Consider the following 57,671-nt stretch of genomic DNA (forward strand, 5'->3'; position numbering starts at 1 on the left):
GTTAGACCTTCAGATTGATCTTTTTCAATTGCCTTAACTAAATGACATTGGTTCATGCCAGCCTCAAACACCTGCTGCGACGCGAAGCTAGTCCTGTGGGTTTGAGGCGTGAGAATGTGATTCAGGTGTGAGCAAATCCCATTCGCGAAGCGAATTTTAAATGGATTTGCGAAGGTTGCTGTGAACGGAGTGAACAGCAACGGTAAAATGTGCAGAACATACAGCAACGGTAAAATGTGCAGAACATGATTGACAAGATTTTTCAATAATGTTATGATGTGAATAATCAAATATAGTTTTGATAGAGGTTGCGTGTTTCATGAGTCGGCAGCCGGATGTATCCGGGTACAGGAGAAGGCTGCTAAAAGGGGAATGCGCCGAAAGGTGCAGTACCTGGAGCTGTATACTTGGGCATAGGGCAAACAGCTTTATGACTGTCATCAGAGTTTGATGGGGAGCTATCTGAAAACGTACCGGTATTATTTACGGAGATTTTGGGGCGGACTCCCGTGGTTCGCTCCGTTTTTGTGTTTTCCGGGGAAGATACCGGAGGGCTGAAAAACAAACTGCATGAAAAATTTAAAGGAGGATAAATAATGGCTATTTTTGAAGGAGCCGGCGTTGCGATCGTCACGCCGATGAAGGAAAACGGGGAAGTAAATTACGAAAAACTGGGAGAGCTTCTGGAGTATCAGATTGCGAACAGCACAGACGCGATCATCATCTGCGGAACCACCGGAGAGTCTTCTACGCTCACGCATGAGGAGCATCTGGACGTCATCCGCTATGCGATCGATAAGGTGGCAAAGAGAATCCCGGTGATCGCAGGCACCGGTTCAAACTGCACGGAGACGGCGGTTTATCTGTCGCAGGAGGCGGAGAAGGCAGGCGCGGACGCGCTTCTTCTGGTGACGCCGTACTACAATAAGGCGACACAGAAGGGGCTGATCAGACACTATACGACGATCGCCAATTCTGTGAAGCTGCCGATCATTCTTTACAATGTGCCGGGGCGCACCGGATGCAACATCCTGCCGGAAACCGCGGTGACGCTTGCAAAAAATGTGGAAAATATCGTGGCGATCAAGGAAGCCTCCGGCAACATCGCGCAGGTGGCGAAGCTGATGAGCCTTGCGGACGGCTGCATCGATCTCTACTCCGGTGAGGACGGACAGGTGGTCCCGGCGCTTTCGCTTGGCGGCAAGGGCGTTATTTCCGTACTGTCGAATATTGCGCCGAAGGAAACGCACGACATGGTAATGCTCTATCTGGAGGGTAAAACGAAAGAAAGCTGCGACATCCAGCTCAAAGCGATCCCGCTTGTCGACGCGCTGTTCTGCGAGGTTAATCCGATTCCGGTAAAGACGGCGCTCAATCTGATGGGCTTTGAGGTGGGACCGCTTCGCGGACCGCTGTGCGAGATGGAAGAGGCAAATGTACAGAAGCTGATCAAAGCAATGAAGGATTTCGGGATTGCGCTGGCGTAAAAAAGAACGATTTGGTATAAAGTATAAAGGAGAAAAAAATGGTAAAAATAATTATGCACGGCTGTAACGGACATATGGGGCAGGTGATCTCCGGTCTGGTGGAGAAGGATGCGGACGCTGAAATCGTGGCAGGCGTCGATATGGTGGACAATCGCACCAACAGCTATCCGGTGTTCACAAGCCTTGACGCCTGCAATGTGGAAGCGGACGTGATGATCGACTTTTCCTCATTTAAGGCGACGGACGGGGTGCTCGCCTACTGTGCAGAAAAAAAGCTGCCTCTGGTACTCTGCACGACCGGACTTACGCAGGAGCAGCTTGAAAAGGTAAATGAGGTCTGTCGTGAGACGGCGATTCTTCGTTCGGCCAATATGTCTCTCGGCATCAATACCCTGCTTAAGCTCCTGCAGGACGCGGCGAAGGTGCTCGCGGCTGCCGGTTTCGATATGGAGATCGTGGAGAAGCATCACCGGCTCAAATGCGACGCACCCAGCGGTACGGCGATCGCTCTGGCGGATGCTCTGAATGAGGCGATGGACAATAAGTACCATTATGTGTACGACCGCAGCCAGGTGCATCAGCAGCGGGACGACCTGGAGATCGGGATTTCCGCGGTACGCGGGGGAACGATCGTGGGAGATCACGATGTGATTTTTGCAGGTCCGGACGAGGTGATTACCTTCAGTCATCGCGCTTACTCGAAAACGGTGTTTGGCAAAGGCGCGGTAGAAGCCGCAAAGTTCCTGGCAGGGAGAGAACCGGGACTTTACGACATGCAGGATGTAATAAATTCTTAACACATTCTTAAAATATTTGCATTTAATTGTGAAAATTCTGCAAAATGCATTGACTTTTACTGGCAAATAAAGGTAGAATAAGTTGTAAGTACGCAGGGGATATAAACGAGTGATAGGAGGAAAAAATATGAAAAGAATGACATTATTTCTGGCTTTGTTTGCTTCCGCGGCGATCATGCTGACAGGCTGCAAAAAAGAGCCGCAGGAGACGGAACCGGCTACGACGGAGGCACCGGTCATGACGGAAGCGCTGACAGAAGTGCCGACCACAGAGGCGCCGACTGAGACGGAAAAGGAAGACAGCATGAACCGGACCAGAGAGCTGAAGGGGCTTGTGAAGTCCTCGAATGACACCAGTCTGACGATCCAGACGGAGCGCGGAAAGGAGCTGACCTTCTCCCTTACCGGAGCGGATATTCAGGTTGCAAATGGCATCCAGGCGGGCAGCAATGTAACGGTTATGTATAAAGGAACGATTAACGGCACAGATACGGCAAGCGCAAGAGTGCTGATGGTGAGGGATCTGGCTGCGGGCGAGACGCCTGTCACAGAGGGCGAGCTGATGACGGAGGCTGAGGAAGCCGATCCGAATGCGGGCGCAGGTACGCTCGGCGGTACGATTTCCGACCTGAGTGCAGACCGCATCGTGGTTCTTTCGGACGACGGCGATTCCTACTACTTCTCCATGTATGGCGCGGATATCAACCTGGTAAATGGTATGCAGGCAGGAAACTATGTCACTGTGGAATACAACGGAGACATTTACGGACCGGATATCGTGCCGGCGACCAGCATTTCGGACAACAGCGCGGCAAACGGCGAGACAGCGGTGGCTCCGGGATCACCGGCAGGCGATTATTCCTATGTGAGCGGTACCGTTGAGGAATGCGGCGTAAGTGCGATCACGATCACGGACGACGAGGGCGTTACCCTGTCGATCGATACGGCGGGAGCAACCTGGTACCTGACGGACGGCATTGCATCGGGCGCATATGTGACCATCGCGTATACCGGTACGCTGAGCGGCACCGATACCACAGGGGTAAAGGGTGTTGCTGTATATGATACGGCTGGAAGCACAGGAAATGCAGACACCACAGCAGATGATGGTACGATGGCAGACGACGGCACAGTAGCAGATGACGGAATGGTGACGGATGACGGCGCGGTTTCGGACGATGGAGTGATCACAGACGACGGTGCAGGCGCGGACGACGGCGCAGAGGTGTAACAGAAGTTTTGGGTAGTTACCAAAAAAGTGAGGGCTGGCACAAAATATTGTGTCGGCCCTCTTGTATTCTGGAAGGATTTGCATTAAACTAAAGGAGGACAGCCAGCCTGTCCGAATAGCATACAGAGAGGAATTTAAAATGAAGAAAATAGCGGTAGTTACAGACAGCAACAGCGGTATTACACAGAAGGAAGCAGAGCAGATGGGCATTTTTGTGCTGCCGATGCCGTTTTTTATTAATGATGAGTTATACCTGGAGGGCATCACGCTCACACAGGAAGAGTTTTACGTGCGTTTGAAGGAGGATGCCAATATCAACACCTCGCAGCCGTCTCCGGGCAGCGTCACAGAGCTGTGGGACAAGGTGCTGGAGGAGTACGAGACGCTGGTACACATTCCGATGTCGAGCGGGCTTTCCGCTTCCTGCGAATCTGCGCAGGCGCTGGCGCGCGACTATGAGGGCAGGGTGTATGTGATCGATAATCAGAGAATTTCCATCACGCAGCGCCAGTCAGTCAGGGACGCGCTGGTGTTGATCGAGCAGGGAAAGAGTGCGGCACAGATTAAGGAAATACTGGAAAAAATGAAGCTGGAGGCGAGCATCTACATTACGCTGGAGACACTCAAATATCTCAAAAAAGGCGGCAGGATCACTCCGGCGGCAGCGGCGCTCGGTACGATTCTGAATCTGAAGCCAGTGCTGCAGATACAGGGAGAAAAGTTGGACGCATTCTCCAAAGCGCGCGGCAAGCAGAAAGCGAAAAAGATCATGCTCAATGCGATGCATAAGGACTTTGAAACGCGCTTTGCAAAAGAAGTGGCGAACGGGGAAATCGTATTGGCGGCGGCATACGGCGGAAACGAGGAGGAAGCGCAGGAGTGGCTTGAGGAGATCAGGGCAAGCTTTCCGGGGATGGAGGTCAACATGGATCCACTCTCACTCAGCGTTGCCTGTCACATCGGCTATGGTCCGCTTGCGATCGGATGCTCGCGAAAAGTAGTGTAGAGTCTGCGGCGGTTTAAATTGGGGAGAAGAGTATGAAAAGCTGGAAAAGGATATCTTTCAGCCTGTGCGCGCTGATGCTGATGCTTATGACAATGGTGGTTCCGGCGCAGGCAAAGACGACAAATGTGGTAACGACAAGCCTGGTGGATGTGCGCAAGGCAGTGAAGCCGAAGGGCAAATGGGTAAAGAAAGCGAAGGGCTATGTATTTTGCCTGTCGGGCAGCGGAAAAGCTGTAAAGAACAAATGGATCAGCGTAAATGGGAAGGTGTATTATGTAAATAAAAACGGCTATCGTGTGACCGGATGGATCAAATATCGCGGAAAGTTCTATTATATGGAGAAAAGCGGTGTGATGCACACCGGATGGCTGACGCTGAGCGGGAAAAAGTATTATATGAAGAGCAACGGCGTGGCAGTGAAAAAGCTGCGCAGGATCGGAGACGCCACATACTATTTCAACCCGTCAGATGCCTCGATGAAAAAGGGCTGGGTGACGATCGGAAAGGATAAGTATTATTTCAGTAAGATCGACGGCAGGATGCGCACCTCTACCTGGGTGCCGGGCGGCGGTAAATACAGATGGGTGGCAGAAGACGGAAAGCTGAAGACGTCGTGCTGGATAATTAACGGGAAAAATAAGTATTATGTGAATTCAGACGGCGTGCGTGTCACAGGCACGCAATACATTGGAAACAAGGGCTATTATTTTAAATCAAACGGCGTCTACGATCCTTCCGTGAAGGTGAAGATGGAGGTCAACCCCAACAAAAAGATGGTGGCGCTGACATTCGATGACGGGCCGGGTCCGTATACGACCAGACTGCTCAACTGTCTGCAGAAAAACGGCGCCAAGGCAACCTTCTTTATGGTCGGCTCCAGCGTGCCAAATTACAAGAGCGCTGTAAAGAAGATGGCGAGCATGGGCTGCGAGCTGGGGAACCATTCTTATAGTCATCCGGCGCTTACAACCCTGTCCTACAGCAGACGCAGATCGCAGGTTACAAAGACAAACAACAACATTTACAAGGCGTGCGGCAAGTACCCGACGGTGTTCCGGCTACCGTATGGAGACGGTCACAACAATAGTGCAGTGCTTTCCTCGCTTGGGCTGCCGTCCATCTACTGGTCGATCGATACCAGAGACTGGGCGAATACCGGAAATCCGCAGCACACGATCAACGCTGTGCTGAACAATGTGAAAAACGGCGATATCGTACTGATGCATGATATCCATCGTTCCACTGTGCAGGCGGCGGAGACTATCATCCCGGCGTTGAAAAAGAGGGGCTTCCAGATGGTGACGGTAAGCCAGCTTGCAAAATATAAAGGAAAGACCACGCTGAGAAGCGGAAAAACTTACTATAATTTTAAATGATAATGATGTGGGTCTGCAAAGAACTCGCTAAATCGTAAAAAGGCTGTGAAATCTGGAGTTTTCAACTCCTTTTTTCACAGCTTCTTTATGTATTGTCATTTACAGATCGTTTGCCATAATGGATATGGCTTTGGCGGTATCTTCATCGACAATAAGAATGTTAATGTATCCTTTGCGAAGAGCAGCAAAAACAGCTTTATATTTTGCGCGGCCCTGTGCGAGACAAATTCTGTATTTTTTCTTCAGCAGTTCATCAAGAGATAATGACAAAACTTTTTCATCCAGTTCTGCACTGTATATACTCCCGTCATTTTTAATAAAATGATCAAAAACACTTCCGACGACACCATTTTCTACAAGGGTATCCAGCTCTTCTTCTGAAAGGTAACCGGAATTTACTACATTGGAACTGCTCCCCATCGAAAGACTGTCTACTGTAAAAAGCGCAACAGAAGCCTGGTTCTGGAGCTCTCTTACGTGCCGGATGTAGGGTTCTTCCAGCAGGCAGTTTTTTACCTGAGGGCTGGCGGCGATTGCGGGGACCGGATAAAAATATCCGATGCCGTTTAAGGCCTGGGCCATTAAAAAAGGAATGGATTCTCCATAAGTAGGGTAGGAGAGGTTTGTAAAACACCCGCCGGACTGAACAACTGTAATATTTTCCAGATCTACCTGGCTTTCCATACATTTGGCGCAGCGATAGAGTGTGTTCCCATTATCGACTGCGATAATATCTCCGTTTTGAAGCAGAGAGGGAATGTAATTAGCAGCGTGATTTGCAATTTTATATTGGCTGTTCTCATCAAGTTTGGAATGAATTGCAAAAACGCGAATCAAATTAAATTTTGTTCTGATTTTCTTTTCGAGAGAGGTTTCTGTATCAAGAGTCTCATGAACTTTGATTGTAACAATTCCTTTGTTCTGAGCTTCCATTATTAATTTGGATACATAAGGGCGGGAGAAACCGATGATTTTTCCTATCTCGGCCTGGCTGAGTCCTTCCTCAAAGTATAATTTTGCTGTTTTTAACAGAATATCTGTCCGTATGTTTTCATCCATAATCGTTCCTCTTCATAATTAATTTCATTAATTTCTTACATAAGTATAACATAAGATTATTTTTTGTCAAATTTCTATTTACGTATGGTTCTTTAAATAACAAAAAACAAGAAAAAGGTTATTTTTGCCAATTGTCTTATTACGTATGAAATAAAAATAGCAAAATATCTTTTTAAATATAAATAATATTATTTCTGTTGACAAATGATAATAATGATGGTAGAATATGTTTACAAAACAAAAGAAGGGGAAGAAGAAATGAATAGTAAAAATTGCATCAAAAAAGTTCATGCAATTCAAGTGTATACCAGACGACATGTTCTTGGAATAAAAGCTTTTGTCGAGACGGAAGGGGGAGCAAAAGGGCAGGCGGAATGCAGTGCCGGTGTATCGATTGGTTCCCATGAGGTTCATTTCGAGTATGACGGAGGGACACGATGGGGTGGAAAGGGCTGTACTAAGGCAGTAAATAGTATTAATACGGTCATTAATGACACACTGCGAGGCATGGACGTTACAAATCAGTACGAGCTGGATCGGGCGATGCTGCAGATTGGGGGCGACGGCAAAAACGCGGTAGGTGGGAACGCAATTGCAGCAGTATCTGCCGCATGTCTGAAAGCCGGGGCGGCTGCTTTGGAAATTCCGCTCTATCGGTATATAGGCGGAGAGCGGGCCTGTATGCTTCCCGTTCCGGGAGCACCAGCTTACTCGGGGGGTGAACGTTGGGGCGGTGGAGTTCATCCGACCGGAAATAAACCGACAACGGCATTTCAATGCTATGATTTCGGCTCTTTTGCAGAAGCTTCGTATGCAGGGTGGGAAGTATATCGGATATGGGAAGAAGAAATGTTTAAAAGGGATATTCCTGAGACAGATGCATTTTTCTTTAAAATTCAAAAAGGAAAGTTTAAAGACTCTGATGAGGGAATTTTTGAGCTGATGGCGGATTGCATCCGTAAAGCAGGATATGAAAATAAAGTCGGTATTCAGATTGATTTTGCAGCGGATACCTATTATGACAGGGAAACAAAGCTGTACAGAGGACTTCTCTATGAAAAGCCGCGAGACAGAGATGAATTGATGGATTATTACATAAAAATCATTCGGACCTATCCTTTTGTTTCGGTAGAAGATCCGTTCTATGAAGATGATTATGAGAGCCATGCACTTCTTACCAGTAAGGTCGACATTCAGGTAGTTGGTGACGATTTGTATACGACGATGCGGGAACGTGTACAAAAAGGGGTGCTCCTTGGAGCGACGAACGCGATGCTTTTGAAAGTAAATCAAGTGGGAAGTATTACAGAAGCATTGGAAGCGGCACGGTTTGCACATGAATCAGGACTGGCTGTTATGCCATGTGAGAGCAGAGGAGAAGATCAGGATATCGCAGATTACTGCGTGGGCATCGGAGCAGAATCTGTACGTGAGATGGCAGTGTTGAATAAGGCAGCAAACCGGTTCCTTGAGATTGAAGAAGAGCTTGGCGGAAGAGCACAGTTTTGGGGAAAGAAAGGCTTGAAAGGTAAGAAATTTCAGTAAATAATCCGGTATAAAGCCGGAAAAAATAAGGAGGATCATAAGAATGAAAAAAAGAATGATGGCAGGTTTTGCAGCAGTTTGTATGCTGGGCGTCGGGACTATGGGTTACGGAGCAGGAGCAAGCGAGGATTTCAAAGGAGAGATTAATGTTGGTCTTTGTCTTGGGATTACAGGAGCAAATGCAACGACCGGGATCAATTTCTCCCAGGGAATTCAGGAGGTAGTTGATCAGGCCAATGCAAACGGGGGAGCAAACGGCTACAAGATTAATATCGAGCTGGTAGATTCGGGTGATGATACGGATACGGCGACGAATGCGATGAATCTGATGGTGGAAAGCGATTACTCACTTGTGATCGGACCGCACTACAGCTCTCAGGTGTATGCAGTAAAGGATATTATTGAGAAAAACGGTATTCCGACAATTGTAGGCGGAACGAATTTTAAGCTTCCGTCAGAAGAGAACAATTATTTATTCCTTGGACGTACAAACGATACGATCCAGGCCAAAGCAGTTGCGCAGTATATTGCGGAGAATGAAGCACCGGAAAAAGTTGGGATCATGTACAGCGCAGATGATTTTGGACAGGGCGGTCTGACAATTGCAGGAGAAGTATTTGATGAGCTTGGTATTACATACGTTGCAGAACCCCATAATACCGCAGACACAGATTATTATACAACGCTTATGAAAATGCAGCAGGAATCCTGTGATGCGATTATGGTCTGGACGACAGTCAATCCGATGATGGTTATTGTACGTCAGATCAATGAACTTGGCATGAATGAAGAGACAAACTTTTTTACCTCACCATGTATCGGGGAAGCCGCGCTTCTCGATGCAGTTGACCATAGCTGGCTTGATGGTATTTATACGGTTCAGGAGACATTTTATGACACAGAAAATCCGGATGTAGTTGCATTTGGTGAGGCTTATGAGGAAAAGTATGGTGTAGTACCGGATGCTGCGGCAAGAGCATATGCAAGTATTGCATATATTGCGGTGGATGCGCTTTCAAGGGCGGAAGATCCGACTGATCGTGAATCTGTAAAAACTGCACTTGAAGAGACAAAGGATTTCGAGACAATTTTTAATACTTATTCCTGTGATGAAACACATATGCTGAATCATACCATCCAGCTTTGCCAGTTTCAGGCAGAGGCAGATGATCTTGTGCTGATACAGCAGATCAGTGGTGAATAATTTTAAAGTCATTTTGGGGTGTCAGGGCTGTTCGCAGTTAAGCTGTGAAGCAGCCCTGTAAAAAAGAAAGAACAGGCGGTGGAGCTTATGAGAATCCAAAATCAGAACCAACTGATCGCGCATGGTAATTGCAGCGCGAGAAGGGATGCTCTACAAATTTTAGATGCAGGGCTGACTGCAAGTGATCCGTATTACAATACATTGAAACTGATCCGGTTAAAAGGTGAGGACCTGGTAATTGGGGCTCCGGAGTATGAAGCATCAAAGGATCCAAATTCCGGATATGAAAGCTACAATATAAATGATTTTGAACATATTTATGTAATTGGGGCAGGAAAAGGGGTTCAACGTATAGCGAAAGCTCTGGAGGATGTTCTGGGGGATTATTTGACAGAGGGACATGTTATAGCCAAATATGGAGACCCGGTTATATTAAAGAAGATTGGAGTGACGGAAGGAAGCCATCCTACTCCGGATGAAAATTGTGTCAAAGGATGCAAAAGGATCGTTGCGTTATCAGAGAAAGTCACAGAAAAAGATCTTGTTTTTACAATTATCACAAATGGCGGGAGTTCGCTTCTGACGATGCCGGCAGATGGAATTTCTTTGGAAGAAATCATTAGGATTACGCAAATAATGCAGATTGAGAAAGGCGCCAATACTCGTGACTTGAATTGCATTAGAAATCATATTGATCAACTAAAGGGCGGAAAATTATTACGATTATTCAGTAGGGCTTGTCTGATTAATATTATGGGAGCCGATCTCAATCATATATATGATATAGAACCAAAAGACTATTCTTTTTTGGTTCATAATAATTACTGGCTGCATAATGCGCCGGATGGGACAACGTATGACATGGCAGTGCGGGCACTGGAAAACTATAATGCATGGGAAGAATGTCCGGAGTCAGTGCGTAATTTTCTTTTGAAAAAAGAGAGACGCGAGGAAACGCTCAAATATGAAGAATATAAAACATTCCGGTCACGCATGTTTGGAATTATGCCGGAAAACAAAGGCTTTTATGAAAAAGCACTGGAACAGGCAAGGAGTCTTGGCTATACCGCATATCTAATGTCAGAGAATATTGGAATTGAAGCATCGCACGTAGGTGCGTTTCTTGCTTCAATTGCAGAATGTGTTGCAAGGAAAAACGAGGCAATGCGCTTGCCGACAGCATTGATTTTTACAGGAGAATTGTTGGTCTCAGTGGGAAAAGCAGGTGGAGTTGGAGGACGAAATCAGGAATGCGCGCTTGCCTTCGCAGAAAGAATTGCCGGTAACAGATCCGTAGTCTGCGCCTGTGTTGACACAGACGGTACGGATGGACCGGGAGGATATATTCAGGACGGGGCACCGGGCTGTCTGTCGGGGGCGGTGGTAGATGGTTATACAGTGGCGGAACTGGAATCATGCGGGTATGATATTGCAAAAGCAATCAGAACGCATGCTGCGACAGAGCCTTTGTGGAATACAGGAAACGGAATCCTGGCAGAACAGGGGATTAGCCTGAATGATCTGATCGTTGTTTTGATTCAGCCGGAAAAATAAAGTCAGCAGGGGGGATAAAAAGATGTTTGTACAATTGTTGGTCAGTGGTATTGCAATGGGATTCGTTTATGCGCTTGTTGCAATTGAATACACGTTAATTTGGAATTCATGCAGTTTGTTGAATTTTTCGCATGGTCAGCTGATCATGCTGGGAGCATATATATTTGGCGGTACATTTGTGACGGGACTTGGGTTTTCTTACGCAATGGGCTGGATTGGCACGATTGCACTTGTCGCAATTCTGGGTACGATCCTGGCATTTGTGATCTTTATTCCGTTAAAGGATTTTGGGAGCTTATATGCGATTGTAGCCACGATGCTGTTCGGAATAGTTATTTCGAACCTGGTTCCTCTGATTTATGGTATTTATCCGATTCATTTGAATAATTATCTGAGTGGGATTTATAAAATTGGCAATATGGTAATAACGAGGGCTTATTTTTATATTATTATTGTAGCGGTTCTGGCGGTAACAGCACTTTTGTGCTTTATGAAATATACCAAGATCGGGAAAGCAATGCGTTGTGTTCAGGAAAATAAAGCAATGTCTGCAATGGTTGGAATCAACGTAAGGGCGAATATGGTTATTACGATTTCTTTAAGCTGTGTAATTTGCGCCCTGGTTGGAATGCTGGTGGTACCGCTGTTCAGCATTACAGTCACGATGGCAGATACGATTTCTATGAAGGGCTTTATCTCGGGTGTTCTTGGCGGTTTTGGTTCTGTGCCAGGAGCTATTCTTGGCGGCATTCTGGTGGGCGTTATTGAGAACATCTCTACTATATATATTCCTTCTGTATATAAAGATATTACGAGCTTTCTGATTTTGATCGTTGTGCTTTTGATCAAGCCATCCGGTTTACTGGGAACCGGAAAAACAAAGATGACAGCGAAGAAACCGGCAGCATATACCAGGAAAGGGGGAACGAAAAGATGAAGAATCAGAAATTCAGATCCATACTTGCCCTGCTGGCTGTTTTCCTGGTAGTCGCCGCGGTATTTATATTTTATCATGGAAATTACCTGTTTAATGTCATGTGTCTTGTATGTTGCTATTTTGTGGCGGTGACAGGGTTAAATTTTATTACCGGAATGACGGGGCAGCCCATGCTTGGTATGGCAGGTGTCTTTGCAATTGGAAGTTATACGACAAGCATCCTCACAACAAGGACAGGCCTGAATCCATGGCAGGCCATTCCATTTGTACTTCTGGCAGGGCTTGTGATAGGGATTCTTCTTGGCTATCCAAGTTTGCGTTTGTCCGGTGTATATCTGTCCTTTACTACCATAGGATTTTCTGAAATTGTACGGATTCTGGCTATGAACATGACGGAGGTGACCGGAGGGGGAACCGGAATAAAAAACATTCCCAACTATGTGATTGGTTCTATGGAACTTTCGTCATCAAAAGAGAAATTATTTGTCTATATACCAATTGCATTATTGGTTGGATTATTTGCAAACTGGATCGTACACTCCAGATGGGGCAGAAATTTCTTTGCTATTCGTGATAATATTGAGGCAGTGCCGATCTGCAGCATTAACGTTACCAGTGTGAAGATGGTTGCGTTTTGTCTGGCGACGATGCTTGGTTGTCTTGCAGGGAGCATGTATGCACACATGTATAATTATATTAATCCGTCAACGTATAATCAGACGCTTTCTATCTCGATTATCAGTATGCTGATCATTGGAGGAATGGGTTCTGTATGGGGCGGTTTGGTCGGTTCTTTGCTTGTTACAGTGCTTCCGGAATGTCTGCGCTTCTTTGGGAGATATTATGACTTTGTATATGCAGTGTTGATGCTTCTGATGATCATCTTTTTCCCGGGAGGGCTGGTTAATATCTTTAAAAAGGAAAATGACAGGAAAAAATCTCTTAAGGATCTTGTACAAATTTTCATAGGGGGAGGAAAATAACCATGAATGATATTCTTCGTGTTGAAAACATGACGATGTGTTTTGGCGGTCTTGTGGCCGTAAATGATGTTTCTTTCCAGATGGAAAAGAGAACGATCCATTCCCTGATCGGACCAAATGGAGCAGGGAAAACGACGATTATCAGTATGATGAACGGAACACTTCCGGTGCCAGGGGGAAAGGTTTTTTTTGATGGAGAAGATGTGACAAACAAACCTACCTATGTAATCGCTAAGAAAGGGATGGGGAGAACATTCCAGAACATTAAGCTTTTTGACAGTATGACGGTGGAAGAAAATTTACTAATGGGGGCAACGTATCTTTATGAGTACGACAGTTTTCTGAAATTTCTTATTACACCAAAGCGCCAGAGAAGACTGGATCGCCAGGCAAGGGAAATTGCCGGCGAGATTATGAATGATTTTAATATTTATCATATGAAGAATGAGCGGGTAGGAAAACTGGCGTATGGTCATAAAAAAATCGTTGAGCTGGCCAGAACTGTCATCAGCCGGCCCAAATTGATCCTTCTCGATGAGCCGGCAGCCGGACTGAATCCGACAGAACGCCAGGAATTTATTGGAATTATCCGGAATGTTTTTGAGTCGGGCATTGATTTCTTTATTATAGAGCACAACATGGATGTCATAATGAATTTAAGCGACCGGATTACTGTGATTAATTTCGGCGAAAAGATCGCAGAAGGAACACCGGAAGAAATTCGGAATAATGATCTGGTAATTGAGGCTTATTTGGGCGACCGTTTTAAGAAAGAGAGGGGGCAGGCATCATGTTAAAAGCAGAAAATGTCAATGTTTCCTTCGGTCAGGTAAGAGCATTAACAAATGTCAGTATAGAATTGAAAGAGGGAGAAATTGTAGCTATCATCGGTGCAAATGGGGCAGGAAAATCATCTCTGATGCGCAGTATTATGGGAGATGTCCGTGCTACATCCGGAAAAATTACGTATTTGGATAAAAATCTTGGTAAGATGCGCCCGCATGAGATTGTAAAAGCGGGGGTTGTATACGTTCCGGAAGGCCGTCAGGTTTTTGCAAAACTGAGTGTGCAGGATAATCTGGAAATGGGAGCGTACTGCAGAAATTATTCAAAGGCAGAGTTAAACAGACATTACGAAGAAGCCTATACGATGTTCCCTATTTTAAAGGACAGAAGAAAACAGATGGCAGGGTCTTTGAGCGGAGGCCAGCAGCAGATGCTTGCACTTTGCAGAGGGCTGATGAGTGATCCGAAAGTAATGCTGCTGGATGAACCGTCTCTGGGACTTGCACCGATTATTGTAGATGAAGTGTTTGAAACAATAAAATCAATTAATACGCGTGGAATTTCTGTGATTTTAGTAGAGCAGAATGCGTATATGGCGCTTGAAACATCGGCACGCGGCTATGTACTTGAGAATGGAGAAGTGATTTTGTCGGGACCAAGCAACGAACTGCTGAATAATCCGGGAGTAAAAGCGGCTTATCTTGGCGGGTGAGAAGAGGGAGGAAAGATGAAGACCATATATGATGATTTACTTGCATCAATAGAAATCCCGCGTTTTGTGAAGGTAAGAAATAACCGGAGAGCAAAAAAAGTAGAGAATGTTTATTGGGAAGTCTGGAAAGCACTTGAAAATATTTCGGCTGAAGAAAAAATAAAACCGGGGATGCAGGTCTGCATTGCCGTCGGCAGCCGTGAAATATCAAATTTTCCTGATATTGTCAGGGCTGCAGTGAATTTTGTGAAAAAATGTGGTGCAATGCCCTTTCTCATACCGGCAATGGGAAGTCACGGAGGCGCGACGGCACAGGGGCAAAGAGCAATTTTAAAAGGATATGGAATTACGGAAGAAAGTATAAAAGCCGAGATCAGAGCGTCTATGGAGACAGAGATAATAGGTGTTACAGAGGATGGAATACCGGTTCATATAGATGCATATGCGAATGCGGCGGATCTGATTATTCCGATCGGGCGAATAAAACCTCATACAGATTTTCGCGGAAAAGTGGAGAGCGGACTTTGCAAGATGCTGGTAATTGGTCTGGGAAAACAGCAGGGCGCTTTTATTTGCCACAGATACGGTTTTGGCAGAATGGCAGAAAATATCTGGAATATTTCAAAGGAGATTGTTAAGCAAAAGAAAAATATCATAGGGATTGGTGTGATAGAAAACTGTTTCCATGAAACATATATGGTGAAAGCATTATATGGAGAGCAGTTTCATGAGGAAGAACCGGAGCTTCTGACTATCGCGCGCGCACAATTGGCGAGGCTGCCGTTTGCAAAGGCTGATGTTTTGGTGCTTGATGAGATTGGAAAAGAGATTAGCGGGGCCGGTATGGACACAAATGTAACCGGAAGGTGTTTTAATCTTGAAACATCTGAACCATTTTTTCAGTCAATTGCAGTTTTTGATGTGACAGAGAAATCACACGGAAATTGTTCCGGGCTTGGAGCGGCAGATGTGATTACAGAAAAATTATTTCGGAAATTCAGTTTTGAGGATACGTATCCCAATATGATCACTGTCGGAGATGGGTTGGGGGCAAAAATACCGGTTGTCATGCCAAATGAGAAGCTTGCACTTAAATTTGCACTTCGCTGTGTCCATGATTTTGCGGATGAGACAGAACAAATCCGTATAATTTGGCTGAAAAACACACTTGCACTTGATGAATTTTACATTTCAGAGGCGCTGGTGGAAGATGCAAAAAAAATCGAGCAGATTGATATCATTAGTGAACCACATTATATTGAGTTTGATGAGGAAGGCGGGGCCTATAGCCGGATCACGAATGCCGGGATGGGTGGGTTATTCGGGCGGTTGTAGTACTGCGTCAGCAGCACAAGATATTTTTTCGAGTCAAGCGCTTTTAGCCAGTCGAGCACGGCGTCTCTTTCCGCGAAGCCGGTGTCGCCGCCGCTGTAAATGCAGATGCAGAGAAGTCCGTCCTTTTTCAGGAGCGCCAGGCTTTTTTCCAGCGCGATGAGGGTGGAACCGGGCTTTGTGGCAAGCGTATGGTCGCCGCCCGGAAGGTAGCCGAGGTTAAAGGCAATACAGTCGGCACTCTCCGGCCGGACATAAGCATCCAGATGCTCGTGGGAGTCTAAGATCAATTGATAATTGCAGCAGGGGAGCGCTTTTTGAAGGCGCTCTTTTGTATGCTCCAGCGCGGCGGGCTGGATGTCGAAGGCGAGCACGCTTCCGCTTCTGCCCGCCTGGGTGCAGAGAAACTGCGTGTCATTTCCGTTTCCCATCGTTGCGTCGATGCAGAGGGAACCCTCGTGTATATGCTCCCGCATCATGCGCTGGCACCATGCGGTAATCTGATAGTTTTGTTTTTGTGACATAATCTGCTCCTGTTTAATGGGATGAAAACGGACAGGCAGCGATACCTGTCCGTAAATGCTGCAACAGTGGTATTGCAGATCTATTGTGCAGAGTTTTTTCCGAAATGTCAAGAGAGGTAAAATGCTATTTTTATACATCCGCGGAGCAGTTTAATGCTGCCTCTATAAATCCCTTAAATAACGGGTGTGGACGGTTCGGGCGGGATTTCAGCTCCGGGTGAGCCTGCGTTGCCAGGAAAAACGGATGTGATTTCAGCTCGATCATTTCCACAATGCGTCCGTCCGGGGAGAGGCCGGAGAGCGTCAGACCGTGGTCTGTCAAAACCTTGCGGTAGTCGTTGTTTACCTCATAGCGGTGCCTGTGGCGCTCGTGAATGGTTTCCTCTCCATAAAGCGCGTATGCTTTCGTTGTCTTATCCAGCACGCAGGGATAGGAGCCGAGACGGAGGGTGCCGCCGATATCCTCCACCCCGTCCTGATCCGGCATCAGCGCGATCACCGGGTGGGTGGTGGCAGGATTCAGCTCGATGCTGTGCGCGTCCTTTAACCCGGCAACATTGCGGGCGTATTCCACGATGGCAAGCTGCATACCAAGACACAGCCCCAGGAAGGGAATGCCGTGTGTGCGTGCATAATGGATCGCAACGATTTTTCCGTCAATGCCGCGATCGCCGAAGCCGCCGGGGACGAGGACGCCGCGCACATCGCCGAGCATTTCATCCACATTTTCTTCGTTTAATAATTCCGAATCTATCCATTTAATATGAACGGTTGCACTGTTGGCAATGCCGCCGTGCTTGAGCGCCTCCACCACGCTGATGTAGGCGTCGTGAAGCTGCGTATATTTTCCGACCAGTGCCACCGTGACATCCTTCGTCGGGTGACGGAGCGCTTCCACCATGGAAATCCAGTCGGAAAGCTCCGGATCGGGACAGGGCAGATTCAGACACTCGCATGCAACCTGCGCCAGATGCTCCGCCTCCATAGCGAGCGGCGCTTCGTAGAGGTATTCCACATCGAGGTTCTGCAGAACATGGGAAACCGGAACATTGCAGAACAGAGCAATCTTTTCCTTGATGCCCGGCTCCAGCGGAAGCTCGGAGCGGCAGACGAGGATATCCGGCCAGATGCCCATACCCTGGAGCTGCTTGACGCTGGTCTGGGTCGGTTTTGTTTTCATTTCGCCGGATGCCTTGATGTACGGGATCAGGGAAACATGAATCAGAATAGCATTTTCCCGTCCGACGTCGTGCTGGAACTGGCGGATCGCCTCCAGAAACGGCTGGCTCTCGATGTCGCCGACTGTGCCGCCCACCTCAATGATCGCGATGTGCATGTCATCGGAGGTATAGTTGCGGTAAAACCGGCTCTTGATCTCATTTGTGATATGCGGGATCACCTGCACGGTGCCGCCGCCGAAGTCGCCGCGGCGTTCCTTCTGAAGAACCGACCAGTAAATCTTTCCGGTGGTGACGTTCGAATTTTTTGTGAGGCTTTCGTCGATAAAGCGCTCGTAATGTCCGAGGTCAAGGTCTGTCTCAGCGCCGTCGTCTGTGACAAAAACCTCGCCGTGCTGGATTGGATTCATGGTTCCGGGGTCAATGTTGATGTATGGGTCAAATTTTTGCATGGTGACCTTGTAGCCGCGCGCCTTCAGAAGGCGTCCGAGAGATGCTGCGGTGATGCCTTTTCCAAGCCCGGATACGACGCCGCCCGTGACAAATACATATTTTACTGACATGTTCTTTTCCTCCTTAAATCCTGGTGATATCTGCAATATGCGGTTTTTCCGGCGCTTTTCCCGGCAGCCCCGGAAGCGGTGCCGCAAAAAAAGGGTGCGTCTCCCAGCGTATGGAAGACACACCTCTTTGTGTACAAATAAATCCGATTGCATTATAACCGATTTTCCTGTAAATGAAAACTTTTTTTTCGCGGTTTTTAATGAGCAGTTCTGATTAAGCTAATCAATTTTTTAAATAGGAGCGTTTGTTTTCGTAAACAGGCTCGGAGGTAAGCTGAACGGAAAGCCGCTTGAAGGTCTTGATGTCAACTGCGGACAGAATGACGGTGGTATGCACCTGGCATCCGGCGAGCTTTGGAATCTGTTCCAGCGCGAGCTGTGCCGTTTTGCTGGTGGCTGCGCTGATGGAAAGCGCGATCAACACCTCGTCCGTGTGCAGGCGCGGGTTTTTACTGCCAAGGTATGCCGTTTTCAGCCGCTGGATCGGCTCGATCGCAATCGGGGAAATCACATGCTCCTCGTGGGGGATACCGGCAAGCTCTTTGAGGGCGTTCAGGAGGAGCGCAGCGGAAGCTCCGAGAAGCTCCGAGGTTTTTCCGGTGACGATTTTTCCGTCGGCAAGCTCCATCGCAGCAGCAGGAGCGCCTGTTTGCTCCGCGCGTGCAAAAGCAGCGCCCACCACACGGCGGTCGCCCTTTGAAATACCCGCCTGGTTCATGATCAGCTCGATTTTAATTGCTTCATCCTCTGTCTTGGAGCCGCTGGCAATCTCGCCAAGCGCCTGGTAGTAGCGGCGAATGATCTCCTGCCGGGATGCCTCGCGGCAGACCTCGTCGTTGCAGATGCAGTTTCCAGCCATGTTGACGCCCATATCCGTCGGGGATTTGTAGGGGCTGACGCCGGAAATTTTTTCAAAGATCGCGTTCAGCACCGGGAATATTTCCACGTCGCGGTTGTAGTTTACAGTGGTCTGACCGTACGCTTCGAGGTGGAATGGGTCGATCATGTTGACGTCGTTCAGATCGGCGGTCGCTGCCTCGTAAGCAAGATTTACCGGGTGCTTCAGCGGGATATTCCAGATCGGGAACGTCTCGAATTTTGCGTAGCCCGCACGGATACCGCGCTTGTGCTCGTGATAGAGCTGGGAGAGACAGGTCGCCATTTTTCCGCTGCCCGGCCCCGGAGCTGTCACGACGACAAGTGGACGGGAGGTTTCGATGTAATCGTTTCTGCCGTAGCCCTCGTCGCTGACGATCAGCGGGATATTGCTCGGATAGCCCGGAATGACGTAGTGTGTGTAAACGCGGATGCCGAGCTTCTGCAGACGGCTGCGGAACAGATCTGCGCCGCTCTGCCCGGCGTACTGCGTGATCACAACGCTGCCGACGTACAGACCGCGCTCTTCAAACACGTTGATCAGACGGAGCACGTCGGAATCGTATGTGATGCCGAGGTCTCCGCGAATTTTATTTTTTTCGATATCTCCGGCGCTGATCGCAATCACGATCTCCGCCTGGTCGGAAAGCTGCATGAGCATTCGCAGCTTGCTGTCCGGCTCAAAGCCTGGAAGCACGCGCGAAGCGTGATAGTCGTCGTAGAGCTTGCCGCCAAATTCCAGATAAAGCTTGTTGCCGAACTGACTGATGCGCTCCTTGATGTGCTCCGACTGCATCGTCAGGTATTTATTGTTGTCAAATCCAATGTTCATAATCGCTGTATTCCCTCATCATTCTAGTAAAATTATGTGAATCCGCTGCTATAGTATAGGATGCCGACGCCGTGCAGGCTCGAAAAATCTGCGAATTTTCCCGCTCACGGGCTGGCGCCCTATGAATCCAACGCCATCTGCAGCCGCCTGTATGCAAGCATGCGTGTCTGCCCCCTGCCGTTGTCTTCGCACGGCTCGCTGCCTACCTGAACATGATATATCATATCGCGTTACTTTTCCAGCTCTTTTTGTCGGATTTTTAGAAATATTTTAGAAATTGAAGAATCTTTTTTGAAAGTGAATATTGATTTCTGGGCGGAGAATCCTTATACTTATGTGGGAAGATTTAAATAAAGCAGAATTTCAGGCTTTTGTATACAAGGAGGAAAAGATGGATAATAACCAGAATCGCGGCAATGGTCCGGGCGGCGGTCCGAACAGCGGCAACAAACCGCCGAAAAATAACCAGACCATTATGATTTTTCTGATCGTGACGGTTGTCACGCTGATTATTATAGGTATTTTCAATTCCCTGTCGAGAAGCACGACGACACAGGAAATTACCTATAATCAATTCATAGAAATGCTGGAGAACAATCAGATCAAGAGTGTGGAGATTCAGTCCGGACAGTATGTTATCACGCCGAAGGTGCGCGGCATCACATATTATACCGGAGCTGTCAGCGATCCTAAGCTGGCGGACAGGCTTCTGGAGGCGGGAGTGGACTTTAATAAAGAAATTCCCGATATGACAGCCGATATCATTTACAGCATTCTGACGTTTATGCTTCCGCTCGTCTTCATCTGGCTGATTATGGGCTTTGCCATGCGCAAGATGAGCGGCAGCGGCGGCGTGATGGGTATTGGGAAGAACAAATCGCGTGTGTATGCGCAGAAGGAGACCGGCGTGACGTTTAAGGACGTTGCCGGGCAGGACGAGGCGAAGGAGTCGCTGCAGGAGGTCGTTGATTTCCTGGAAAACCCCGGAAAGTATTCCAAGATCGGTGCGAAGCTGCCCAAAGGTGCGCTGCTTGTGGGACCTCCGGGGACCGGAAAAACTCTGCTTGCAAAAGCGGTTGCGGGGGAAGCGCACGCACCGTTTTTCTCCCTCTCCGGTTCGGAGTTTGTGGAGATGTTTGTCGGCGTCGGCGCGTCGCGTGTGCGCGAGCTGTTTGAGGAAGCGAAGAAAAACGCTCCGTGTATCATTTTCATTGATGAGATTGATGCCATTGGTAAGAGCCGCGACAGCCGTTTCGGCGGAAACGATGAGCGTGAGCAAACGCTGAACCAGCTCCTTGCGGAGATGGATGGCTTCGATTCTGCGTCCGGGCTTCTGATCCTGGCGGCAACCAACCGTCCGGAGGTTCTGGATCAGGCGCTTCTGCGTCCGGGACGTTTCGACCGCCGTATTGTTGTCGACAAGCCGGATCTGAAGGGGCGTGTGGACGTGCTGAAGGTTCATGCGAAAAATGTGTCGATGGATGACACCGTGGATCTGGAAGCGATCGCGCTTGCCACATCGGGCGCAGTCGGTTCCGATCTTGCAAATATGATCAACGAGGCTGCGATCCTTGCCGTAAAGAACGGCAGAAGCGCTGTCAGCCAGAAGGATCTGTTTGAGTCTGTGGAGGTCGTTCTGGTAGGTAAGGAGAAGAAAAATAAGATTCTCAGCCAGGAGGAGCGCCGCATTGTCTCCTATCATGAGGTGGGACATGCGCTTGTCAGCGCACTGCAGAAGGATTCCGAGCCGGTGCAGAAGATTACGATCGTGCCGCGCACCATGGGTGCGCTCGGTTATGTCATGAATGTACCGGAGGAAGAGAAATTCCTGAATTCAGAAGCGGAGATCCGGGCGCGCATTGTAGAGTGCGTGGGAGGACGCGCCGCAGAGGAAATCGTGTTCAACAGCGTGACGACCGGCGCGGCAAACGACATTGAGCAGGCGACCAGACTGGCGCGCGCGATGATCACGCAGTACGGTATGTCTGAGAGATTCGGTATGGTTGGGCTGGAATCTCCGGCAAACCAATATCTGGACGGCAGAAATGTTTTGAACTGCAGCGACCGGACGGCGGCGGAGATCGACCAGGAGGTTATGCGCGTTATAAAGGAAGCCTACCAGGAGGCGCTGCGTCTGCTGCGTGAGCACAGAGAGGCGCTTGACAGGATCGCAGATTTCCTTATCGAGAAGGAAACGATCACCGGAAAAGAATTTATGGAGATTTTCCACCGGGTAGAGCAGGAAGCTGCAGAGCGCAGGGCGGCCGGAGTAACGCCGATTTATGATACGCCGGCGCTGGAAGCTCCGGAAACGGATGCGGTGAAAACAGAAGCTCCGGAAACGCCGGAGGGAAAAGCACAGGATCTGGAAGCGACAGAACAGAGCGCCGCTGCGGATAACACCGTGATCAGTCTTAGCGGACCGGTTGCGGAGGATGCGCCGGAAAATACAGATATTTAAATTTTAAGACACCCTTTTATGTCTTGCATTTCAGACCAAAAACTGCTATGCTTGGTTCTGAAAAGCGCACGGCACGAGGGTGTCTTGCTTTTTGTAACGCTTAAGTGTCCGGCAGGATTTTCGGAAGCCGGATGCGGCTATATTGCTTAGATGTGAGGAGAGAGAGTATGGAACAATTATTTGCTTTGTCGGTTTGCCTGTTTGCAGGGCTGTTTATGTCACGTATTATTAAGCGTCTGAAGCTTCCGGCTGTTACCGCCTATCTGATCGGCGGTATCCTGATCGGACCGTATTGCCTTGGGCGTCTTGGAATCCGGGGGCTTGGCTTTGTATCGCATGAAAATGTGGTCGAGTACAAGCTTATATCAGAGGTGGCGCTCGGATTTATTGCGTTCTCCATAGGAAACGAATTCCGGCTTTCGCAGCTGAAAAAGACCGGAAGACAGGCAACGGTGGTTGCTTTTTTTGAGGCTCTGGCAGCAACTTTTCTGGTGACGATCGTGATGATCGCGCTGCATATGATACTCGGCGATAAATTTCCGCTTCCGTCGGCGCTCCTTCTTGGTGCGATTGCCACGGCGACTGCACCGGCGGCAACACTGATGGTTGTGCGCCAGTATAAGGCGAAGGGAAGTCTTACGGATATTCTTCTGCCGATCGTTGCGCTGGATGATGCGATCGCGCTTGCTGTCTTTGCGATTTTCAGCGGTATTGCGGGAGCGATCAATCTCGGACATCTCGATATAGCGTCCGTTTTGCTTGCTCCGCTTCTGGAGATCGTGCTGTCGCTGCTGCTCGGAGCGGCGCTTGGAGCAGCGCTTACCTTCTGCGAGAAGTTTTTCTTCTCAAACAGCAAACGTCTCTCCATCTGTCTGACCTTTGTATTGTTTGCTTCCGGGCTGGCAATGACGGAGATTCAGATCGGCGGACTGACGGTCGGCTTTTCCAGCCTGCTTGTCTGCATGATGCTTGGTACGGTATTCTGTAATACCTGTAAATTCTCGGAAGAAATGATGAGCAAGACGGACCAGTGGACAGCGCCTATCTTTATCCTGTTTTTCGTGCTCAGCGGCGCGGAGCTGGAATTCAGTGTGTTCGCGGATATTGCGATCGTGGGCGCAGGCGTTGTATATATACTGACGCGGTCTCTCGGAAAATATATTGGTGCGTCCGTCGGCTCCAGGCTGATGAAGTGCGACGATAAGATCGTAAAATACCTCGGCATTACGCTGCTTCCGCAGGCGGGCGTGGCGCTTGGCATGTCTCTGGCAGCTACCGAGAGCATGGGAGAGCAGGGACTGCTCGTGCGGAACATTACACTGTTTGCGGTTCTCATCTATGAGCTGGTAGGACCGATGCTCACCAAGATCGCGCTTACAAAGGCCGGAGAGATTTCCGCAAAGCCGGAGGTTGTAAAACGGGTAAATACGGGAAGAGAGCGGCATGAGCGCTAAGGAAGGATAACATATTAATATGAAAGAATATGAAGTAGTATGGGAGATTTTTAATCTCTGCTCCAACAATCAGATGCGCGACGTCTTTATCGAAGAGTTGGAGATCGCGGACACGGAGCAGTATGTGAAAAACAAGTTTGCGGGCAAAGAGGTTACTTATGAAAAAAGTGTCCTGGAAAACGGCACCGTCATCTATGACATTATGACCTCCGGCATCCATCAGCGGATGTCCTTTACGGAGATATAGGAGAAAGCGATGAGTGATATTTTTGATTTATACCGCGGGCAGGGTGTCAGCGAAGGACTTTTGAAGGATATTGCAGCGTTTCGGGGACGCTATGCGGTAGATGCGGCGGTGACGGACAGGGTGATGCGACCGGAGATCCGTTTTTATGGAAAAGAAATTTTTGAAATGGCGGCTACGGCGCTGCTGCAGGGTGAGAACATCCTGCTGTCCGGCACCAAAGCGACAGGAAAAAACGTGCTGGCGGAAAACCTCGCCTGGGTTTTCGGACGTCCGGCCTACAACATTTCCTTTAATATAAATACGGACAGCACCACGCTGATTGGTACCGATACCTTCCGCAACAATGAGGTCTGCCTGCGGCGCGGGCCGGTGTACGATTGTGCGGTGTACGGCGGCTTCGGGATTTTTGATGAGATCAATATGGCCAAAAACGACGCCGTCTCCGTATTGCATGCGGCGCTCGATTACCGGCGTATGATCGACGTGCCGGGCTATGAGAAGATCGAGCTGCACGATGCGGCGCGCTTTATCGGCACGATGAATTACGGCTACGCCGGGACGAAGGAGCTGAATGAGGCGCTGGTTTCCAGGTTTATGGTAATCGACATGCCGCCGGTGACAGAGGAGACGCTGCTGGATATCCTGACGGATATTTTCCCGGATGCAAAGAGAGAAGGGCTTTTACAGCTTGGCGGTTTCTTTATGGATCTGCAGCTGAAAGCGTCACACAATGAAATTTCCACAAAGCCGCTGGATCTGCGCGGTCTGATCGGTGCGATCCGAACCATACGCGCCGGGCTTTCGCCGATGGCGGCGCTGCGTATGGGGATCGTAAACAAGAGCTTTGATGTATTTGAACGAGAGATGATAGAAGACATTCTGGAGACGCGCATCCCGGAGGGCTGGGAAAGCAGCGGGATTTTCGAAAATGCACGCTAAACCGCAGGATCGGAAAGGCGGCGAAACGCATACTGGACCGGAGCAACAGGGAAGCGATGAGGCTTTTGAAGGCATACGGGAAACAGGACAGTGAGAAATAACATGGACTATGATATTGAGGAATATCGGGTGGAAATCGAGAACCGCATCAGAAACATGATGTGGACAGTGAGCGGTGATTATTCGCTGAAGGTGAAGCCCGATGTGGAGGCATTTGCAAAAAATAAATATATTGCGTTGTACGATGCGATCAAGCAGGGCGCTTTCGCGCTTTATTTTGACGCGGACGCACTCGGCATGTATCTGCTGAAGAAACGGTATTACGGCGCCGAGGAGACTCCGCTGATGAGTATTGCGCAGTTATGCGCGGATGCGGCGTCTTATCCGGCGATTTCGGCGGAGCGCCCGGGCGTGCGTCAGGTGCGCAAAAAGGCGTTTGAAGCGATGCTGGAGCATGAGTTTCACCGTATGAACCAATCTTTTGCAGGCAGAGTAAAGATTTCCTATATCCGTGATTTTTTGAATGGCAGAGGACGCGATGAAAAGCGTGTGCAGGATGTGAAGGACGCGCTTTATGAGCTGGAGCATGTTTCCGACACCATGGAGATTATCCGGAAGATCGACTGGATCTACAATCATTTTATTGATAAGAGCTTTGAGCGAAAGCACGGGGATCTTGCGCACGTGCTTGCGGCGGAGCTGGAGGAGATCGTGCAGGACGGCTGGCAGGATTTCCTGGATGAAGACACTTATGAAGCTGTGATGGAGCAGTTTCTGGAGAATGTAAACCGGCAGGTCACTTCTCTGGAGGAACTGCAGGAAGAGTCGGAAAAGACGGCTGGAAACGGCAGAAAAATTGTCGTGCTGGATGAGAAAGCGATCGCGCGAATGCATAGTTATATGGAATTGAACTTCGGACGTTCCTATTTAAATGAAGCGCAGCAGGAGCGTCTGAATCGGAGACTCTGTACAGGTGCGCATACGGACTGCAGCCTTTACTATACGGACGGCATACTGGAAAATCCGGTGCTCGTCAATGCACAGTATGTAAATGCGAAGAAGCAGGCAGACCGCAACCGGCTGTTCCTGCACAACAGCGCGAGCGTGGTAAGGCATAATATCGATGTGATGACAGCGAGCCTGAAACGCGCGCTGATGCTGCAAGCCGAGACGGATATCATTCCCTCGGAGTTCGGGCATGTGGTGCCAAGCCGCCTCTGGCGGATCGGGCGAACGGAGGGCGGCAGGCTGTTTGACCGGGAGATCAGACAGAACAATTCGGAGTATGTGGTGGATGTGCTGATTGACGCCAGCGGTTCGCAGCGTGACCGGCAGAGCCAGGTGGCGCTCCAGGCGTATATTATTAGCCGCGCGCTCAGCAACGTCAATATTCCGCACCGCGTGATGGGCTTCTGCACCTTCTGGGATTACACGGTCATGCAGCGCTATCGGGAATACGACGCGCCCGCAAAGGCGGATGAAAGGATTTTTTCCTATACTACTTCTGCAAATAACCGCGACGGACTTGCGATCCGTGCGGCGGCGGATTCGCTGCTGCAGCGGGAGGAAGAAAATAAGATTTTGATTATATTAAGCGACGGCAGACCGAACGATGTGATCGTGAACCGTCCGAACAGCCGCAACCCGCGGATCTATTGCGGAGATTACGCGGTGCAGGATACGGCGCTGGAGGTGCGCAGGCTGCGGAATGCCGGGATATATGTGCTCGGCGTGTTCGCCGGAAAGGAAAAAGATCTTGCCGCAGAGAAGAGAATTTTCGGAAAAGATTTTGCGTACATCCGCGATATCCGTAATTTTTCGGCGGTTGTCAGCCGGTATCTGCAGAAACTGCTGGACGAGTAGGGCGTTAGGAGAACAATGCCTGGAAAAGGGATGGGTAATATAGGCTGGGAAATATTACAAAATTGTATTCCGTGTTTAAAATGAAAGTAATCCGGGAAAATCCTTTGTTTATAAGGGAAAATTCCCGGATTTTAATTTTCTTAAAAAATTTTTAATCGGGTGTTGACATGATTTGTAATATATGTTAAGATGTGAACGTAATAAATTTAACAATTTCGTAATAAGTTGGGAGATATATTTGGAGGTTGAGCGAGTAATGAATAAGGGTATGAAAAAACATGTGATGAAAGCGGCGGCTTGTTTTCTGGCAGGAAGCATGACGGTCGGGGCGTTTGGTACAGGCGCTATGGCAGCCGGTGAATCACTGGTCGGCATTGGAGCTGTTTCCCTGGACAGCGTGGAAGAGACAGAGGAAGTACAGGAGACAGAGGCCGGGGTCGATACGATAGAAGAAACGGAGGCGGCTGCGGAGGAGGCTTCTGTGGAAGAAACAGAAGCGGCAGAGAATGTGATAAATACGATTGCAGTTGCACAGCTTGGGGAGGATTCTTATATAAATATCCGCACAGAGCCGAGTACAGAATCCGACATCGTCGGAAAGCTGTACGACAGCAATGCGGCAACGATCCTTGCAGATGAGGGCGAGTGGTATCTTATTCAGTCCGGAAACTGCCAGGGTTATGTAGCAAAATACCTGCTCACGACCGGAGAGGCGGCTGCACAGGTAGTTGCAGAGGTCGGCACGCCGGTTGCGCAGGTAAACACAGAGGCGCTTATGGTACGTGCGGACGCTTCCGAGGATGCGGAAGTCGTTGATATGGTTACCGCAGATCAGATCGTATATCTGGAAGAGGATCTTGGCGGATGGGCAAAGATTTCCACTGCAAACGGCACCGGTTATGTAAGCGCAGACTATGTAAGCTACGCTACTTACCTGCCGCAGGCAGAGTCCGTTGAGGAAGAGGCGGCAAGGATCGAAGCAGAGAATGCCGCATGGGAAGCATATGTGGCGGAGCAGGAAGCGGCTTATGCGGCATATGTGGCACAGCAGGAAGCCGAGTATCAGGCATACCTTGAACAGCAGCAGGCTGAGTGGGAAGCACAGAATCAGGCCTGGATCGAGTATCTGGAGAGTCAGGGACAGTACGCAGACGATGCACAGGCAGCGGCGGATCAGGCTGCAGCAGATCAGGCATATTACGATCAGGTAGCAGCAGATGCCCAGGCAGCAGCAGACGAAGCGGCATGGTCCGGCGATGAAGAAGCAGCGGTAGCAGCGCAGGCGGCAGCAGATCAGGCGGCAGCAGACGCAGCAGCAGCGGCAGACACCGCTTACCAGGCGCAGGCAGCAGCAGATGCAGCAGTGCAGGATGTACTTGACAATGCAGGCATCGACGCATCACAGGTTACCACAGACGGTACCTCTTCTCTGAGACAGCAGGTTGTTGACTACGCACTGCAGTTCGTTGGAAATCCGTACGTATGGGGCGGCACAAGCCTTACGAGCGGCGCTGACTGCTCCGGCTTTACACAGTCAGTTCTGGCGGATAACGGCGTCAGTGTCAGCCGTACAGCAGGACAGCAGTCACAGGGCGGTACTTCCGTAGACCTTGACAGTATCCAGCCGGGCGATCTGTTATTCTACGAAGGAAGCGGCGATTACGGTATTGGACATGTGTCCATGTACATTGGCAACGGTCAGGTCGTGCACGCAAGCAACTCTACCGACGGTATCATCGTATCGGATGTAGATTACCGCACACCGGTATCTGCAAAGAGCTATCTGGATTAATAAATAGGAAATATGGGGCTGTCGCGAAAGCGGCAGCTCTTTTATGCTTTCCGGTATTATATCCAACAAAATGGCAGGATTCTGCGCTGATTTTTCTGCCAAAGCATGTTAAACTGAATCATATAATGCATGATCAGGAGGATAAACATGGGAACAGGGCTGGCTGGAGCTATTTTCTGGGCTCTCGATACAGTGATACTTTCTATTGCCATGATGCAGACTGTTTTTGAAGGAAGTCCGTCAGCAGTTTTTTTGGCGCCTTTTGTAAGTACGTTTTTGCATGATTTCTGCTCCTGTATATGGATGCTTTTCTATATAGGGAAGAAAAAGGAGTATGGAAATGTGCGAAATGCGCTGCATACCCCAAATGGAAAAATACTGCTTATTGGTTCTCTTCTGGGCGGACCCGTCGGAATGACTGGGTATGTCTTTGCTATTAAATATCTGGGGGCATCCTATACGGCAATGCTGTCTGCTTTATACCCTGCCCTGGGGACATTTTTTGCATATGTTTTCCTGAAAGAAAAGATGAACGGAAGGCAGATGGGCGGTTTATTTTTATCTGTCGCCGGAATGATGATTCTTGGAGCATTGTCGCAGGGAGAAGAACCCCGGAATGTCATGCTGGGTTTCCTGTGTGCGATGTTATGTGTTCTGGGGTGGTCCCTGGAGGCCGTCATATGTGCATACGCAATGAAGAATACAGAGATTACCAATGAGCATGCGCTGATGATACGTCAGGGAAGTTCGGCGCTGTTTCACGGGATTGTAATTATGAATGCAGTGAGCGGATGGGGGATGGTCAGGAAGGCTGCTGCAACATCTGCTATCTGGATTATTGCAGCGGCAGCTCTGTTTGGAACGATGTCGTATCTGTTTTATTACAAGGTAATTCATAGAATTGGACCGCCGAAAGCAATGGCGCTGAATGTAACATATGTGTTTTGGGCGATGCTATTTGAAATTGTGCTGCTCCAAAAAATACCGGCATTTTTATCGGTAGTATGCGGGCTGATGATTTTGGCAGGAGCAATTATTGCTGCATTGGAGACAGACAGCGGAAAGGGGGACGGCTGAAGATGGGGCATCTGGATATTGTAAGGAATAACATGCATTTATGTTTCCTGCTGGAGGAGGGCGAAGAGGCGAAGCTGCTGGCAGTGGAACCGGCAACCGGTGGAGCATCCGACTACACTGCAGCTCCCTTAGCATCCAGAATTGTGGAGGTGCAGATACCGGAGCGGAAAAATAAGTCCTTCCGGGGTGCAAAAAATTTCTATGATACGCCGCAGGCGGAATTAAAATACACAGGACATGAATGGGCGGATAACAATACCCTGGTGATCACGCAGGAGGAATCCTGCATTCGGGTAAGGACGATCTATACGTTTCAGGAGAAGCTTCCGGTGTTTTCCTGCGAGAGTGAAGTGGAAAATATTTCCGAATCTCCGGTCTGCCTGGAGGCAGTGACATCGTTTTGCTATGGAAATGTGGATGTTTACCAGAAAGGAAAAAAGAATCCTGCGGATGACCTGCAGATATGCTATGCCAACAATACCTGGTCGGCGGAATGCCGCTGGGTAAAGAAAAGCCTGCGGGAGTGCGGGGTGATTCCGTATGGCAATCTGTGCTACGACCGTTTCCGGATTGCGAATCACAGTGGTTTTTCCAGCGGAGAATATCTGCCGATGGGAATTATCCACAATCAGAGAAATCGGGAAAATTTGTTCTGGCAGATAGAGCACAACGGCGCCTGGTCGTGGGAAGTGGGATGTGTGATTCACGATTACGCAGACTCTTTTTTGGAAAAAGACTATCTGCAGCAGATTTATCTCCAGGTATCGGGGCCGGATATGGAATCTGCACACTGGCATAAGCTACTGCAGCCGGGAGGCAGGTTCCGGACTGTGCCGGTGGCAGCGGGTGTCTGCAGAGGAAATCCGGAAGACTGTTTTTCGTGGCTGACCCTCTATCGGAGAACAAAAAAAGAAATAAGAGAGCTTCCTGTGATTTTTAATGATTATATGAACTGCCTGATGGGAAATTCCACGGAAGAGACATTGCTGCCGCTGATAGATGCGGCAAAAGAAGCGGGCTGTGAGGTTTTTGTCGTTGACTGCGGCTGGTATGATTCCGGAAACTGGCAGTTTACCTTCGGCGATTTTGCGGAATGCCGGAAGCGTTATCCCAATGGTCTTGCAAAGGTAATGGATGCGATTCGGGAGCGCGGCATGAAAGCAGGACTCTGGCTGGAGCTGGAAGCATACGGCATCGACAGTCCGGGGGCAGAAAAACTGCCGAAGGAATGGCTGTTTTGCCGGAACGGAAAACCGGTGGCAGATTCCGGACGATATCATTTAGATTTCCGCAATCCGCAGGTGCGGACGCATGCGTCCGGTGTTTTAAAAAGAGTCGTTGGAGATTACGGTCTGGAATATATTAAAATAGATTACAACCTCTGCCTGTGCTATGGAACGGACCTTGCCTGCGACAGTCCAGGAGAGGGGCTTCTTCAGCACAATCGCGCATATCTTGCGTGGCTGAAGGAGGAGATCCGGAAATATCCGCATGTTACATGGGAAAACTGCGCAAGCGGCGGGCTGAGGATGGATTACGCCATGCTCTCGTCTATGGACATTCAGTCTGTAAGCGATCAGGAGGATTACCGGATCATGGGCTTTATCGCTTCAAATGCGGCAACCGCGGTTCTTCCGGAACAGGCGGGTATCTGGAGTTATCCGCGAAGAGAGGGCGATGAGCGGGAAACGGTTTTTAATATGGTTTCTTCTCTTCTTATGCGCATCCATCTGGGCGGCCATTTAAACGAGCTGTCCCCGTCCCGCAGGGCACTTGTTAAAGAGGCGATCCAATATTATAAAGAAATTCGTCGGGAAATACCGCAGTCAGTGCCGGTCTGGCCGCTGGGAACTCATCATTTTGACAGCGGATGGCTTGTCTGGGGACTTGCATGCCGGAAAAAGGTCTATCTTGCGGTTGAGAGAAGAGCTTCCGATGAAAACAGGATAGAAATACCGCTTGACAGAAGCTTTGCAAAAGCGGTTATCGGATATCCGAAAATAAGTGCCGCAAAGCTTACGGCACTTGATAACCGGACATTACAGATAGAAATGTCCGGGCAGTATACGGCATGTATTATAGAGATTGCGTAAAAATAAACCTGTTTAAGCAGTTTGGTCAGGCATCCGGGCGTCCTCGTACAATTTGATGGTGACAATGGTACCGTGCGGCGTCCGGGGAGAAATCCGGAAATCCTGACTGTCGCCCAGCAGATAGGCGAGACGCCATTTGATATTTGCCAGACCGATGTGCTTTCCGCGGTTGTATTCATTACTTGCATCAAAGTGTCTGGCGTCTTCACAGATCTGCAGATAATTTTTCATGTCGATCCCTTTTCCGTTATCCTCAATTTCGATGCACAGGCCTTCGCCCTGTTTCAGGGTAAAAGAACGGATGCGGATAAAGGGAGCTTCTCCTTTCGTCCCTTCAAAACCATCCTCCAGAAAACCATGAACAATGGAATTTTCTACAATCGGCTGTATGATGTGCTTCGGAATATGCCGGCCGCGAAGTGCGGGGTCAATTTCCCAGTAAACATGGATTTTTTCTTCGTACCGGTATGCCTGGATCTTCAGATATTCAGAGGTAATGTTAATCTCCGTCTCAAGGGTGTCCATAACTGCTTCATCATTGATGCGCAGGCTGTCCTTCATAATGTGGATTAACGCGCTGTTGATAACCACAATATCCTTCGTGCGGTCTTTCCGTGCAAGATAGTTGATAGTATTCATAGTATTGTAAATAAAATGTGGGTTAATCTGAGAAATACGGAGACCGTACTGCAGCTTTTGCTCTTTTTTCTGTTCTTCCAGCAGCAGATCAATATTCTTTTTCAATTCAACAGACATTTTGTGAAATGCGCTGCTGAGCTCCTCAATTTCATCGTTGGTGTGAATGTCTACCGGAACCACTTTATCATAAGAAAAATTTTTCATGTGCTCGGACAGTACTTCGATTGGATAAACAATATTGTGAATCAGGGGCTTCAGAGCCGTTACAGAAATCACGGTAATCAGAACTACCGATACAACCAGTACGAGAAGCAGCGGAAGCAGCGGGGCAAGCAGTTCAGAATACGGGATAAAGGCGGCAAACTTCCAGTGGCTGGTATCACTGTAGCTGGACAGAAAAATACCGTCTGAATTATGGAACTTGTAGTTGTCAAAAAACAAATAGTTTTTTGTAGCTGCCATGCGGGAATACAGGTCTTCCTTCGGCTCGAAAGAATGTTCGAGAAAGGTTTGGTTATTGCTGTCAAGCCATATGTAGTGCGAAAAAGTCTTATTGGCATTCCCCAAAATTGTCTGCATCAGATCATCCGCCCGGATAACGAGGATCACAAGTCCGGATGACGGCGAATTATATTTTAAAGATGTACAGAAATAGAAAATATTTTCTTCGCGGTCAATAGAAGAAAAATACTGTGTGTAATTGCCGGATCTGCAGTTCTGGACCCAGTCTGTATCGAGAATGGCATGCATTTCTTCATCACTCATAAAAGGAGTATGAAAATCCCCCTGCTCACAGATAAGCATAATATTTTTGATGTTAGGTCCGGTACCGCACATTTCCATGAGCCGGTTTTCGATTTTTGCCGTATTCTGGTCGGTCATATCCGATGCAAGAAAATTTAATAACACTCTGTCGCTGGCTACCTGCTTGGAATAGATAATGATGCTGGTGGCGGCAAGGTCTACCTGCTGCGTAATCTGATCCGCAATGACACTTTTCTGCGAGATATTATTGTCAAGATAGCTCTTTGAAAAAAGAACGATCAGGGGGACGGCAGTAATAAAAAGCGCGGCAATAATAAGACGCATAATATTGTCGCGCAGCTTCCGTCCGATTTTCGTCTGGGATATCGTATCGCTGTGTTTCATTGCCTTTCCTTCTTTCTGTAATCAAGAGGCTTCAGTCCCATCTTTTTCATAAAAACCTGACTGAAATATTGTGACGAGCTATAGCCGACCATTTCTGCAATTTCATACATTTTTGCGTCCGTCGTGCGCAGCATCTGGCAGGCTTTCTGTATCCGGTAAGAGGTAAGGTATTCCCATATGGTCTCGGACATATCGTTTTTAAATATTCTTGAGAAATGAGTGACTGACATACCGATTTTGTCGGATATCTCCTGAATGGACAGGTCAACCTTGCTATAATTTTCTGAAATATATAAAAGCGCCTGTTTTGTCTCATAGCTCATCTGCGGATTGCGGTTCTGACAAAGCCGGGAAATCGTCGCCAAAAGAAAATTGCGGGTATCCCGGAAATCGGTCAGAGATAATTCATCCGGGTCGTAGGGAAGTGTATCAAAGTTTCTCTCAAAAAAAGAAAAACAACTGCTGATTAATTGGATAAATCCGTAGTAATTGTGGCTGCTCTGAATCTGATCAAGCTGTTCGGTCAGAAAGGCACGCAGGTCAGAGCAGGGATCTTCATACAATTCCTGCAGAGTATCTTCTTTTACTGTTATTTTCTGATTGGTAATAAACAGCTTATCACTATCCAGGGCAGTAATTGTACGGCTTCCCATAAAATAATGTGCGCGCAGTTTTTCCTGATGTTTAAAATAGCTTTTGTGCAGCGTCCGGATATCCATTGGGATATAACTGTAAAAACAGGAAAAGCTTAAAGCATAATTTTTCTCCAGGCTTGCTATAATTTTTCCGGAGCAATCCAGAAGCACGGTAATTAACTGATGAGTAGAAAGCGTGGTATTTGCATGCAGCAACATAATGATTTTATTGTTATAGGCGGAAACGGCGCATATATTTTCCATTTGGTCAAAAGAAAAAGTTTCTGCATGCAGGAGCGCCGTATCGATCATTTTAATGACGGCAGTCTGCTGATGCAGCATTCTGGCATCTGACCATGGAATGACAGCATCGGGAACCAGAACAAGATACAGAAGATTGCTGTCCGGGATACCGTCCAGCTGCGGGCAATGGGCCGCCCGGTCACTAAAATAATGCTGGAGGCTTTTCTGGCGGTAAGAATAGGAATCCCGGTTTAAGGCGCAGATTTTACTTCGGATCGCGGAAAGACGCTTGATCAGAATTTCCGGTGTGATTTCATCCTTTACAAGATAATCTTCTACGCTGAGACGCAAAGCGCGTTTCATATATGCCATTTCTTCGTAGGCAGTTAAAAGCAGAAAGCACGGCTGGGATACCGGAAGCTGCTTGATTTTTTCAATCAGGGTAATGCCATCCATATCCGGCATACTGATGTCCGTAATAATTAAATCGACCGGTGCTGCTTCAAATTTGCGGAGCGCATCTTTTCCACAGCGTGCCGTGGAGACTATCTCCAGACGGATGCTGTGCCAGTCGATTAATGTTTTTAAATCTTCAATGGCGAGATATTCATCATCTACCAGCATAACAGTAACAACCTTTTCCATAATACCCCTTTCCCAGGATCTTCCAAAAGAAACAGTTCCTGTTTTACTACCTTATTTGGGCAGTTTTTATCATACTATATTTTGACCAAAATGGCAACGAAACCGGCTGGATATGCTTGGAAATCTAACAAAATAGTCGGATAATCGCATTAATTTCAGAAAACATTTTGTTATAATAGCAATAGTTAAAAAGCAGGGAAGGGAGATGGTAAAAGGTGGGAAAAGAAGCACTTCTTACCGTGCATGGAATTGAAAAAAATTTTGGCACGGTCCGTGCCTTAAAAGGGGTCAGTGTTTCTTTTATGGCGGGAGAAATTCACGGTCTGATCGGTGAAAACGGCTCAGGAAAATCGACGCTGTCTTCGGTGATTAGCGGAATATATCCCAGCAATGCAGGTCAGATGTTTCTGGAAGGAAAGGAGTATCATCCGACCAGCATCCTCAGTGGGGAAAAACAGGGCGTCTGCATGATCGTTCAGGAAATGGGAACCATCGGCGGAATTACGGTTGCGGCAAATGTCTTTGCCGGTCAGGAGAATCTTTTTTCAAAATTTGGCATTGTAAATAAAAAAGAGATGACCCGGGCGGCGCAAGAGGCGCTGGATAAAATCGGAGCCTCTGACATAAGGGCGGACCGAAGCATTGATGAGGAGTCCTTTGAAAACCGTAAGATTATTGAAATTGCCAGAGCGCTGTATCATGATGTAAAGGTATTGATCGTAGACGAAACGACGACCGCGCTCTCACAAAAGGGGCGGGAAATCATCTACAGGGTAATGGATGAGCTTCGGAAAGAAAACAAAGCGGTTATTTTCATTTCGCATGATCTTGACGAGCTGACGGCTCACTGTGATTCGGTAACAGTTTTAAGGGATGGCGAATACATAAAGACGCTGTCGAAAGAAGAAATTGCACCGGATATTATGCGGCAGCTTATGGTGGGCCGGGAAATCCAGGACAACTACTACCGCAGCGATTATGACGATTACCGCGGGAAAGAGCCGGTGATATCGGTCAGGAATCTGACCATGGGGAAAACCATAAGGAATATCAGCTTTGAACTGAAAAAGGGAGAGATCCTTGGTATCGGCGGACTGACCGACAGCGGTATGCACGAACTGGGACGTCTTGTTTTCGGGATTGAAAAACCGGACAGCGGGGAGGTTATGTTTGCACAAACAGGAGAAAGGCTGAACTCACCGGGAAAGGCGATCCGGGAAAAAATTGGATATGTGTCGAAGAACAGGGATAAGGAATCGATACTGAATCAGTTAAATATACAGGATAATATCTGTCTGCCATCTTATGACAAACTGAAAAAAGGATTTTATATCGCGCCGGGTGCGGAAAAGGAGCTGGCGGAAAAGGAAAGTAATATCCTGAAGATTAAAATGAGTTCTCTGAAACAGATGTGCGGACAGCTTTCCGGCGGAAACAAGCAGAAGGTGGCATTGGCGAAATGGCTTGGTAATGATTCGGATATTCTGATTATGGACTGCCCGACCAGGGGGATTGACGTCGGCGTAAAGGCTGCAATCTATAAGCTGATGGACGATTATCGGAAAGAGGGCAAATCCATCCTTATGATTTCCGAGGAGCTTCCGGAGCTGATTGGTATGAGTGACCGGATTCTGATTCTGAAGGACGGCGGGCTGATAAAGGAATTTAAACGTGGCAGAGACATCAGCGAATCGGAAATTATTCAGCATATGATTTGATTTGGAAAGGATATTAGGTTATGAAAGAGAATACAAAGCGGGCGATTTCGCTAAAGGATGGCATACGGGAATTTATTCCTTTTCTGAGCCTGATACTGGTCATTGTTTTCTTCCAGTTTATTACAAAAGGAATGCTGCTGACTGTCCGGAATTTAAAGCTGATATTGAATCAGTCATTTGTACTAATGATTGGGAGTGTCTCCTGTACTTTTATTGTCGCACAGGGGGACGTTGACTTTTCGATGGGTTCCACAGTCGGAATCACTGCAGTTTGTGCGGCGTGGGTATCTCAGGCCGTTCCGGCTCTGGCGCTGCCGGCAGCAATGCTGATCGGACTGATCGTGGGTATCATAAACGGAATTTTATATGTAAAATGTAAAATTCCTTCCTTCGTGGTTACGTTGAGTATGCTGTTAATTTTACGGGGGCTTACCATTTTTATAGCCGGGGGCGGGTCTGTCAATGTACCGTTTTCGCTGTATGACCTGGATAACATCTATCTGAAATTAGCAGTTGTGATTCTCGTAATTCTTATTGCGACCTTTGCCTTTAATTACACAAAGCTTGGAAAGTGGAGCAAGGCAATTGGTTCCGGCGTGACTGCGGCAGCGTTTTCCGGTGTTCCGGTCGATAAGATGAGGGTATTCGGATTTGGACTTTCCGCAATGATGTGCGGGCTGTGCGGCTTTTTCAATATGATTCGTGCAGGCTCGGCTGCAACAAATACCGGAAACTTTTTCGAAACAGACGTACTGATCGCACTGGTGCTCGGAGGAATGCCCTTATCGGGCGGTGCAACCTCGAAGGTCCGCTGTGCGGTAATCGGAAGTTTGATACTTGCCATTCTGGTGAATGGTTTTGCATGCTGGAGCATTGATGAAAAACTGCAGCAGGGCATTAAGGGCGTCATTTTCCTGGTTGCTGTCTGGCTGACGTTTGATAAAAATAATACCCGGTTAATTAAGTGATGCTGCGAAGCACACAGCAATACGCGGCATCATTATTAAAAACAAAAAAAGGAGGAAAAGGGTATGAAGAAACAAGTAAGAAAAGCGGTAGCAATGTTGTTTATGTGCATGGCGGCGATTTGTGCAATGGCTGTGCAGGGAATCGCGGAGGATGCTTCTGAGAAGCTTCCGGAAAAGTTTAAAATTGGTGTAGTTATCTGGTCGACGGTGGATGACCTTGGCAGAACGAGCTCACAGATGCTGGATTATGCATCAGAAGTTCTCGGCGTAGAGATGGTTTACAACACGAACATCTCCTCTCCGGAGAGCCAGATTACGGCAACGGAGAACCTGATCGCTGCCGGCTGTGATGCGGTTGCTATTTGTAACTACAGTGATGATATTCTTCCGAAGATTGCGAAGCTTTGTCAGGAGAACGAAGTATACTTTACGCTGATCTGGAGAAGCATTGCAGATCCGGAGGTAAAGGAAATCGTGGAAAGCTGCCCGTTCTATCTTGGAAATACCTGTGAAGACGAAGAAAAAATCGGGTATCGCATGGGCGAATCTCTCTACAATAAGGGATGCGAAAATATTGCAGTTATTACGATGGAAAAAGGCGATGCTACGGCAGACGCAAGAGATGCCGGATTTGACCGTGCCTGTGAAGAATTTGGCATGAACCGTATCAGCGAAGTAAGAAATAATGCATTTACGGCAGAAGACGCTACAAAAGCAGTAGAAAACTTCCTTGCTGCATTTCCGGAAATGGATGGTATCTATGTGACCGGCGGAAGCGGAACAATCCTGGAAGGTGTTATTCAGGGGCTTGCACTGCACGGAAAAACCGGAGAAGTGAAAGTTGCATGCGTAGACTTTATTGCAGATCTTGATAAGTATATCGCAGAGGGAGCTATTGACGCAATTTCCGGCGGACATTTTGTAGACCCGTTGTTTTCTTATATACTGATGGTGAACAAACTGGCAGGGACACCGCTTTCTGAAACCTGTGAAACAATTAATCTGAATTTTGTAAATCTGGAATCTCCGGAGGATGCCGTAAATTATTATACTTATGTGGAAGGCGATGAATATCCGTACAATGCAGAAGAAATCCGCAGCATGGTGAAATATTTTAATCCGGATATGACAATTGAAAAGCTGAAGGAAATCGCTGACGCATATAGCGTGGACGATGTAGTAGCAAGACACACGGCAGAATAAACGAGTAAGGCGGAGATGATATGAAACTGGCGAGAAAATTACAGAATATGATAGTGCCGATTGCAATGCCCGTAGTGGTATTCCTCATATTCTTTATAGGACAGCCAAAACGGTTCGGGACACCGACAGGAATCATGATTATGCTGCAGCAGTCAGTGATTAATTCCATCATCGGCTTTGGACTGAGTATGAATCTGGTAATTGATACCTGGGACTTCTCGGCGGGCGCACAGCTTGTGCTCGCCGGTCTGATCGGGGCACATTTTGCACAGCAGTACGGACTGCTTGGATTAATTGTCGTTACGGTATTCATGGCGGTATTGCTGGGGACGATCACCGGTGCGGTATATTCTATCTTTAAGATTCCGTCGATTATTGTAACCATCGGCATGATGCTGATATATGAATCGGTCGGTTCCATGTATCAGGGTGGAAAGAGTATTACGATTCCTACAGATATCAGCTTTCTTGGAAAGTCACCCTGGATCTTTATTGTGGGAATCCTGACGTACTGTCTTGCGTATGTGATTTATCATCATACGAAATTTGGCTATAACGTCCGGGCAGTCGGAAACGGAGAAGAGATTGCAAGAAGCATCGGAATCAATCCAATTAAAGTGAGGTTCCTTTGCTTTGTGGTCGGTGGTATTTTTGTCGGAATTGCCGGTATGCTTCAGGTGAGCTACGGCGGAGCGATCGCGCCGAAGAGCGGAATGAATACGATGTCGATGGTATTCCCGCCTTTTATGGGGGTGTTCATCGGACAGTATCTGGAACGCTACTGTGATATTATGTTTGGCATTTTCCTTGGCGTATTTTCTATGACAATGATTAATTCCGGTCTGATTGCTATGGGGCTGCCGGGAACACTGCAGCAGGTGGTGACCGGATCGTTTATGCTGATATTTATGGCGATCAGCATCAATCGGGAAAAAGTAATGTTAAAGAACAGAAAGGCATCGGCGTAATGATTATTGGTGCGGCATACTACCCGGAACACTGGGATAAAGAGCGCTGGAAGCAGGATGCGCATCTGATGTGCGAGATGGGAATTAATACTATAAGGATCGGGGAGTTTGCCTGGTCCGTGATGGAAAAAGAAGAGGGAAAGTATGACTTTTCACTTTTTGATGAGGCAATTTCTCTGTTTGCCGGATTCGGAGTCCGTATAATTATGGGGACTCCGACTGCCGCGCCGCCTGCGTGGCTTTGCCGAAAGTACAAAAATGATTTCTTTATGAGGGACCGGGCGGGAAAAGAGCGCGGATTCGGAAGCCGCCGCCATTACTGCTATAATCATGACGGTTATCGTCAGGAATGCAAAAAGATCGTGACGGCGATGCTGGAACATTTCAAAGATAATGAAAATATTATCGCGTGGCAGGTGGATAACGAGCTGGGATGCGAGGATGAAGTGCGCTGCTACTGTGAAAACTGCAGGAAAAGCTTTATCAACTGGCTGCAGGAGAAGTATCAGGATCTGGAAAAACTGAACGAGGCATGGGGAACGGTGTTCTGGAGTCAGATATACACGGACTGGGCTCAGATTACCCTGCCGAAAGAAACGGTAGTAGATCCGTATACCGGAAACGGTCATAACCCGGGGCTTCTTCTTGATTTTGCCAGGTTTTCTTCTGATTCGCTGATTTCCTTTGTGAAGGAGCAGTGCGATCTCATCAGACAGCATTCAGATAAACCAATTGCGCACAATATGGTAAGTGAATACTGCGATAACTATAAGCTGGCTCCGCTGTTTGACGCCGCGGGATATGATGCATATCCGCGCTCGGAGTGGGACGACAACAGTCCCGGACGGATCGGTTTTCACTATGACCTGACCCGGGGATATATGGAAAAACCATTCTGGATTCTGGAGCAGCAGAGCGGTCCCTGCGGATGGAATGTACTTGGAAAGACGCCGGAAGAAGGAGAGCTTGCACTCTGGAGCCTGCAGGGCACGGTGCGGGGTGCAGATGCTCTGGTATATTTCCGGTGGCGTACATGTCTGTTCGGAGCGGAGCAGTTCTGGTATGGGATTCTGGATCACGATGGGGTTCCGCGAAAGCGATTTCGGGAATTGAAGCAGGCAGTGGCTTCCATACAAAAATATCAACATATTTATCGTCTGCCGAATGACAAAGAGGTGTTGCTGGCATACGATTACGACAATAAGTTTTCGCTGGAATTTCAGCCGCATTCGCGCAGCTTCTGTTATAAAGAAGAAGTTATTCGATATTATGAGGCGCTGATGAGGCTGCATGTTCCGGTGGATGTCGGACAGCTCTCTTCAGATTTGACGAAATACAAAGCGATGCTTTTGCCGTATATGACCATTGCCGGAGAACGTCAGAAAGAGATTTTGGAAACATATGTGGAAAATGGCGGCATTCTGATACTTACCCCATTCTGCGGACAACGGGACGCGTGCAACAGAATGGTTTCGGAAACTCTGCCCGGTGTCTTTCGTGATTTGGCGGGAATTACTGTGGAGGCATTCTATAATCTGGAGAAGCATTGCGAGCCTTCCACGAAATATGGAAATATTCATATCTGGAAGGAGGAAATCCGGACAGTAAGCGCGTCCTTCATTGATGCCTGCGGCGAGAGCAGAGGATTTGTTTCTGTGAATTCTTACGGAAAAGGGTGTGTCTATTATATTTCTGCTGTTTTCCGGGAGTATGACTGCCTGCTTACAGATATTTTCGCGAGAGAGCAGATAAAAATGCCGGATCTTCCGGCGGAGGTGGAGGCAGTCAGTAAAGCAGAGGGCAGATATTTGATTTTACTCAATCACAGCAGCGAAGAAAAGAGCGTCTGTGTTTCCGGATATCGGGAATTGCAAAGCGGATGCGAAAAAGTGAAGCTTTCAAAATACGGAAATATCATTTTGGAGAAGGCAGATTAAGCGTATTCTTCCTTGCATTTTCTCTACGAATGAGCTATTATTTGATATGAGTTTACGGGCAGAGCCGCATTCCTGTGCTTCTGCCCCTTTTTAGAGAGTGGAGGATATATGAGCGAATATGTGAGTGCTGCCGAGCTGTTCGGCGAAAATGTGTTTAACGACAAGGTGATGCAGGAGAAGCTGCCGAAGAAGGTTTATAAGGAGCTTCACAAGACGATCGACGACGGAAAAGAGCTGGACCCGATGATAGCAGAGGTGGTGGCGGGAGCCATGAAGGAGTGGGCGATTGAAAAGGGCGCCACGCATTATACGCACTGGTTCCAGCCGCTGACGGGATTTACGGCAGAGAAGCATGACGCATTTATCACGGCGCCGTCGAAGGATGGTTCCGTGCAGATGGAGTTTTCCGGGAAAGAGCTGATAAAGGGCGAGCCGGATGCGTCCTCCTTCCCCTCCGGCGGTCTGCGGGCTACCTTTGAGGCACGCGGTTATACCGCCTGGGACTGCACGTCCCCGGCATTCGTGCGCCAGGATGAGGGGGGAGCGATTCTCTGTATTCCGACGGCGTTCTGCTCCTACACGGGTGAGGCGCTCGACCAGAAGACGCCGCTGCTGCGTTCTATGGAGGCTATCCAGACACAGACGCTGCGGCTGCTCCGTCTGATGGGCAATACCACGTCAAAGAAGGTAAAGCCGTCGGTCGGCGTTGAGCAAGAATATTTTATAGTAGACCGCGAGAAATATTTAAAGCGCAAGGATTTGATTTTCACCGGACGCACGCTGTTCGGCGCGATGCCGCCGAAGGGGCAGGAGCTGGACGATCATTATTTTGGCGTTATCCGTCCGCGGATCGCATCGTTTATGCGGGATGTGAATGAGGAGCTCTGGAAGCTCGGCGTTTCCGCAAAGACGCAGCATAATGAAGTTGCCCCCGCGCAGCACGAGCTTGCGCCGATTTATGCGGAGTGCAACGTGGCGGCGGACCATAACCAGATTATCATGGAGACGTTAAAGCGCGTGGCGGAGGAGCACGGGCTGCAATGCCTGCTCCACGAAAAACCGTTCGCGGGCGTAAACGGTTCCGGCAAGCACAATAACTGGTCGCTGACGACGGACGACGGCATCAATCTGCTCGACCCTGGCAAGACGCCGCATGAGAATATCCAGTTTTTGCTGATTCTCACCTGCATTCTGCGCGCGGTGGACCGTCATGCGGACCTGCTGCGTGAATCTGCGGCGGATGTGGGAAACGACCATCGTCTCGGCGCGAACGAAGCGCCGCCGGCGATTATTTCCGTATTCCTCGGCGAGCAGCTTGAGGATGTGCTGGCGCAGCTTATCAGCACGGGCGAGGCAACGCACAGCATCAAGGGCGGCACCCTGCACACCGGCGTAAAGACGCTGCCGGATTTTGCGAAGGATGCCACGGACCGCAACCGCACGTCGCCGTTTGCGTTCACCGGCAATAAATTTGAGTTCCGTATGGTCGGTTCCAGAGATTCCGTTGCGGAGTGCAACGTGGTTATTAATACTATTGTCGCGGAGGCCTTTTCCGATGCCTGCGATGTGCTGGAGGCGGCGGATGATGTGCAGATGGCGGTTCACGACTTAATCAAGCAGTATGCGAGCGAGCATCAGCGGATTGTCTTTAACGGCAACGGCTATTCCCAGGAGTGGGTGGAGGAGGCCGAGCGGCGCGGACTGCCGAACATCAAGTCGATGGTGGAGGCAATCCCGGCGCTGGTGACCGACAAGGCGATTGCCCTGTTTGGAAAATTCGGGGTGTTCACGGAGGCGGAGCTGCGCTCCCGTGTGGAAATCCAGTATGAGGGCTATGCGAAGGCGCTGAATATCGAGGCGCGCGCCATGATCGACATTGCCAGCAAGCACATTATCCCGGCTGTGCTGCGCTTTAACCGCAATCTCTCTGATACGGTAAATACCATGAAAGAAGCGGGCGTTGAGGTTCATGTGCCGCTGGAAATGCTGCGTCAGTCGAGCCGTCTGCTTGCCGCAGCAAAGACCTCTCTGACAAAGCTGGAGGAAGTGACCGACAAGGCGGCAAAAATGCAGCCGGGGCAGGAACAGGCAAACTACTATTATGAGGTAGTCGCAAAGGCGATGGAAGAGCTGCGCGTTCCGGTGGATCAGCTTGAGATGATCGTGGATAAAGAAGAGTGGCCGATGCCGTCGTATGGGGATCTGCTGTTTGAGGTATAGGCTGATAGACCTGGAAAAATAATGTTATCCAGTCTGAGCTGGATCCAATTCGTAAGTGGCGAAAAGAACGGGAGCATTGCTTGCCAGATGTGCACGAAATATAATGTATTGTAAGCGAAGGGGGATGAATATGGCCGCTTACATTGAATCAGAGACTCTTGAATTAAAAGCAAAATTCACAGACGCTATATGTAAGGAAATTGTTGCATTTCTTAACACTGGTGGCGGTGACATTATTATTGGTGTTAGTGATGACGGAACTGTTGTTGGCGTAGACAAAATTGATGAAACGTCAAAGAAGATTTCAGATATTATCACAGACCAGATTGAGCCAAACCCTCAGTCTTCTGTCAGCTCCGAAATTCGCTATGCAGAGGGAAAGACGCTGCTGATTGTACATATTCGAAAAGGTGTCCGGCCGCTTTACTGTCAGAAAAAATATGGTTTTTCATCAGCCGGATGCGTAATGCGTATCGGAACAACTTGTAAAAATATGACGCAAGAACAAATCCGCACTCGATATGAAAAAAATTATATTGATTCAGATTTTATGCTTCTTACACCGGCTAAATACGGTTCAATTTCTTTTAAAACATTAAAGGTGTATTATACCGAAAAAGGATATCACCTGGATGATTTAACCTTTGAAATGAATCTTAATCTGCGAACTCCGGATGGAGGCTATAATCAGTTGGCAGAACTGCTTTCGGACAAAAATATGATTCCACTGATCACCGTCAAGTTTCAGGGAGAAGACAAAACGGCTGTTTCTGAACGCAATGATTACGGTAACCAATGTTTACTTTTCGGTTATGAGCAGTTAAAGAATCGGCTGGCTGCAGAAAATATCTGTGTGTCGGATACAACTGTACGTCCTCGTATAGATCGCTATTTGTTCGATTTTGACTGTGCAAACGAAGCGTTAATTAATGCGCTTGTCCATAATGACTGGAATCTCTCGCAGCCATTAGTTTCTTTTTTAGTGATAGAATTGAAATTTTTTCTCATGGCGGGTTACCGAAAGGGCAGACGAAAGAGATGTTTTTTAAAGGCATAAGCAGGCCACGGAATGATATGTTGATGCGTATTTTTCTGAACATGAACCTTACGGAGCATACCGGACATGGTGTTCCGGCAATTCTGTCAAGATACGGTGAGCGTGCGTTTGATATCGGAGAAACATATATTTTAGTGACGATTCCCTTTGATTCAGATGTACTTGAAACACTGAAACGTAACAAAAATGTCGGTTTAAGTGTCGGTACAAATGTCGGTTTAAACGTGACAGAAAAGAAGATGATTCATCTGCTTCTGGCAAATTCAAATGAAACCGCTGAAAGTATGGCAGTCAGTATAGGTGTTACAAAACGAACAATTGAACGTGAATTAAGAAAGCTTCAGGAAAAAGGAATCCTTATTAGAAGTGGTTCTAAAAAGACAGGCAGTTGGATTGTAATAAAATAGCTAACTTGTTTCACACGTGTATTGTAATTCTTTATCAATCTAAATAAAAATACACCTGGGTAAAAACGTTTAAGAAAAATTTTACCGTCAAAAACAAGAACTGCAGATCTGTTCTTGTTATCAGGGTACCCGCATCTTAAATAATTACGCTTTGCCGTCGCGGAAAAATCCGCGGCGGTTTTTTTAATGCATACGACAAAAACGTCTGGTGGATGTTTTTTAGTTAGCGTTGCTGACCCAAATCGCGCATCAGGACCTGCGGGCGGTCCTGAATTTCCGCAGGCGCGGCAAATACAAAAAAGAAGATGATTTTCAACGGAAAAGAAGCTATAATGAATAAAAGACGTCTGATTTTCCGGAAAGCGAGGGACGGCAGGGTGAGTGAGGCAACTGTTGCAGAAAAGAAAAAGAAAGCGGCGCACAAAAAGCCGCGGTTTCAGCATAAAGTGCTGGTGAGTATTCTGGTACCGGTGGTGGTTTTCTGCATCGTGACCAATCTGACCATCGGCGCGCTGTTCGGGCATGAGCTTATGATGAAGAAAGTCGATACCGAACGGGGATACCTGTCCGTGATTTACTCGTATCTGGAGGATGCGAAGAACAATCTGGACACGCTGGCGCTGTATGCGGAGGGAAGCCTGGCGGTGCGCGACGCGATGAAGAACAGCAGTCTGGAGAGTGTTCGGGCAAAGAGATATGCGCTGGACGCGCAGGAAAAGCTGGCTACCGCGCTGAGCGCAAGTCCGGTGGAGCGTTATGTGGACAATATGTTCCTGATTAACAGAGCCGGCGTTAAGATTGTGGTTACGTCGGGCACGGGTGTGGTTCTGACGGATCAGATTCTGGAAAGCCCGCTGTTTGAAAAGGCGGAAAAGGGAAGAAACGCGGTTGCTGAGATTACGGAGTCGGTGGTGGATAAGGGAGAGCGAAAGCTTTCTTACCTGTATCCGCTCGACATGGAGCAGAATAGCTTTCTGTATATAGAAGTAAGCGACCGCATGATTACGGATTTGCTGGCGCCCTATGCCGATGCGGCGGAGATTGTGATTCAGAGCACGGACACCGGCGATGCGTGGTATTCGTCGCCGGAAATGGAAGAGCATATAAAGGACAGAAGCATAACATCGCGGTATTATGAAGAGAAAACAGAGTTTATGCCCTTTTCACTGTCCGTCGCGGTGCTGATTGACGCGGGAATCTATTCGATGGAGAACCGGTACGTATTCTGGGTGCTGCTGACGACGGTGATCCTGGTCATCTGTATGGGACTGGCGGTATCCAGGCTGATTTCCAGAAGGATCACCCAGCCGCTCGGCAGACTGAGCAGCCACATCAATTATCTGGCGGAGACGAAGCTGCTCACTGTGGACGAGACGATTGAAAAGGGTGAGGACGAGGTGGCGGAAATCGGACGGGAGTTTAATCATCTGGTACGGCGCATCAATCACCTGATCGAGCAGCAGCGGGAAATGTACGAGCAGAAGCAGAAGCTGAGCATGGACGCCCTGCAGGCGCAGATTAATCCGCATTTCCTTTATAATACGCTGGATTCTGTGCGGTGGATGGCAGTGATACAGAACGCGGATAATATTGCCAATACGGTGATGAGCCTGGAAAATCTGCTGCGGAATATGGCGAAGGGAAGCGGCGATAAGGTTACGCTGCGGGAGGAGCTGTCACTGGTGCAGGATTATGTAAACCTGCAGCAGGTGCGGTATATGGAAGTTTTTGACTATATCTGTGAGGTTCCGGAGGAGTATCTGGATTATCTGATCGTGAAGATGACCATGCAGCCGATTATTGAGAACGCGATTGTCCACGGCATCGAGCCGACCGGAACCTATGGCGTGATACGGGTGTATGCGCGCGCTGAGGGCGGAGCGCTTTACATTTCCATAGAGGATAACGGGATAGGCATGGACGGAACGGAAATTCGCGAAATTCTGAAAGCGAAGAAGAACAAAAATTCCATGAGCGGGATCGGCGTGACAAATGTGGACGAGCGTCTGAAGCTGATTTACGGTCCGGATTATGGTCTGATCTTTGAGGGAGAAGAGGGGAAATTTACCGGAGTTACCATACATATACCAATGGAAACGGGAAAGGAAGAGAGCGATGTATAAGGTCATGCTCGTGGACGACGAGACGCTGATATTATCCGGGATAAAGTTTCTGATAGACTGGGAGAAAAACGGCTGTGTGATTGCGGCGACTGCGGGAAACGGGCAGGATGCGCTGGAAAAAATCCGCAGACTGCAGCCGGATATTGTGCTGGCGGATATCAATATGCCGGTTATGGACGGAATTACGCTGATGAAGAAGGTGGGCGAGGAGTTTCCGCATATTGTTTTTATTATTCTGACAAATCTGGAGGAATTTGAGCTGGCGCGGCAGGCGCTCCATTACCGGGCGGTGGGCTATCTGGTGAAAAGCCAGCTTGAGGCGCCCGCTCTGGAGAAGGAGCTGGGGCACGCGAAGGAGGAGCGGGAAAAAAGAAATCAGCTGATGGTGGTGAATGCGGCGGATTATTTTGAGAAAAAGCAGCAGGAGGATGTCCTCAATAAGGCGCTTCAGGAGACCATTTTCTTCCGCCGGGGCACGCCGGGTGAGAAATATGCGGAATTTCTGAAGGATGCGGGGGTGTTTTACCGGTACGCCTGTTTTTACATTCCGTTTGACTTTGCGGCGATGAGCAGCGGACAGCCGCCGGAAAAGGAAGAAAAGGCAAAGACGATGGAGTGGATACGGGAGCTGGCGAAAAAGACGGCGGAAAAAATTTTCCGGCAGAATTATATTTTTCTGGATACCGGCGGGGTGAACAGTCTTGTCCTGTTCGTTTATGCAAGGGGAGACTCCTGGGAGCAGGAGGCGGAGTTTTTCGGGCGGAAGCTGACCAGCACCGTGAAAAATATTACCAGGGCGGAGTGCCGGGTATTCTGTACAGGAATCTATGAGAATGAGGATGGACTGAAACAGTGCGCCGGGGAATATCAGACCCTGATGGAACGGTACTATCTGGGAGAGGAGGAAGAAAGCGGCATTGCCACTGAGCACGACGGGAGTGGAAGGCTGTCTGCCGGGCGCGCCGGAGAGAACGTGATATCTGTGGGAAAGCACGCTGGCAACGGCGCGGGCGGATACGAATCTCTGGGACTGCAGGGAATCGGACCGCAGCTTTATCATGAGATTATGCGGAAAAATACGAAGGGAATACAGGCGCTGCTTGACAGCGCCAGGACGCGCGTGCAGAATACGAAGCACTAGAAGAGCCAGGCAATCTGGCTTTTAAATGAGCTGAACCGGGAGGCGACCGAGGCGCTGAACGGGCTGGGCATGATGGAAAATTCCTCCTACAGCCGGGTGAGCAGTGCCGCGGAAATTGAAAATATCAATACGCGCAGGCAGGTCCTGCAGTGGCTGGACATGCTGAGAAACACGCTCCTGGATATCGTGGGGAACGGTGAGAATCCCGGAAACCAGATTGCCAGAGGAGCGCGGCAATATGTGCTGGAAAATATCGAATCCCATGTGGGACTGCAGGAGGCGGCAGATCATCTGGGTGTTTCCGCCGGGTATCTCTCCACCATCTTTAAGCGGGAGTACGGGCAGAGCTTTATCGATTTCATAAACAGCACGAAAATCGAATATGCCTGCCGTCTTCTGGAGGAAAAAGAACTAATGGTGACGGAAATCGCCTGCCGTCTCGGATATGAAAATGCCTATTACTTTTCGAAGGTATTCCGGAAATACACCGGCATGTCCCCGACCAGCTATCAGAAGCACGTGACAGAGGCGGAGTAATTTCAAAATATTTGAATATAATAAAATGTGGCAGAACTGAAAATTCTGTTGCATTTTCATCAGATTTTGTTATACTATAATTACAGAAGTAAATGTTTGCCGTTTGTTATGCAACGGGGTATAAGAAGTATAACATGTAATGTTGCCACTTGCCGATGGTGTGGGGTATAAATAATTCGGTGCGTAAATATTTGCCACTTGCTATACAGGTGGGATAAAAGTAGTATAGTGTGTCAATGGATCCCCATCAGTCTCTGATTAGTTTCTGGTGGGGATTTTGCATAGGGAGAAATAATGGAAGTAACGCAGGGATATTCGTATCATATCAAGGATGAATTTTTTGATAAGATAAAAGACCGATATTTGATGAGTAATAAAGAAAATGGAAATTATCGTCCTCATTTTCTGGCAATCCAGGACAGTAAGAATAAAGAATTGTACTGGATGATTCCGATCAGCTCACAGGTAGATAAGTATAGAGTTATTATAGAAAAGAAAATAAAGCGATATGGGAAATGTAACACTATTATCATAGGAACATTTGCCGGAAAAGAGAATGCTTTTCCTATATTAAAGAAATATTTTGACCATGTACATACTGTTGAGGGCATACCGGTCGTTATACATAGCAAATTGAACAGGGAGCTGACGGTTAATCTGCGAGAGGTTCTTGCCATGTATAGGCACGGGATTCGTTTGATATTTCCGGATATTGAGTATATACAAAGAAAAATGGAAGAAGAGCAGAATGTTTCCGTTCAGCCATGAGCTGAAAAAAATACAAACAGATGAAAAAAGTAACAGCCCGAAAGCCGGAGAGTAGAAAAAAGTACAAAAACTCTCCGGCTTTTTTGATTCCTTTTTTCCTGTCCGGTTTATATAATGAATTCATCAAAACAAGGGATACATAAATGAGTGTATCGGCAAAATCTAAAATCACAGGAGGATATAGTTATGAGAAAGAAACAGGTAATGGCAATGGCACTGTCTGCTGCAATGGCAGCCGGCGTACTTGGCGGAACAGGAATCATGGCAGCAGCGGAAGATACGGTTACGCTTACCTTCCCGGTATGGGACCTTGCAAGCACCCCGTATATCCAGGATGTTGTGGATGGATTTGAGGCGGAGAATCCGAACATCAAAATCAATATCGTGGACATTGCGGCGGCAGATTATGTGACAAAGCTTACCACCATGCTGAACGGCGGTTCTGAGTGCGATATCGTATATTAGGTAATTGCGAAACTCGCAATGCTCGTTCACAATCTTGAATCCAAACAAGGAAGAATTCGTATAGAGTACGAATCCTAAGATGAGAAGTGGATAACTACCGTTTTTAGGCGCACTTTAATAAGCTACAGGCTTTATAAAGTTAATAAGACCTAAGCGATGAGTGGTTTCAGACTTCGTATGTATTCATGATGTTTGATTTTGTCTGCAAGAACAACTGTAATGAGTTGGGTGATTCCAGCAAGAATTAAGTCTGCATGCAATGTTTTCTCATTCTGAGTACGACGTCCTGCAAGACAGAGATTCTCTTTTATGTGATTGATATCTCTTTCTACTGCGGTTCTGATTTTGTAAGTGTTATCCCATTCTTCGGTTCCACGAATGGTTCCGGGATAGGCACGAAGATCTTTTTCAGGATAAACATAGATCATACGTCCACACTCAGAAGTAGTACAGGGATTATCGCAGATACAATGTCTATGATATTTTCCGGTTGATGCATCCTTAACATACTTTATCTTAGGACAGATAAACTTATATCTTTTTAAACCATTTTTTCTTGTAGATGTGCCTTCGTGTTTCATTGGAAGTGAATCATCATTAGGGCAGCAAGGGATGCCGTTTTCATTCACTTTACAATCAGGATTTTTTAATCCGGATCTGGAATTCAGAGGAATGTATGCTTTTTTAAAGTGTTTATTTTCGCCAAAGGTATTGCCTGTCAGCAGTTCTCCATAAAGCTGGCAGGAGTCAAATGCTGCATCACCAAGAAATGTTTTGGGATTCATAAGCGGATGCTTCGCAAAGAAATCTTTTAGTGTAGGAATGAGTAATTTAGCATCATGAACACACTTATCTTCATCAGGAGAATCAGATTTCTTTTCCACAACGATTTCAGGATGTGAGGTCATAAAGTCTTTGTTGTAAAAAGATATATGCCGGATAATGCCAAGACCATTGGTAATAATGCCAAACTTGAAGACATAGCAAAAATGACCATTAATGTATAACTGTTTAATTTCTGGATTTGCGGATGCGTGTGTTGGCATAGAACCATAAGCTGCTTTATAAGGATCATAACTCTTGTCGAAGCTGTTAGCTTTGGCATAAGCTTTGAGTTGCCTGATAATACGATTTGCGTATTTCGGATTATTTTCAGTAACGAAAGCCTCAATGCCAGAAGAATCAAAGATGGTCATATCAGCTTTTGAAGAATCAATAGCATGACAGATTGGTTCGGTTAATTCAACAAGGTTATCAAAAACAAGCTGAAGGTCATCCATAAAGTCCTGTTTGAAGCGGGTGATTTTAGAAGCATCTGGAACTTTAGTGAAACCACAAAATTCACGCAGTGGTTTTGAATAAGCAAGAAAAGTTAAAAGAAGCTGGTCTGTGGGAATAGAAAAAATACGCTGAATAATCAACGCCCATAGCAAAGCGCTTAAAGGGTATTTACGGGTTCTGCCCGTTGATGCATAGAAATGATTTCGAAAAGAAATCGGAACGATCTCATCAATATCGATGTGGTTTTCTAATAGAGACAGAAACCCAGGTTTGTCATTTTCAAATTTATCTTGGCAATCCGAAAAAAAATCTGCCAAAGAAAGCTGTTTATATGGTATCATAGATGTCAGAATAACTCCTTTCTTGGATGCATGGTTTATAGTTTTTCGTCAACTCTATTATACCATATCCGGTGAGGGGTTATTTGTTTTTTGTGGTTAAAAAATGCCGTATTTATGCGGCATTAGGCGTTTCGCAAACGCCTAGATATCGTATATATCAAGGAGGCGGACGGCACGCCTTCCTATGCGGACAAGGGACAGCTTGAGGATCTGACTTCCTACATCGAGGCGGACGGAATCGATACCTCCAAATTTGTGGGATACAACGATTTCAATCTGGACGGCAAGCAGGTAGCGCTCCCATTCAAGACCGACTACTATGTGCTGTACTACAATAAGGACATTTTTGACGCAGCAGGCGTTGACTATCCGAGCAACGATATGACCTGGACAGAGTGGGAGGAAATGTGCAAATCGCTGACGAGCGGCGAAGGAAACGACAAGATTTACGGCGGATACCTTCATACATGGCAGGCATGTGTGCAGAACTGGGCAGTGCAGGACGGTGCGAACACCATTCTCGGACCGGACTACAGCTTCATGAAACCGTACTATGAAATGGCTCTGAGAATGCAGGAAGAGGGAACCATTATGGATTATGCAACGCTGAAGACCGGCAACATCGCCTATGCTTCTCCGTTCCAGCAGGGCACCGTAGCGACGCTGCCGATGGGAACCTGGTTCTCCTCCACGATGATTGCGAAGGTAAACGCAGGCGAGACAGATGTAAACTGGGCAATCGCAACCCTTCCGCATCCGGATGGCGTAGAAGCAGGCAGCACCGTTGGTTCCACAACACCGATGGCTATCAATGCAAACTCTTCTCATAAAGAAGAAGCATGGCAGTTTATCAAATATGCGTGCACAACAGCAAACGAGATTCTGGTAAAGAACGGACAGATGCCGGCTTACCAGGATGACACTACACTGGAATCCCTAGCGGCTCTGGAAGGTATGCCGGAGGGTGCGGCAGAAGCGCTGAAGACCGTCAGCGTGGTTGCAGACAGACCGGTAAATGTTTACTCCGCAGAAGTAAACCAGATGCTGGGTGAAGAGCATTCCCTGATTATGATTGGTGAAGCGGACATCGACACGGTGCTTGCGGAAATGGCAACACGTTCCCAGGAAATCCAGGGAGAGTAAGGGGATGACGTCAGGCGTCACGGACGAAAAACAGGAAATTCATAAAATGCCGAGAGCATCATAGATTAACCGGCAGGGCGGCAGGAGTAACTGCCGCCCTGTTTTGCACTGGATTCTGACGCAGAACGGGAAAGGAGATTCAATGAATAAAACAAAAGGAAACAAAAAAGGGCTTTCGCTTGCCCTGAGGCAGAATATCGTGGGATATTCCTTCATTCTGCCCAACTTCATCGGGTTTTTCATCTTTACCTTTATTCCGGTAATTTTCTCCCTCCTTCTGAGCTTTTCCCACTGGGATGGCTTTACGGAGATGGAATTTGCGGGGCTTGACAATTTCATAAAGATATTTAAAGACAGAATTTTTGTACAGTCTATCTGGAAAACGGCATATTTTTCTATCTTCACCGTGCTGTTTTCTATGGTGGCGTCGCTGGGGCTTGCGCTGCTGTTGAATCAGAAGATAAAGGCGAGAGGATTTTTCCGCTGTGCGCTGTTCTTCCCCTATGTGGCGTCTGTTGTGGCGATTTCCGTTGTGTGGAATGCCATGCTGCAGCCGGATTACGGTCCCGTGAACGAATTTCTGAAATTTATCGGAATTGCTAATCCGCCGCGCTGGTTCGCTTCCACGGACTGGGTAATTCCCGGACTGATTATTGTGAATGTCTGGAGAAACATGGGCTATTTCATGATTATCTATCTGGCGGGGCTGCAGAACATCGATGAAAGCCTGTATGAGGCGGCGGCGCTCGACGGCGCGAAGGGCTGGACGCTGTTCCGGAAAATCACCTGGCCGCTGCTTAGTCCGAGCACCTTCTTCGTTGTCATGATGCTGGTCATCAACTCCTTCAAAGTGTTCGACCTGGTATGGCTGATGACGCAGGGCGGACCGGGAACCGCATCCACCATGCTTTCGCAGTACATCTACAACCAGGCGTTTGTTTCCTGGGATTACGGAAAATCCTCCGCTGCGGCAATGATTCTGTTTGTAATCGTAGCGCTGCTCACCGTATTCCAGTTCAAAGCAGAGAAAAAAGTGGTCAATTATTAGGAGGTGGCAAAAGTGACAAAAAAGAAAAATCTGGCAGGAAGCGTGCTGGTTTATGTACTGCTTATCGGACTGACGGTGCTCACGCTGACACCGCTTATCTGGATGCTGTCTGCCTCGCTGAAGCTTGATAAAGACGTGTTTTCCGTGCCGATTCAGTGGATTCCGGCAGACCCGCAGTGGAGCAACTACGCAAAGGTATGGGAGAAGATACCGCTTCTTACCTTCACCTTTAACTCCCTGAAGCTGACGGTGCTCATCACCATTATCCAGGTGCTCACGTCAAGCTTCGCGGCATACGGTTTTGCAAAATGTAACTTTAAGGGCAGAAATGTGCTGTTTCTCTTTTACGTGGCGACGATGGCCATTCCGTGGCAGGTATACATGCTGCCGCAGTATACGCTGATGAACAAAATGCATCTGGTGGATACGCATATTGGCTACATTTTTATGCAGGCGTCATCCCGTTCGGCGTGTTCCTTATGCGCCAGGCGTTTATCTCGATTCCCAACGAGCTGCTGGAGGCGGCAAGAATTGACGGAATGTCGGAATATGGCATTTTTGCGAAGATAGCGCTGCCCCTCAGCAAGGCGTCCGCCACAACGCTGGTTATCTTCAGCTTTGTGACCATCTGGAACGATTACATGGGACCGATGCTTTACTTCAACACGGAATCCAAAAAGACCATCCAGCTTGGTATCAAGATGTTTATGGGTCAGTATTCCACGGAGTGGGGACTGATTATGGCAGTCTCCGTGATGGCGCTGATACCGGTATTTATTATATTCCTTATCGGGCAGAAGCAGTTTGTGCAGGGCATCGCAAGCAGCGGCATAAAGGGCTGACAGAAAGGACAGAGATTATGTTATATCCGGAAACGACCTCAGGCAGAATGGCTTTTGATTTAAGCGGCATCTGGGAGTTTAAGCTGCTGGAGCCGGGACAGAAAGAGCGGGAGGAGCAGGCGGCGGGAAAATTGCTGAAAAACAGTCTTCCCATGCCGGTTCCCTCGTCGTATAATGATATTTATCCGGGGAAGAAATTTGCCGACCATATGGGCGATATGGTCTATCAGAGAAGCTTTACCGTGACAGAGACGATGCAGCGGCAGGGGCGTCTGGTGCTCCGCTTCGGCGGCGTTACCCACATGGCGTCCGTGTATCTGAACGGCGCGCATCTGGGCTGTCACAAGGGTGGCTTTCTCCCGTTCTCCTTCGATATCACAGAGAGCGCGGTGATGGGGGAAAATCTTCTGACGGTGTATGTAAATAACGTGACAGACTATTCCACGCTGCCCTGCGGCAGGGTGGTGACGGAGCAGTTTCCGGGACTTCCGGAGCAGACCAGAAATCTTCCGAACTTTGATTTCTTTAATTATTCAGGCATTATGCGTCCGGTGTGGCTGTATACGACGCCGCGCTATTACATTGAAGATATTGAGGTGTACGGCAGGATGGACGGCAGCTTTTGCTGGAACATCACATCCGCGGGAGAAGGTGCGGGAGAGACCAGGATCCGTGTACTGGACGCGGAGGGCGCGTGCGTCTTTTCCGGCAGCGGAGCGAATGGCGAAGGAAGGGTGCCGGGCGCGCGGCTCTGGAGCACGGATGACCCGTATCTCTACCGGCTGCAGGTGCGTCTGCCGGGCGCGGACGGCGGGCAGGGCGATGAGTACACGGAAAGCTTCGGCTTCCGTGAGATAGCCATCCGGGACTGCCGCATTCTCCTTAATGGAAAGCCGGTTTATCTGAAGGGCTTCGGCAAGCACGAGGAGGGCATCACCAGAGGCAGAGGAACGGATATTGCTCTGATGGTGAAGGATTTGGGACTGCTGAAATGGATCGGGGCGAATTCCTTCCGGACAAGCCACTATCCCAACAGCGAGGAAATGATGCGTCTCTGCGACAGGATGGGGATTCTTGTGATTGACGAGGCGCCGGCAGTCGGTCTGAACACGGGATTTACAGCCACCGGGCTGCTGGGAGGAAACCCGAAGGGAACCTGGGAGACGCTGGAGACGGCGGAGCATCACAGAACCGTGATGCAGGAGCTGGTAAAGCGCGATAAAAATCATCCGTGCGTCATCGCATGGTCGGTGGCGAACGAGCCTGCCAGCCAGGAGAAAGGGGCGCGGGAATACTTTGAACCGCTGATGGAAGTGACGCGGCAGAACGATATACAGAAGCGCCCGGTTACGATCGTCACCTACGAGGGCTCCACGCCGGAGACCTGCCAGGTGGCGGAGCTGTGCGATTTCCTTATGCTCAACCGCTACCGGGGCTGGTATGATACGGAGGGCAATCTTGAGGGAGCGGCGGCAAAGCTGAAGGCGGAGCTGGAGGGCTTCCACAGGCGCTGTCCCGACAAGCCGGTGATGCTGGGAGAGTATGGAGCGGATACGATCGCGGGTCTTCACGACGTAAACGGCAGGCTTTTTTCGGAGGAGTACCAGACGGCGTTTATGCGCGCGTATGGAGAGGTATTTGATTCCCTGCCCTATATTACGGGCGAGCATGTATGGGTGTTTGCGGATTTTGCCACGGCGGAAAACATCAAACGTGTGGACGGAAATAAAAAAGGTATCTTTACCAGGGACAGACGTCCCAAGCAGGCGGCTTACTTCCTGAAAGAAAGATGGAGCCGCTTATAGGAGAGGCGGAAAAAGAGCATGGAAAAGTGGATAAAAATCGCGGACCTGGAGAATTACCGGGAAGCGGACATGGATGAAGTAAGAGCGGCGATGGATATTGCGGCGGCGCAGGTGGAGCGGAATCTGGACACCTTTACGGAGAAGTTTCCCGGAGCGAACAGCTTTGACAATTTCTATAAGCCGGGTCCGAATGTGGACTGGACGACGGGCTTCTGGACAGGCGAGATCTGGCTGGCGTATGAAAATGCAAAGACGGAGGAAGAGCGGGAACGCCTAAGACGGGCGGGCGAGATACAGGTGGATTCCTTCCTGGAGAGAATCGAGAAGAGAGTGGAAGTGGACCATCACGACATGGGCTTTCTCTACAGCCTTTCCTGCGTGGCAGCATACAAGCTGACCGGCATGGAAAAGGCGAAAAAAGCGGCGCTGCTGGCAGCCGATAATCTGATCAGCCGTTTCCAGCCGGTAGGGGAATTTATC

At 48.3% G+C, this 57,671-nt stretch carries 45 protein-coding genes, 1 pseudogene and 1 riboswitch (1 of these 47 running past the window's edge); of the genes and pseudogenes, 39 read left to right on the forward strand and 7 right to left on the reverse strand.

Annotated features, from left to right (window positions below; genetic code table 11):
- The first annotated feature begins 294 nt into the window (after positions 1-294).
- Positions 295-469: riboswitch (Lysine riboswitch) on the forward strand.
- A 127-nt stretch (positions 470-596) separates the two neighbouring features.
- From dapA to ACLU9Q_RS03860, 5 genes are all read left to right on the forward strand, one after another.
- Complete coding sequence (dapA, locus tag ACLU9Q_RS03840; RefSeq protein WP_298515390.1) at positions 597-1,487, forward strand: 4-hydroxy-tetrahydrodipicolinate synthase; 891 nt, start codon at positions 597-599, stop codon at positions 1,485-1,487.
- Between the two features lie 38 nt (positions 1,488-1,525).
- Complete coding sequence (dapB, locus tag ACLU9Q_RS03845) at positions 1,526-2,284, forward strand: 4-hydroxy-tetrahydrodipicolinate reductase (protein WP_298515393.1); 759 nt, start codon at positions 1,526-1,528, stop codon at positions 2,282-2,284.
- 127 nt (positions 2,285-2,411) lie between these two features.
- Positions 2,412-3,515, forward strand: coding sequence for a hypothetical protein (locus tag ACLU9Q_RS03850; protein WP_298515396.1), 1,104 nt, complete (start codon positions 2,412-2,414; stop codon positions 3,513-3,515).
- A gap of 139 nt (positions 3,516-3,654) precedes the next feature.
- Entirely contained in the window at positions 3,655-4,521 is an 867-nt protein-coding gene (locus ACLU9Q_RS03855; protein ID WP_298515399.1) for a DegV family protein, read from the forward strand.
- A gap of 32 nt (positions 4,522-4,553) precedes the next feature.
- The gene (locus tag ACLU9Q_RS03860; RefSeq protein WP_298515402.1) at positions 4,554-5,897 is read left to right on the forward strand and encodes a polysaccharide deacetylase family protein; all 1,344 of its coding nucleotides are present in this window, start codon (positions 4,554-4,556) and stop codon (positions 5,895-5,897) included.
- 99 nt (positions 5,898-5,996) lie between these two features.
- Here the strand turns inward: ACLU9Q_RS03860 and ACLU9Q_RS03865 are convergent, their stop codons facing one another.
- A complete protein-coding gene (locus tag ACLU9Q_RS03865; protein ID WP_298515406.1) occupies positions 5,997-6,956 on the reverse strand; it encodes a sugar-binding transcriptional regulator in 960 nt (319 codons plus the stop codon).
- Between the two features lie 258 nt (positions 6,957-7,214).
- On the opposite strand from ACLU9Q_RS03865, the gene ACLU9Q_RS03870 reads away from it, so the two are divergent.
- The 8 genes from ACLU9Q_RS03870 to ACLU9Q_RS03905 all read left to right on the forward strand — a co-directional run bounded on the left by ACLU9Q_RS03870 (position 7,215) and on the right by ACLU9Q_RS03905 (position 16,012).
- Complete coding sequence (locus ACLU9Q_RS03870) at positions 7,215-8,501, forward strand: enolase C-terminal domain-like protein (RefSeq protein WP_298512627.1); 1,287 nt, start codon at positions 7,215-7,217, stop codon at positions 8,499-8,501.
- 43 nt (positions 8,502-8,544) lie between these two features.
- Positions 8,545-9,705, forward strand: a complete 1,161-nt coding sequence (locus tag ACLU9Q_RS03875; RefSeq protein WP_298512629.1) for an ABC transporter substrate-binding protein — start codon at positions 8,545-8,547, stop codon at positions 9,703-9,705.
- An 87-nt stretch (positions 9,706-9,792) separates the two neighbouring features.
- Positions 9,793-11,259 carry a glycerate kinase gene (locus ACLU9Q_RS03880; RefSeq protein WP_298512631.1) on the forward strand — a complete coding sequence of 489 codons (1,467 nt, stop codon included), beginning with the start codon at positions 9,793-9,795 and terminating at the stop codon, positions 11,257-11,259.
- A gap of 22 nt (positions 11,260-11,281) precedes the next feature.
- Complete coding sequence (locus ACLU9Q_RS03885) at positions 11,282-12,196, forward strand: branched-chain amino acid ABC transporter permease (RefSeq protein WP_298512633.1); 915 nt, start codon at positions 11,282-11,284, stop codon at positions 12,194-12,196.
- Positions 12,193-13,179 carry a branched-chain amino acid ABC transporter permease gene (locus ACLU9Q_RS03890; protein ID WP_298512636.1) on the forward strand — a complete coding sequence of 329 codons (987 nt, stop codon included), beginning with the start codon at positions 12,193-12,195 and terminating at the stop codon, positions 13,177-13,179. The genes ACLU9Q_RS03885 and ACLU9Q_RS03890 overlap by 4 nt, the downstream gene beginning before the upstream one ends.
- A 2-nt stretch (positions 13,180-13,181) precedes the next feature.
- Positions 13,182-13,976, forward strand: a complete 795-nt coding sequence (locus ACLU9Q_RS03895) for an ABC transporter ATP-binding protein (protein WP_298512641.1) — start codon at positions 13,182-13,184, stop codon at positions 13,974-13,976.
- The gene (locus ACLU9Q_RS03900) at positions 13,970-14,677 is read left to right on the forward strand and encodes an ABC transporter ATP-binding protein (RefSeq protein WP_298512644.1); all 708 of its coding nucleotides are present in this window, start codon (positions 13,970-13,972) and stop codon (positions 14,675-14,677) included. Before ACLU9Q_RS03895 ends, ACLU9Q_RS03900 begins: the two co-directional genes overlap by 7 nt.
- 15 nt (positions 14,678-14,692) lie before the next feature.
- The gene (locus ACLU9Q_RS03905) at positions 14,693-16,012 is read left to right on the forward strand and encodes a lactate racemase domain-containing protein (RefSeq protein ID WP_298512647.1); all 1,320 of its coding nucleotides are present in this window, start codon (positions 14,693-14,695) and stop codon (positions 16,010-16,012) included.
- Here ACLU9Q_RS03905 and ACLU9Q_RS03910 read toward each other — a convergent pair.
- The 3 genes from ACLU9Q_RS03910 to ACLU9Q_RS03920 all read right to left on the reverse strand — a co-directional run bounded on the left by ACLU9Q_RS03910 (position 15,961) and on the right by ACLU9Q_RS03920 (position 19,982).
- Entirely contained in the window at positions 15,961-16,533 is a 573-nt protein-coding gene (locus ACLU9Q_RS03910; RefSeq protein ID WP_298512653.1) for a tRNA (mnm(5)s(2)U34)-methyltransferase, read from the reverse strand. The two genes, ACLU9Q_RS03905 and ACLU9Q_RS03910, sit on opposite strands and share 52 nt — an antisense overlap.
- A gap of 130 nt (positions 16,534-16,663) precedes the next feature.
- Positions 16,664-18,274: a CTP synthase gene (locus ACLU9Q_RS03915; RefSeq protein ID WP_298512656.1), complete on the reverse strand. Its 1,611-nt coding sequence runs from the start codon at positions 18,272-18,274 to the stop codon at positions 16,664-16,666.
- A gap of 223 nt (positions 18,275-18,497) precedes the next feature.
- Positions 18,498-19,982 carry a DUF1846 domain-containing protein gene (locus ACLU9Q_RS03920; RefSeq protein WP_298512659.1) on the reverse strand — a complete coding sequence of 495 codons (1,485 nt, stop codon included), beginning with the start codon at positions 19,980-19,982 and terminating at the stop codon, positions 18,498-18,500.
- A gap of 391 nt (positions 19,983-20,373) precedes the next feature.
- On the opposite strand from ACLU9Q_RS03920, the gene ftsH reads away from it, so the two are divergent.
- The 8 genes from ftsH (at position 20,374) to ACLU9Q_RS03960 (ending at position 31,908) form a co-directional block, all read left to right on the forward strand.
- Positions 20,374-22,443, forward strand: a complete 2,070-nt coding sequence (ftsH, locus tag ACLU9Q_RS03925; RefSeq protein ID WP_330666950.1) for an ATP-dependent zinc metalloprotease FtsH — start codon at positions 20,374-20,376, stop codon at positions 22,441-22,443.
- A gap of 167 nt (positions 22,444-22,610) precedes the next feature.
- Positions 22,611-23,897, forward strand: a complete 1,287-nt coding sequence (locus ACLU9Q_RS03930; protein WP_298512662.1) for a cation:proton antiporter — start codon at positions 22,611-22,613, stop codon at positions 23,895-23,897.
- 19 nt (positions 23,898-23,916) lie between these two features.
- A complete protein-coding gene (locus tag ACLU9Q_RS03935) occupies positions 23,917-24,144 on the forward strand; it encodes a hypothetical protein (protein ID WP_298512666.1) in 228 nt (75 codons plus the stop codon).
- Between the two features lie 9 nt (positions 24,145-24,153).
- The gene (locus ACLU9Q_RS03940) at positions 24,154-25,083 is read left to right on the forward strand and encodes an AAA family ATPase (RefSeq protein WP_298512668.1); all 930 of its coding nucleotides are present in this window, start codon (positions 24,154-24,156) and stop codon (positions 25,081-25,083) included.
- Positions 25,084-25,173: 90 nt separating this feature from the next.
- The gene (locus ACLU9Q_RS03945) at positions 25,174-26,946 is read left to right on the forward strand and encodes a cobaltochelatase CobT-related protein (protein ID WP_330666951.1); all 1,773 of its coding nucleotides are present in this window, start codon (positions 25,174-25,176) and stop codon (positions 26,944-26,946) included.
- 256 nt (positions 26,947-27,202) lie between these two features.
- Positions 27,203-28,738 (forward strand): C40 family peptidase, encoded by a 1,536-nt coding sequence (locus ACLU9Q_RS03950; protein WP_298512671.1) that lies wholly within the window; start codon positions 27,203-27,205, stop codon positions 28,736-28,738.
- 147 nt (positions 28,739-28,885) lie between these two features.
- A complete protein-coding gene (locus ACLU9Q_RS03955; RefSeq protein WP_298512674.1) occupies positions 28,886-29,815 on the forward strand; it encodes a DMT family transporter in 930 nt (309 codons plus the stop codon).
- 2 nt (positions 29,816-29,817) lie between these two features.
- The gene (locus ACLU9Q_RS03960; RefSeq protein WP_412624677.1) at positions 29,818-31,908 is read left to right on the forward strand and encodes a glycoside hydrolase family 36 protein; all 2,091 of its coding nucleotides are present in this window, start codon (positions 29,818-29,820) and stop codon (positions 31,906-31,908) included.
- A 12-nt stretch (positions 31,909-31,920) separates the two neighbouring features.
- On the opposite strand, the gene ACLU9Q_RS03965 is transcribed toward ACLU9Q_RS03960, so the two are convergent.
- Both ACLU9Q_RS03965 and ACLU9Q_RS03970 read right to left on the reverse strand, forming a co-directional pair.
- Complete coding sequence (locus ACLU9Q_RS03965) at positions 31,921-33,696, reverse strand: sensor histidine kinase (RefSeq protein ID WP_412624678.1); 1,776 nt, start codon at positions 33,694-33,696, stop codon at positions 31,921-31,923.
- Entirely contained in the window at positions 33,693-35,219 is a 1,527-nt protein-coding gene (locus ACLU9Q_RS03970) for a response regulator (protein WP_298512683.1), read from the reverse strand. Before ACLU9Q_RS03970 ends, ACLU9Q_RS03965 begins: the two co-directional genes overlap by 4 nt.
- Positions 35,220-35,434: 215 nt before the next feature.
- Between ACLU9Q_RS03970 and ACLU9Q_RS03975 the strand changes: the two genes are divergently transcribed.
- The 13 genes from ACLU9Q_RS03975 to ACLU9Q_RS04035 all read left to right on the forward strand — a co-directional run bounded on the left by ACLU9Q_RS03975 (position 35,435) and on the right by ACLU9Q_RS04035 (position 50,731).
- Positions 35,435-36,937: a sugar ABC transporter ATP-binding protein gene (locus ACLU9Q_RS03975; protein WP_298512685.1), complete on the forward strand. Its 1,503-nt coding sequence runs from the start codon at positions 35,435-35,437 to the stop codon at positions 36,935-36,937.
- 20 nt (positions 36,938-36,957) lie between these two features.
- Positions 36,958-37,905, forward strand: coding sequence for an ABC transporter permease (locus ACLU9Q_RS03980; RefSeq protein WP_298512688.1), 948 nt, complete (start codon positions 36,958-36,960; stop codon positions 37,903-37,905).
- A gap of 63 nt (positions 37,906-37,968) precedes the next feature.
- Complete coding sequence (locus tag ACLU9Q_RS03985; protein ID WP_298512691.1) at positions 37,969-39,108, forward strand: sugar ABC transporter substrate-binding protein; 1,140 nt, start codon at positions 37,969-37,971, stop codon at positions 39,106-39,108.
- Positions 39,109-39,128: 20 nt separating this feature from the next.
- On the forward strand, positions 39,129-40,076 hold the full coding sequence (locus tag ACLU9Q_RS03990) for an ABC transporter permease (protein ID WP_298512695.1): 948 nt from the start codon (positions 39,129-39,131) through the stop codon (positions 40,074-40,076).
- The gene (locus ACLU9Q_RS03995) at positions 40,076-42,013 is read left to right on the forward strand and encodes a beta-galactosidase (RefSeq protein WP_298512698.1); all 1,938 of its coding nucleotides are present in this window, start codon (positions 40,076-40,078) and stop codon (positions 42,011-42,013) included. Before ACLU9Q_RS03990 ends, ACLU9Q_RS03995 begins: the two co-directional genes overlap by 1 nt.
- A gap of 108 nt (positions 42,014-42,121) precedes the next feature.
- Positions 42,122-44,233, forward strand: a complete 2,112-nt coding sequence (locus ACLU9Q_RS04000; protein WP_298512701.1) for a glutamine synthetase III — start codon at positions 42,122-42,124, stop codon at positions 44,231-44,233.
- A gap of 130 nt (positions 44,234-44,363) precedes the next feature.
- Positions 44,364-45,290 (forward strand): helix-turn-helix domain-containing protein, encoded by a 927-nt coding sequence (locus ACLU9Q_RS04005; RefSeq protein ID WP_298512704.1) that lies wholly within the window; start codon positions 44,364-44,366, stop codon positions 45,288-45,290.
- Complete coding sequence (locus tag ACLU9Q_RS04010) at positions 45,230-45,697, forward strand: ATP-binding protein (protein ID WP_298512714.1); 468 nt, start codon at positions 45,230-45,232, stop codon at positions 45,695-45,697. Before ACLU9Q_RS04005 ends, ACLU9Q_RS04010 begins: the two co-directional genes overlap by 61 nt.
- A 332-nt stretch (positions 45,698-46,029) precedes the next feature.
- Positions 46,030-47,820, forward strand: coding sequence for a sensor histidine kinase (locus ACLU9Q_RS04015; protein ID WP_298515665.1), 1,791 nt, complete (start codon positions 46,030-46,032; stop codon positions 47,818-47,820).
- Complete coding sequence (locus ACLU9Q_RS04020; protein ID WP_298515662.1) at positions 47,813-48,961, forward strand: response regulator; 1,149 nt, start codon at positions 47,813-47,815, stop codon at positions 48,959-48,961. Before ACLU9Q_RS04015 ends, ACLU9Q_RS04020 begins: the two co-directional genes overlap by 8 nt.
- Before the next feature lie 69 nt (positions 48,962-49,030).
- Positions 49,031-49,498, forward strand: a complete 468-nt coding sequence (locus ACLU9Q_RS04025) for a helix-turn-helix domain-containing protein (protein WP_298515659.1) — start codon at positions 49,031-49,033, stop codon at positions 49,496-49,498.
- A gap of 294 nt (positions 49,499-49,792) precedes the next feature.
- Positions 49,793-50,266: a type III toxin-antitoxin system CptIN family toxin gene (gene cptIN, locus ACLU9Q_RS04030; RefSeq protein ID WP_298515656.1), complete on the forward strand. Its 474-nt coding sequence runs from the start codon at positions 49,793-49,795 to the stop codon at positions 50,264-50,266.
- A 186-nt stretch (positions 50,267-50,452) separates the two neighbouring features.
- Complete coding sequence (locus ACLU9Q_RS04035; protein ID WP_298515653.1) at positions 50,453-50,731, forward strand: extracellular solute-binding protein; 279 nt, start codon at positions 50,453-50,455, stop codon at positions 50,729-50,731.
- Between the two features lie 149 nt (positions 50,732-50,880).
- Here ACLU9Q_RS04035 and ACLU9Q_RS04040 read toward each other — a convergent pair whose 3' ends face one another.
- Positions 50,881-52,353 (reverse strand): transposase, encoded by a 1,473-nt coding sequence (locus ACLU9Q_RS04040; RefSeq protein WP_412624679.1) that lies wholly within the window; start codon positions 52,351-52,353, stop codon positions 50,881-50,883.
- A 156-nt stretch (positions 52,354-52,509) separates the two neighbouring features.
- On the opposite strand from ACLU9Q_RS04040, the gene ACLU9Q_RS04045 reads away from it, so the two are divergent.
- From ACLU9Q_RS04045 to ACLU9Q_RS04065, 5 genes and pseudogenes are all read left to right on the forward strand, one after another.
- Positions 52,510-53,496: an extracellular solute-binding protein gene (locus tag ACLU9Q_RS04045; RefSeq protein WP_412624713.1), complete on the forward strand. Its 987-nt coding sequence runs from the start codon at positions 52,510-52,512 to the stop codon at positions 53,494-53,496.
- Between the two features lie 142 nt (positions 53,497-53,638).
- Positions 53,639-54,544 (forward strand): carbohydrate ABC transporter permease, encoded by a 906-nt coding sequence (locus tag ACLU9Q_RS04050; RefSeq protein ID WP_006860719.1) that lies wholly within the window; start codon positions 53,639-53,641, stop codon positions 54,542-54,544.
- Positions 54,545-54,547: 3 nt separating this feature from the next.
- Positions 54,548-55,386 (forward strand): annotated as a pseudogene (locus ACLU9Q_RS04055) (carbohydrate ABC transporter permease).
- 17 nt (positions 55,387-55,403) lie between these two features.
- Entirely contained in the window at positions 55,404-57,191 is a 1,788-nt protein-coding gene (gene uidA / locus ACLU9Q_RS04060) for a beta-glucuronidase (RefSeq protein ID WP_296831204.1), read from the forward strand.
- An 18-nt stretch (positions 57,192-57,209) separates the two neighbouring features.
- A protein-coding gene (locus ACLU9Q_RS04065) for a glycoside hydrolase family 88 protein (RefSeq protein ID WP_006860722.1) crosses the window boundary here: on the forward strand, positions 57,210-57,671 show its beginning. Its footprint extends 738 nt past the window's final position; 462 of the gene's 1,200 nt are visible here — the first part of the coding sequence; the start codon lies at positions 57,210-57,212; the stop codon falls past the right edge of the window.

Origin of the sequence: Marvinbryantia sp., from assembly GCF_047017445.1 — a bacterium.
GTDB lineage: Bacteria > Bacillota > Clostridia > Lachnospirales > Lachnospiraceae > Marvinbryantia.

Excerpts from the sequence above, each read along its gene's own strand:
- dapA (WP_298515390.1), top strand. The coding sequence starts at position 597 with ATGGCTATTTTTGAAGGAGCCGGCGTTGCGATCGTCACGCCGATGAAG.
- dapB (WP_298515393.1), top strand. The coding sequence starts at position 1,526 with ATGGTAAAAATAATTATGCACGGCTGTAACGGACATATGGGGCAGGTG.
- ACLU9Q_RS03850 (WP_298515396.1), top strand. The coding sequence starts at position 2,412 with ATGAAAAGAATGACATTATTTCTGGCTTTGTTTGCTTCCGCGGCGATC.
- ACLU9Q_RS03855 (WP_298515399.1), top strand. The coding sequence starts at position 3,655 with ATGAAGAAAATAGCGGTAGTTACAGACAGCAACAGCGGTATTACACAG.
- ACLU9Q_RS03860 (WP_298515402.1), top strand. The coding sequence starts at position 4,554 with ATGAAAAGCTGGAAAAGGATATCTTTCAGCCTGTGCGCGCTGATGCTG.
- ACLU9Q_RS03865 (WP_298515406.1), bottom strand. The coding sequence starts at position 6,956 with ATGGATGAAAACATACGGACAGATATTCTGTTAAAAACAGCAAAATTA.
- ACLU9Q_RS03870 (WP_298512627.1), top strand. The coding sequence starts at position 7,215 with ATGAATAGTAAAAATTGCATCAAAAAAGTTCATGCAATTCAAGTGTAT.
- ACLU9Q_RS03875 (WP_298512629.1), top strand. The coding sequence starts at position 8,545 with ATGAAAAAAAGAATGATGGCAGGTTTTGCAGCAGTTTGTATGCTGGGC.
- ACLU9Q_RS03880 (WP_298512631.1), top strand. The coding sequence starts at position 9,793 with ATGAGAATCCAAAATCAGAACCAACTGATCGCGCATGGTAATTGCAGC.
- ACLU9Q_RS03885 (WP_298512633.1), top strand. The coding sequence starts at position 11,282 with ATGTTTGTACAATTGTTGGTCAGTGGTATTGCAATGGGATTCGTTTAT.
- ACLU9Q_RS03890 (WP_298512636.1), top strand. The coding sequence starts at position 12,193 with ATGAAGAATCAGAAATTCAGATCCATACTTGCCCTGCTGGCTGTTTTC.
- ACLU9Q_RS03895 (WP_298512641.1), top strand. The coding sequence starts at position 13,182 with ATGAATGATATTCTTCGTGTTGAAAACATGACGATGTGTTTTGGCGGT.
- ACLU9Q_RS03900 (WP_298512644.1), top strand. The coding sequence starts at position 13,970 with ATGTTAAAAGCAGAAAATGTCAATGTTTCCTTCGGTCAGGTAAGAGCA.
- ACLU9Q_RS03905 (WP_298512647.1), top strand. The coding sequence starts at position 14,693 with ATGAAGACCATATATGATGATTTACTTGCATCAATAGAAATCCCGCGT.
- ACLU9Q_RS03910 (WP_298512653.1), bottom strand. The coding sequence starts at position 16,533 with ATGTCACAAAAACAAAACTATCAGATTACCGCATGGTGCCAGCGCATG.
- ACLU9Q_RS03915 (WP_298512656.1), bottom strand. The coding sequence starts at position 18,274 with ATGTCAGTAAAATATGTATTTGTCACGGGCGGCGTCGTATCCGGGCTT.
- ACLU9Q_RS03920 (WP_298512659.1), bottom strand. The coding sequence starts at position 19,982 with ATGAACATTGGATTTGACAACAATAAATACCTGACGATGCAGTCGGAG.
- ftsH (WP_330666950.1), top strand. The coding sequence starts at position 20,374 with ATGGATAATAACCAGAATCGCGGCAATGGTCCGGGCGGCGGTCCGAAC.
- ACLU9Q_RS03930 (WP_298512662.1), top strand. The coding sequence starts at position 22,611 with ATGGAACAATTATTTGCTTTGTCGGTTTGCCTGTTTGCAGGGCTGTTT.
- ACLU9Q_RS03935 (WP_298512666.1), top strand. The coding sequence starts at position 23,917 with ATGAAAGAATATGAAGTAGTATGGGAGATTTTTAATCTCTGCTCCAAC.
- ACLU9Q_RS03940 (WP_298512668.1), top strand. The coding sequence starts at position 24,154 with ATGAGTGATATTTTTGATTTATACCGCGGGCAGGGTGTCAGCGAAGGA.
- ACLU9Q_RS03950 (WP_298512671.1), top strand. The coding sequence starts at position 27,203 with ATGAATAAGGGTATGAAAAAACATGTGATGAAAGCGGCGGCTTGTTTT.
- ACLU9Q_RS03955 (WP_298512674.1), top strand. The coding sequence starts at position 28,886 with ATGGGAACAGGGCTGGCTGGAGCTATTTTCTGGGCTCTCGATACAGTG.
- ACLU9Q_RS03960 (WP_412624677.1), top strand. The coding sequence starts at position 29,818 with ATGGGGCATCTGGATATTGTAAGGAATAACATGCATTTATGTTTCCTG.
- ACLU9Q_RS03965 (WP_412624678.1), bottom strand. The coding sequence starts at position 33,696 with ATGAAACACAGCGATACGATATCCCAGACGAAAATCGGACGGAAGCTG.
- ACLU9Q_RS03970 (WP_298512683.1), bottom strand. The coding sequence starts at position 35,219 with ATGGAAAAGGTTGTTACTGTTATGCTGGTAGATGATGAATATCTCGCC.
- ACLU9Q_RS03980 (WP_298512688.1), top strand. The coding sequence starts at position 36,958 with ATGAAAGAGAATACAAAGCGGGCGATTTCGCTAAAGGATGGCATACGG.
- ACLU9Q_RS03985 (WP_298512691.1), top strand. The coding sequence starts at position 37,969 with ATGAAGAAACAAGTAAGAAAAGCGGTAGCAATGTTGTTTATGTGCATG.
- ACLU9Q_RS03990 (WP_298512695.1), top strand. The coding sequence starts at position 39,129 with ATGAAACTGGCGAGAAAATTACAGAATATGATAGTGCCGATTGCAATG.
- ACLU9Q_RS03995 (WP_298512698.1), top strand. The coding sequence starts at position 40,076 with ATGATTATTGGTGCGGCATACTACCCGGAACACTGGGATAAAGAGCGC.
- ACLU9Q_RS04000 (WP_298512701.1), top strand. The coding sequence starts at position 42,122 with ATGAGCGAATATGTGAGTGCTGCCGAGCTGTTCGGCGAAAATGTGTTT.
- ACLU9Q_RS04005 (WP_298512704.1), top strand. The coding sequence starts at position 44,364 with ATGGCCGCTTACATTGAATCAGAGACTCTTGAATTAAAAGCAAAATTC.
- ACLU9Q_RS04015 (WP_298515665.1), top strand. The coding sequence starts at position 46,030 with ATGAATAAAAGACGTCTGATTTTCCGGAAAGCGAGGGACGGCAGGGTG.
- ACLU9Q_RS04020 (WP_298515662.1), top strand. The coding sequence starts at position 47,813 with ATGTATAAGGTCATGCTCGTGGACGACGAGACGCTGATATTATCCGGG.
- ACLU9Q_RS04025 (WP_298515659.1), top strand. The coding sequence starts at position 49,031 with ATGATGGAAAATTCCTCCTACAGCCGGGTGAGCAGTGCCGCGGAAATT.
- cptIN (WP_298515656.1), top strand. The coding sequence starts at position 49,793 with ATGGAAGTAACGCAGGGATATTCGTATCATATCAAGGATGAATTTTTT.
- ACLU9Q_RS04035 (WP_298515653.1), top strand. The coding sequence starts at position 50,453 with ATGAGAAAGAAACAGGTAATGGCAATGGCACTGTCTGCTGCAATGGCA.
- ACLU9Q_RS04040 (WP_412624679.1), bottom strand. The coding sequence starts at position 52,353 with ATGATACCATATAAACAGCTTTCTTTGGCAGATTTTTTTTCGGATTGC.
- ACLU9Q_RS04050 (WP_006860719.1), top strand. The coding sequence starts at position 53,639 with ATGAATAAAACAAAAGGAAACAAAAAAGGGCTTTCGCTTGCCCTGAGG.
- uidA (WP_296831204.1), top strand. The coding sequence starts at position 55,404 with ATGTTATATCCGGAAACGACCTCAGGCAGAATGGCTTTTGATTTAAGC.